This is a genomic window from Pseudomaricurvus sp. ABR4_320 (assembly GCF_056159445.1).
Window position 1 is genome coordinate 1 of the sequence record NZ_JBSWVF010000024.1, and the last position, 57,671, is coordinate 57,671.

The 57,671-nt window shown below is 50.8% G+C and carries 43 protein-coding genes and 2 pseudogenes (1 of these 45 running past the window's edge); 31 read left to right on the forward strand and 14 right to left on the reverse strand.

The window, feature by feature from the left end; all coding sequences use genetic code 11:
• Positions 1-326: 326 nt before the first annotated feature.
• Together ACXAFR_RS24995 and ACXAFR_RS25000 are read right to left on the reverse strand one after the other, a co-directional pair.
• Positions 327-629, reverse strand: a complete 303-nt coding sequence (locus tag ACXAFR_RS24995) for a group II intron maturase-specific domain-containing protein (RefSeq protein ID WP_475182412.1) — start codon at positions 627-629, stop codon at positions 327-329.
• A gap of 79 nt (positions 630-708) precedes the next feature.
• Positions 709-3,720, reverse strand: coding sequence for a Tn3 family transposase (locus ACXAFR_RS25000; protein ID WP_475182320.1), 3,012 nt, complete (start codon positions 3,718-3,720; stop codon positions 709-711).
• A 517-nt stretch (positions 3,721-4,237) separates the two neighbouring features.
• Here ACXAFR_RS25000 and ACXAFR_RS25005 point away from each other — a divergent pair.
• Together ACXAFR_RS25005 and ACXAFR_RS25010 are read left to right on the forward strand one after the other, a co-directional pair.
• Positions 4,238-6,382 (forward strand): TonB-dependent siderophore receptor, encoded by a 2,145-nt coding sequence (locus tag ACXAFR_RS25005; RefSeq protein ID WP_475182323.1) that lies wholly within the window; start codon positions 4,238-4,240, stop codon positions 6,380-6,382.
• Positions 6,383-6,737: 355 nt separating this feature from the next.
• A pseudogene (locus tag ACXAFR_RS25010) lies at positions 6,738-7,172 on the forward strand (Fic/DOC family protein); the annotation flags it as partial.
• Positions 7,173-7,298: 126 nt separating this feature from the next.
• Here the strand turns inward: ACXAFR_RS25010 and ACXAFR_RS25015 are convergent.
• The 3 genes from ACXAFR_RS25015 to ACXAFR_RS25025 all read right to left on the reverse strand — a co-directional run bounded on the left by ACXAFR_RS25015 (position 7,299) and on the right by ACXAFR_RS25025 (position 11,662).
• Positions 7,299-9,833 carry a TonB-dependent siderophore receptor gene (locus ACXAFR_RS25015; protein WP_475182325.1) on the reverse strand — a complete coding sequence of 845 codons (2,535 nt, stop codon included), beginning with the start codon at positions 9,831-9,833 and terminating at the stop codon, positions 7,299-7,301.
• Positions 9,834-10,049: 216 nt separating this feature from the next.
• Entirely contained in the window at positions 10,050-11,093 is a 1,044-nt protein-coding gene (locus ACXAFR_RS25020) for a FecR domain-containing protein (protein WP_475182327.1), read from the reverse strand.
• A gap of 17 nt (positions 11,094-11,110) precedes the next feature.
• Positions 11,111-11,662 (reverse strand): sigma-70 family RNA polymerase sigma factor, encoded by a 552-nt coding sequence (locus ACXAFR_RS25025; RefSeq protein WP_475182329.1) that lies wholly within the window; start codon positions 11,660-11,662, stop codon positions 11,111-11,113.
• Positions 11,663-12,290: 628 nt separating this feature from the next.
• On the opposite strand from ACXAFR_RS25025, the gene ACXAFR_RS25030 reads away from it, so the two are divergent.
• The 21 genes from ACXAFR_RS25030 to ACXAFR_RS25130 all read left to right on the forward strand — a co-directional run bounded on the left by ACXAFR_RS25030 (position 12,291) and on the right by ACXAFR_RS25130 (position 37,639).
• Complete coding sequence (locus ACXAFR_RS25030) at positions 12,291-13,880, forward strand: PepSY-associated TM helix domain-containing protein (RefSeq protein WP_475182331.1); 1,590 nt, start codon at positions 12,291-12,293, stop codon at positions 13,878-13,880.
• Entirely contained in the window at positions 13,877-14,182 is a 306-nt protein-coding gene (locus ACXAFR_RS25035) for a hypothetical protein (RefSeq protein ID WP_475182335.1), read from the forward strand. The genes ACXAFR_RS25030 and ACXAFR_RS25035 overlap by 4 nt, the downstream gene beginning before the upstream one ends.
• A complete protein-coding gene (locus ACXAFR_RS25040) occupies positions 14,179-15,003 on the forward strand; it encodes a DUF3325 domain-containing protein (protein WP_475182336.1) in 825 nt (274 codons plus the stop codon). The genes ACXAFR_RS25035 and ACXAFR_RS25040 overlap by 4 nt, the downstream gene beginning before the upstream one ends.
• Before the next feature lie 78 nt (positions 15,004-15,081).
• The gene (locus tag ACXAFR_RS25045) at positions 15,082-15,513 is read left to right on the forward strand and encodes a hypothetical protein (RefSeq protein WP_475182338.1); all 432 of its coding nucleotides are present in this window, start codon (positions 15,082-15,084) and stop codon (positions 15,511-15,513) included.
• Positions 15,514-15,586: 73 nt separating this feature from the next.
• Positions 15,587-16,693 carry a tonB-system energizer ExbB gene (gene exbB, locus ACXAFR_RS25050; RefSeq protein WP_475182340.1) on the forward strand — a complete coding sequence of 369 codons (1,107 nt, stop codon included), beginning with the start codon at positions 15,587-15,589 and terminating at the stop codon, positions 16,691-16,693.
• A 2-nt stretch (positions 16,694-16,695) separates the two neighbouring features.
• Complete coding sequence (exbD, locus tag ACXAFR_RS25055; RefSeq protein WP_475182342.1) at positions 16,696-17,115, forward strand: TonB system transport protein ExbD; 420 nt, start codon at positions 16,696-16,698, stop codon at positions 17,113-17,115.
• Positions 17,112-18,047 (forward strand): energy transducer TonB family protein, encoded by a 936-nt coding sequence (locus tag ACXAFR_RS25060; RefSeq protein WP_475182343.1) that lies wholly within the window; start codon positions 17,112-17,114, stop codon positions 18,045-18,047. The genes exbD and ACXAFR_RS25060 overlap by 4 nt, the downstream gene beginning before the upstream one ends.
• A 60-nt stretch (positions 18,048-18,107) precedes the next feature.
• Positions 18,108-18,527, forward strand: a complete 420-nt coding sequence (locus ACXAFR_RS25065; protein WP_475182346.1) for a Fur family transcriptional regulator — start codon at positions 18,108-18,110, stop codon at positions 18,525-18,527.
• A gap of 501 nt (positions 18,528-19,028) precedes the next feature.
• The gene (locus ACXAFR_RS25070; RefSeq protein ID WP_475182347.1) at positions 19,029-19,553 is read left to right on the forward strand and encodes a sigma-70 family RNA polymerase sigma factor; all 525 of its coding nucleotides are present in this window, start codon (positions 19,029-19,031) and stop codon (positions 19,551-19,553) included.
• Positions 19,550-20,530 (forward strand): FecR domain-containing protein, encoded by a 981-nt coding sequence (locus tag ACXAFR_RS25075; protein ID WP_475182348.1) that lies wholly within the window; start codon positions 19,550-19,552, stop codon positions 20,528-20,530. Before ACXAFR_RS25070 ends, ACXAFR_RS25075 begins: the two co-directional genes overlap by 4 nt.
• Positions 20,531-20,619: 89 nt before the next feature.
• Positions 20,620-23,070 (forward strand): TonB-dependent siderophore receptor, encoded by a 2,451-nt coding sequence (locus tag ACXAFR_RS25080; protein WP_475182350.1) that lies wholly within the window; start codon positions 20,620-20,622, stop codon positions 23,068-23,070.
• A 341-nt stretch (positions 23,071-23,411) separates the two neighbouring features.
• Positions 23,412-23,915, forward strand: coding sequence for a sigma-70 family RNA polymerase sigma factor (locus tag ACXAFR_RS25085; protein WP_475182352.1), 504 nt, complete (start codon positions 23,412-23,414; stop codon positions 23,913-23,915).
• 11 nt (positions 23,916-23,926) lie between these two features.
• Entirely contained in the window at positions 23,927-24,895 is a 969-nt protein-coding gene (locus ACXAFR_RS25090) for a FecR domain-containing protein (RefSeq protein ID WP_475182355.1), read from the forward strand.
• 87 nt (positions 24,896-24,982) lie between these two features.
• Positions 24,983-27,364, forward strand: coding sequence for a TonB-dependent siderophore receptor (locus ACXAFR_RS25095; protein ID WP_475182356.1), 2,382 nt, complete (start codon positions 24,983-24,985; stop codon positions 27,362-27,364).
• Between the two features lie 514 nt (positions 27,365-27,878).
• A complete protein-coding gene (locus tag ACXAFR_RS25100) occupies positions 27,879-28,394 on the forward strand; it encodes a sigma-70 family RNA polymerase sigma factor (RefSeq protein WP_475182360.1) in 516 nt (171 codons plus the stop codon).
• Between the two features lie 84 nt (positions 28,395-28,478).
• Positions 28,479-29,423: a FecR domain-containing protein gene (locus ACXAFR_RS25105; protein WP_475182363.1), complete on the forward strand. Its 945-nt coding sequence runs from the start codon at positions 28,479-28,481 to the stop codon at positions 29,421-29,423.
• A gap of 107 nt (positions 29,424-29,530) precedes the next feature.
• Positions 29,531-31,903 (forward strand): TonB-dependent siderophore receptor, encoded by a 2,373-nt coding sequence (locus ACXAFR_RS25110; RefSeq protein WP_475182365.1) that lies wholly within the window; start codon positions 29,531-29,533, stop codon positions 31,901-31,903.
• Between the two features lie 289 nt (positions 31,904-32,192).
• Complete coding sequence (locus ACXAFR_RS25115) at positions 32,193-32,720, forward strand: sigma-70 family RNA polymerase sigma factor (RefSeq protein WP_475182368.1); 528 nt, start codon at positions 32,193-32,195, stop codon at positions 32,718-32,720.
• Positions 32,699-33,649 (forward strand): FecR domain-containing protein, encoded by a 951-nt coding sequence (locus tag ACXAFR_RS25120; protein WP_475182371.1) that lies wholly within the window; start codon positions 32,699-32,701, stop codon positions 33,647-33,649. The genes ACXAFR_RS25115 and ACXAFR_RS25120 overlap by 22 nt, the downstream gene beginning before the upstream one ends.
• A 105-nt stretch (positions 33,650-33,754) precedes the next feature.
• Positions 33,755-36,226 (forward strand): TonB-dependent siderophore receptor, encoded by a 2,472-nt coding sequence (locus ACXAFR_RS25125; protein ID WP_475182373.1) that lies wholly within the window; start codon positions 33,755-33,757, stop codon positions 36,224-36,226.
• Between the two features lie 120 nt (positions 36,227-36,346).
• Positions 36,347-37,639 (forward strand): PepSY-associated TM helix domain-containing protein, encoded by a 1,293-nt coding sequence (locus tag ACXAFR_RS25130; RefSeq protein ID WP_475182376.1) that lies wholly within the window; start codon positions 36,347-36,349, stop codon positions 37,637-37,639.
• 155 nt (positions 37,640-37,794) lie between these two features.
• Here the strand turns inward: ACXAFR_RS25130 and ACXAFR_RS25135 are convergent.
• Both ACXAFR_RS25135 and ACXAFR_RS25140 read right to left on the reverse strand, forming a co-directional pair.
• Positions 37,795-40,788, reverse strand: a pseudogene (locus ACXAFR_RS25135) (Tn3 family transposase).
• Between the two features lie 140 nt (positions 40,789-40,928).
• Complete coding sequence (locus ACXAFR_RS25140; RefSeq protein WP_475182378.1) at positions 40,929-41,228, reverse strand: RNA polymerase sigma factor; 300 nt, start codon at positions 41,226-41,228, stop codon at positions 40,929-40,931.
• An 883-nt stretch (positions 41,229-42,111) separates the two neighbouring features.
• Here ACXAFR_RS25140 and ACXAFR_RS25145 point away from each other — a divergent pair.
• From ACXAFR_RS25145 to ACXAFR_RS25170, 6 genes are all read left to right on the forward strand, one after another.
• Positions 42,112-44,262 carry a TonB-dependent siderophore receptor gene (locus ACXAFR_RS25145; protein ID WP_475182380.1) on the forward strand — a complete coding sequence of 717 codons (2,151 nt, stop codon included), beginning with the start codon at positions 42,112-42,114 and terminating at the stop codon, positions 44,260-44,262.
• A 27-nt stretch (positions 44,263-44,289) separates the two neighbouring features.
• On the forward strand, positions 44,290-45,768 hold the full coding sequence (locus tag ACXAFR_RS25150) for a sulfotransferase family protein (protein WP_475182382.1): 1,479 nt from the start codon (positions 44,290-44,292) through the stop codon (positions 45,766-45,768).
• A 266-nt stretch (positions 45,769-46,034) separates the two neighbouring features.
• The gene (locus ACXAFR_RS25155) at positions 46,035-46,481 is read left to right on the forward strand and encodes an antitoxin Xre-like helix-turn-helix domain-containing protein (protein ID WP_475182384.1); all 447 of its coding nucleotides are present in this window, start codon (positions 46,035-46,037) and stop codon (positions 46,479-46,481) included.
• A gap of 5 nt (positions 46,482-46,486) precedes the next feature.
• Positions 46,487-47,137 (forward strand): RES family NAD+ phosphorylase, encoded by a 651-nt coding sequence (locus ACXAFR_RS25160; RefSeq protein ID WP_475182386.1) that lies wholly within the window; start codon positions 46,487-46,489, stop codon positions 47,135-47,137.
• A gap of 36 nt (positions 47,138-47,173) precedes the next feature.
• A complete protein-coding gene (locus ACXAFR_RS25165) occupies positions 47,174-47,308 on the forward strand; it encodes a Tn3 family transposase (protein WP_475182388.1) in 135 nt (44 codons plus the stop codon).
• Between the two features lie 177 nt (positions 47,309-47,485).
• A complete protein-coding gene (locus ACXAFR_RS25170; protein ID WP_475182389.1) occupies positions 47,486-47,668 on the forward strand; it encodes a Tn3 family transposase in 183 nt (60 codons plus the stop codon).
• A gap of 153 nt (positions 47,669-47,821) precedes the next feature.
• On the opposite strand, the gene ACXAFR_RS25175 is transcribed toward ACXAFR_RS25170, so the two are convergent.
• The 7 genes from ACXAFR_RS25175 to ACXAFR_RS25205 all read right to left on the reverse strand — a co-directional run bounded on the left by ACXAFR_RS25175 (position 47,822) and on the right by ACXAFR_RS25205 (position 55,235).
• Positions 47,822-48,574, reverse strand: a complete 753-nt coding sequence (locus ACXAFR_RS25175) for a hypothetical protein (RefSeq protein ID WP_475182391.1) — start codon at positions 48,572-48,574, stop codon at positions 47,822-47,824.
• Between the two features lie 50 nt (positions 48,575-48,624).
• Positions 48,625-49,632, reverse strand: a complete 1,008-nt coding sequence (locus ACXAFR_RS25180; protein ID WP_475182394.1) for a siderophore ABC transporter substrate-binding protein — start codon at positions 49,630-49,632, stop codon at positions 48,625-48,627.
• Positions 49,633-49,641: 9 nt separating this feature from the next.
• Positions 49,642-50,403: an iron ABC transporter ATP-binding protein gene (locus ACXAFR_RS25185; RefSeq protein WP_475182396.1), complete on the reverse strand. Its 762-nt coding sequence runs from the start codon at positions 50,401-50,403 to the stop codon at positions 49,642-49,644.
• Positions 50,400-51,350 carry an iron chelate uptake ABC transporter family permease subunit gene (locus ACXAFR_RS25190; RefSeq protein ID WP_475182399.1) on the reverse strand — a complete coding sequence of 317 codons (951 nt, stop codon included), beginning with the start codon at positions 51,348-51,350 and terminating at the stop codon, positions 50,400-50,402. Before ACXAFR_RS25190 ends, ACXAFR_RS25185 begins: the two co-directional genes overlap by 4 nt.
• The gene (locus ACXAFR_RS25195; protein WP_475182401.1) at positions 51,347-52,288 is read right to left on the reverse strand and encodes an ABC transporter permease; all 942 of its coding nucleotides are present in this window, start codon (positions 52,286-52,288) and stop codon (positions 51,347-51,349) included. The genes ACXAFR_RS25190 and ACXAFR_RS25195 overlap by 4 nt, the downstream gene beginning before the upstream one ends.
• 31 nt (positions 52,289-52,319) lie before the next feature.
• Entirely contained in the window at positions 52,320-53,018 is a 699-nt protein-coding gene (locus ACXAFR_RS25200; RefSeq protein ID WP_475182403.1) for a TetR/AcrR family transcriptional regulator, read from the reverse strand.
• Positions 53,019-53,108: 90 nt separating this feature from the next.
• Positions 53,109-55,235 carry a TonB-dependent receptor gene (locus ACXAFR_RS25205; RefSeq protein ID WP_475182406.1) on the reverse strand — a complete coding sequence of 709 codons (2,127 nt, stop codon included), beginning with the start codon at positions 55,233-55,235 and terminating at the stop codon, positions 53,109-53,111.
• Positions 55,236-55,440: 205 nt separating this feature from the next.
• Here ACXAFR_RS25205 and ACXAFR_RS25210 point away from each other — a divergent pair, with 205 nt between their 5' ends.
• Both ACXAFR_RS25210 and ACXAFR_RS25215 read left to right on the forward strand, forming a co-directional pair.
• The gene (locus ACXAFR_RS25210) at positions 55,441-57,051 is read left to right on the forward strand and encodes an ATP-binding cassette domain-containing protein (RefSeq protein WP_475182408.1); all 1,611 of its coding nucleotides are present in this window, start codon (positions 55,441-55,443) and stop codon (positions 57,049-57,051) included.
• Positions 57,048-57,671, forward strand: partial view of an ATP-binding cassette domain-containing protein gene (locus ACXAFR_RS25215; protein ID WP_475182409.1) — the start only. The gene runs 966 nt beyond the window's last position; only the first 624 of its 1,590 coding nucleotides appear in the window; the start codon lies at positions 57,048-57,050; the stop codon falls past the right edge of the window. Before ACXAFR_RS25210 ends, ACXAFR_RS25215 begins: the two co-directional genes overlap by 4 nt.

The window sequence follows — 57,671 nt, forward strand, 5'->3', positions numbered from 1 at the left end:
ATGGAGGGATTGAGAGGACTTTCTTAACCTTAAGAGTGAGTGCCAGCCTCTGTAACAAATCACGAACTTGTTCAGAGGCTGGCACTCACTCTTAAGGAGAGAAATAGAGTAATGCCCTGTCAATGACTTTTCCAAGATTTTTTCTCTCTAAAACCACACTGCCCATATACTGTTTATATATACAGTATAGCAGCCTACAACGTGATATACTCTTCGGGCTCTCGAGTGCAAACAATCGGGATAGGGAGGCGCCTCACGACGCCTCTCCTCCCACACCACCGGGCATACGGGTCACGTACCACGGCGGTTCAAATCTCCATCGTTTATCACGCTGCCACACTAGGCAGCCCCAAGTTCTTAAAATATTTATTTGGCAACGCTGTATAAAGCGCGGGGCTCGCACTCAGTCGCCAGGGTCCGTGGGCAGACTTTGCCGTGTTCCAGGCGAGAAAGCGGTCGATCCCTCGTAACCGAAGTTGGCGATAGCCAGATCGACCCCATTGTTTCCAAATATAACACCGTAATCGTCGTCGTATCCATTTGTCCACATCGCGCAGCGGGCTCAGTACTTCGGACAAGCCAAAGTACGCTTTAAAACCAAGCAGGTATTGTCTCATTTCTGCGACGATGGTGGGGTACTAGGGACATCCCCGCCGCAGTTTTCACTTCGCTCTGGAACCCAGGCGCAGCAAGGCTTCCAAAGGGACCCTACTTTGCGAATTCCCCCATATTACCGGTCAGCGGGCTGAGGATCTCTGCCATATTGATCACGTTTTGCTCAAACGTGAAACTGTAGTTGCCACTGAGATCGACGTTCAGCCAAGCCACAGGCGATACTTTTTTTACGAGTTCCAGGTTTTGCTGTTCCCCGGTTGATCGGTAGTACGCCAGCAGATTGCTCAATATGAGAGAGTTGAAGTAAATTATCGCGTTCGTCAGCAGCCGGGCGCACTCATTCCAGATGTCTATTTCCTGGTCAGACGAGCTGCGGAACCGATTACCGTTGACAGAGGCCACCGCTCTTCGCAGCTGATGGTAAGCCTCTCCGCGGTTCAGCGCTCGTTGTACATAGGTGCGTAGGGCTGCATCGTCAATGTAGTTCAGTAGATAGCTGGCCTTAACCAACCGGTCATACTCCGTCAGACCCAGCACGAGCGGGTGCGTATTGCTGTATATGGATAGCTTCCGGATCAGAGCAGCCTGTGACGTGGTTTTCCGCTGAAGCGAGATGACGATACGCTGAATGGTCTCCCATTCCTGCACAATGGCGTCCTCTCGAATCGGCCTTTTCAGGGACAGTACGGGCTTGTCATCATCACTGACGTTGAGCGTGAACATGTCCTCAATAACCCGCCCGATCTGGGCGTAGCGCGGCGCAAAGGTATAGTCAAAGAGGTCGAGCAGCGCAAAGTTCACGTGATTCACGCCGTGCGTGTCCGTGGACAAAATATCTGGCTTGATCTCTGAGGAATTGTTGAATAGCAAGTCGAAGATGTAGTGAGACTCATGTTCGTTGGCGCCAATAACCCGGGCGTTCACCGGCACATGGTTGGCGACGAGTGTAATAGCGGACACGCCCTTGTTGGTGCCAAAATATTTGGACGAGTAACGCGTTTTGAAGGTGTGTAGTCGAGACTCAAATTTTTGCCCGTCGGCGCTGGCATGCAGAACGCCCTCCTGGATATTGTAGTGCTGGAAGATTTCCAGATTGGCAATGGCATTACTAACGGCATCATTGGCCTGATTCAGTGTTTCCATGCGCAGGTAATTGGCCTGTGTCGAACGCAATTCTTCATAGGAACGATCCGAGATATTCGCCATGCGGTAAAGGCCGTAGTTGGTGCCATTGGCAACGATGGTGGCAGTCAGGTTGTTGGCGTTCACCGCCTGCCTGGCTTGAACTTGCCTAACATGATCGAAAGCATCCAGAAACCGGGTTTCCTGGTCGACGAATCTCATGAGGTCGGCAATATTGACCGGGTCCAGCTGTTCAAAGAACGGATTGTTGAGTAGGCTCTTGGCTCCCGAGGACGGAAGCCGCCACTGGGTTTTCCCGGAACGAGAGCGGAGTACGACGTTGCGGTTGTCACCTTTCTGGATGCGGTCCCCCACCTGATCCAGTTTCGTGGCCAGTTCCTTCTGCATCGATTGCACTAATTCTGCCGGGGCCGTGTTAATCCGGTTCAATAGCGAACTTTTGACCAGCATCCGTCTCTGCTTCCAGATGTCGTCATCGACCAGATCATCGGCCAAACAGCGGTGTTTATACGATTGCGGAATGAACAGGTGCCCGTCCAGTTTGCCTTGAATCAGCAGATAGAGCAGTACTTCAAAGCGACCAGGATTGATAGAGCCTCCGGTAGCGACATACGGCAGGTGTCTCGGTCTGATCAACCGCCGGTCAATTTCCCTGATAATGCCGCAGTCATCAAGGTCGAATTGGCTCCGTTCTATCTGTACACCCAAGGCGTGCGTCGTTGTCGACGACTGGAACTGTAGCGACAGAAATATCGGCCGCAATATCGTCGCGATCAGTTCCGCCTGCTGATCATAGTATTCCCAAATGTAGAACGCCTGAGACTGTTTTTGGTCGGTGAGGTACCGACACAGCGACTCGATCTGTTTAGGGCGCATGATACCCGTAGCCCGCTGGCGTACTTCACCAAACGACACCGAATCGGCAATAGATTCATCTATGAACAGGCGCAGTAGCACCGCGCCATTCCCCACATTCGCGACAGCCCCTTTCCACTCCTGGTAAGCAGTGTCTTCGGCATACTGTTTGGCTTTCTGCAGCAGCTTGCGGCAGTGATATACAAATGCGTCTGCCAGGTGCTCAGTAACCTGTCGATATTTGCGGTGAAGATAACAGACCAGGTACAGGGAGCGAGTCAATTTGTCGAAACGACGAAGCTTGGTCGCGGTGTAGTAGTCAATCATCGCGCTGAAGTGATCCAGATTGCTGAGTGATAGCCCCAACTGTTGAACAACCGCATCGATATCGTCGATCAAAGGTTCGACCAGCTGGTGTATGCTCAGTTCCTTTTCCAGCTCGATTAGGGAGAAAGTCCTGGCCGATTGCCGAACTCTGTTCAGTGTTGTCGCGGTGTCGTCCTCCAGGATTGCATCCACGCTTTCACTCAGAAACTGGCTCATCGAGTGTGATAACCTATCCGTCAGGCGCTGACGCTCACTTGCGATAGCCTTGCTCACCACTCGCTGCAGTACGGTATATTTCGGGATAGCAATCCGTCGTTTAGCCAGATAATCGATGGATTCATCGAAGAGGAACCGCGCCTCGATTGAGGCGGCTGCCGCCGCTTCAGCACGGCTCCTCAGCCCTGCTTCGCTGTCATCATCAAACAGCTGGTAGTCCAGTAGCTGAAATATGCGGCGATACATCCGCGTTTTTTGGGCGGGCGACAGGTTCTTGCGATTGAGTTTTACGCCGGGAAAAATCTCGGTAGCGATAAACTGCAAATCATCCCTTACATCACCATAGCGGAGGTTCAGGATAACAGGCTTGACCTTGAAATAGCCCAGCAACAGGATGAAGTAGATTCTGTTGTAATTGTCTCGAAATGAGCGCAGGGCATCGACTTCAGGGTCATTAAGGGAAAAGTAGTACCGTTTCCGTTCATAGGTCAACTTCGGCGCGCCATACAACTCCCGAATTTCTGAGTCCAGGAGGATGGTGAGACGTTTGCTTTTCAGGCTCATTCGGGAATCCAAAACACCCGATCTTAGCCTAATCGGCTGAAAATCAGCCAATTCAGGGAAGAGTCAGAAAGTAGGGCTCTCCTGAAAGCCTTGCCAGGCCTGGGTTACAGGGCGAAGTGAAAATTGCGGCGGGGATGTCCCTAGTACCCCATTATCGGAAGTTTAATGCCCTTCTGCAGGCCCCGTCATACGTGGCCTACAGAGATTTATGCAATCTATGGGGGCAAAAACCGTAGTACCCCTTAGTGCTCGCGCCGAGCAAGAACTCGTGTGCCCGAAATACGCTATTTGTTAGAAATTCCGCCTGACGCTTACCACTGAATAGATTGAGCAAAAAGCCGTTGGCTAGATAAGCGAACCGTAAACACACTTTTCAATTTGTGGGTGTCCTATATCTACTCTTCACAAAAATTTGTAAATGATAGTTATTATCTTTTACAATTGGGTAGGATTCTTCTTTATTTAAACGAGGAAAATCGTTAAGTACCCGTTCGAACACGTCTATCCTAAGAGAAACATGAAGAGAAATTCGCACACATACGCCAAAAGCCTCGTATTATCATTTAACCTAGGACTCTGCATAACCGCGTTTGCTACTGACCAAGATGCTCAAGATAGCTCAATAGCAGAGATAACCGTTACCGGGAGCTACATCGTTCGCTCCAGTAGTAATGCTACCGGCCTCGATTTGTCCCCGCGTGAAACACCACAATCGTTCACGGTTATAACCCGCCAGCAAATTGATGACCGGGCATTAACGAATGTGGCGCAAATATTGGAGCAAACAACCGGCATTAATATCGGGCAAGCCGAAACAGATAGGGTTTTCCCTACTGCACGCGGCTTTCAAATTACTAACGTACAACTCGATGGTGCTCTGATTGGCGGCGCCGCCGCCTCGGTAGAAAGCGATTTTCTAGGCGATACCGCTATTTATGAACGAGTAGAGATTATCCGCGGTGCTGCGGGCATGCTTGTGGGGGCAGGCAATCCTTCTGCGGCAATAAATTTAGTACGAAAACGCCCAACAGAGGATCTTGAGGCATCACTAGAGCTCAAAGGTGGTCGCTGGGGTTTGGCACGGACGGTAACGGATGTATCGGGCTCTCTTACGGCTAATGGTAAAGTTCGAAGTCGCTTCGTAGGGGCTTATCAAGAAAACGACTCTTATATAGATTTGTTGAAGCAGGAAGGCACGACACTCTATGGAATATTAGAGGCGGATATAACAGACAATAGCTTGCTGACCGTTGGTATTGATTACCAAAAAAATCATACCGATGGTGTGAGCTACGGTGAAACGGTACCCATGTTTTATGCTGACGGGGAGCGAACAGAGCTGCCCCGATCGACGACTACCGGGACTGACTGGACGTATAGAAATCGGGATCGAAACATTTTCTTTACAGAGTTAAAGCATAGCTTTTCAAATGGTTGGTCTGCTAGTGTTTCAGGTAGTTATCTAGACGGAAGCTATGATGATGAGCGCGTTTATGTAACCGGATTTCTTGATCGAAATACAGGTGAAGGGCTTTCAAATAGCCCCGGAAAAAGTGCGGGGGACCGAAAGCAAACCAGTGTGGATTTACGCCTTAGGGGTCCATTCTCTCTGTTTGGTCGCGAGCATGACTTGGTTTTAGGCTGGAATAATAGCGATGAAGAAAATGATCGTAAAAACTGGAATGCATTGAATGCGCCAGAGTCAGGAAACTTTTTTGAGTGGGATCTACCCTATCCAGGATTTTCAACAGAGATTAACAACCGCTGGGGGTATGAGAACAAGCAATCTGGGTTTTACCTGAGTAGCCGCTTCAGTATTACCGACCCACTGACCGTTATAGTGGGCGCACGTAATAGCTCTTACGATTATCAAGATTACTCCATGGGAGTAACCCAGACGCAGGTATCTGACAGTAATATCACCACGCCATATTTTGGTGTGGTTTATGATATCAACGAAAACTTTTCGACCTATGCCAGCTACACTGACATCTTCGATTTGCAAACTCAGAAAGATAGAAACGAAAATCTTCTTGATCCAGAAGAAGGTGCGAACTATGAGGTGGGCGTTAAAGCAGAGTTTTTCAATCAGCGCCTAAACACGAGTTTTGCATTGTTTGAGGTGCAGCAGGACAATGTCGCGGTTGCTGACGGCGAACCGATTTATGTCCCAGGATTTGATATACCGCAACAACGTTACCGAACAGAAAAAGGTGTAACAACCAAAGGTTATGAAGCCGAGCTGTCAGGTGAAATTCTTCCTAGCTTAAGAATATATGCCGGTTATACACATCGTAAAGCAAAAAATGCAGCGGGAGACGAGGTAACCCGACAGGCGCCAAGAGACAGCTTACGACTGTCTGGCTCGTATGACTTATTTCAAGTGCTCGATGGGTTAACCATAGGTGGCGGCATTCGCTGGCAAAGTAAAATATATCCAAGCAGGGATACTACCGTTGGGCCAAACGGCAATCCAGCAACACAATCAGCCTACACTTTGGCCGACATATTCGTACGTCACCTAATCACTGACAATCTATCGGCCACCCTTAATATTAATAACCTCTTTGATAAAAGCTATTACAGTAGTGTGGGCCAATACTCTTTTGGCTATTACGGACAGCCCCGAAATATTACAGCGAGCGTGAAATATAATTTTTAACCAAAGGGCAATAAATATGGCCCCCGGCCACGATTCATGTAAAAACAGCCACAAAACATATATAACCTGTTGATTTATAATGAGTTGAGTTTTAATCAACCTTGGTACGATTCGCCAAATCTGAGGTTTCCCGCCCAATTCGCTAAGATTGTTCCGTATTCTCCCGGCACTACTCTACCCCGCCGGTGTTTTTAACTGTCCGGAGCCGAATTGATGGTAGGGCTCAACGAAACCATGCATGCGAGCTTCAAGTACACCGCGACAAAAACTGACATCAGGCCATATATTCACCGGTTGAACAGGGGGCACAGGATGACCTGTGTTCCTACCGTGACCCAATCCTGCCTATTTCCAACAGATCCACCGCCAGATTTTCAGCGACCTCTATGATTGCGCCGGCGAAATTCGCTCCATAGATATCTCCAAGGGTGACATCCGCTTCTGGATCTTCCTCAGAATCCAGCCCGAGGCCGACAAACTATTTTGCGCCCTAGCGGAGCCAAACTGGCTCGAAGGAATGGATCGAACGAGCCTTGTCAACGGGATTGCCGAATTCTATGGCGATTTGAATGTCATCCACCCGTTCCGCGAAGGCAACGGCCGGGCACAACGTCTTCTGTTCGAGCACTTCATCATCAATGCTGGTTGCCAGGTCGACTGGTCGCAGGTGGATAAAAACGAGTGGCTCCAGGCGAATATCGACGCGGCTGTTGGTGACTATCGACGAAGATGGCGGTGGTTCGGGCAGGCAATTGAATCAGAGTGCAGGCCACCGGCGCTCAACGCTTGATGGTTCACCACCTGCCGCTTGGAAAAGACGCCACAGGTACAGGAAGATGTACTGGCCGATATCTTCGGCATCGGCCTTGTAATTCAGACGACAGGTGAAATGTTTGACCAGTTCATGCCGCTAATGTCAGAAATCGACGGTAGCAGACAGCGTGAAGTAGCGAGGCTCAGCCAATCGTAGACGTCCTCCAGACCCCGAGAAGGATTCCCAGTAATCTTTATCGAATAGATTCTCGATATTCGCCCGCAACATGATCGGATACATTTGCATCTGGTAGCTAGCCCCCAAGTCAACGCGGGTCCATCCCGGCATTTCGAGCGTATTGGTGGCGCTGCCATACTGAGAGCTGTTGTGGAGCACGCGGGTATTGACACTAAACCCTGGTAGCGATGACACATCCCAGTCGGCACTTATCGATGCAGACCAGGGAGAGACTCCAGAAGCTTGATTACCATCGTTTATGCCATCCTGTGTATTTGTCAGCTCCGGATTCAAGTACGTCACCCCTCCGAGCAATCGTAACTCGGGTGTCAACTTACCGAAGAACTGCCACTCCACTCCCCGATTTCTCTGCTCACCGTCCTGTGCGTATACAAAACTATCGAGAGTACTTCCAGGCTTTTGGATAACGCTAGGCTGACGGATCTCGAATACAGATAATGAACTACCAAACTGCCCAAAATCAATTTTGATACCCGCTTCAGCCTGCTGAGTTCGTTCAGGCTCGAAAGCTTCCCCAGCATTCTGCGCATTTGCCGGCGCAGTAAACCCAAGCCCAAGTCCTTCAATGTAGTTGCCATAAAATGTAACGTTTTGCCAGGGTCGAACAGCGATGCCAATGGCAGGGGTTATTCGCCCCTCATCATAACTAGCCGTTTGTAAGCCGGTTTCGGCACTGAAGTTATCAACCTCTACACGTTGGTGACGGACGCCCAAGGTCAAAAGTACTTGATCATCAATGAATCCAGCCGTATCTGATACAGCAATGGATGACAGCCGACGCTCCAAAGTTTTCGGCATATTGTGAGAGAGTGCGAAATCAGGCCTCTTAATATTCCCGATATTGTTCAGGCTAGATAGAGAATTCTCTCCAGCTTCGTAGAGGTAACCACCTTCATACCGAAGCATGGAAGCCTGCAGATTAAGTTGATGGGTGATCGCGCCGGTAGTAAAGCGGCTGCGCAGCCCTGACATCACTGTACGCGTATCGGAGTATTCCGGGTAATAAACAGGAAAAGATGCCAGAATTCCTTCGTCTACCAAGGTATGATTCGTGCGTAGATTATACGGCGTGTTATTTCGGCCGCCAGCTCCAGCATACAAAGTAATTTCTGGGGTGATATCAAACTCACCATGAAGGGCAGCATATTCATCTTCATACTCAGATCTTTCCCAGGACTGGGCGGTAGGCATGCCAGGATCAATAGCATTAGGCATTGAAACGCCTTCTGTAATTTTTAGACCGGACCCAAAGCCACTTGCCCCGTCAATTCGATCCTTTTGGTAGCCTACATCGGCGGATAAACGTATACGTTCACCGCGATAGTCTAATGCCACACTCGCTACTCCAAGTGTGTTCTCCTGGTCTTGAACTGAAGTATCTCCATCCATGTAGACACCATTGAAACGAATACCAAAACGGTTTTCCTCACCAAAACGTCGGCTCACATCAATGTGCGCCCCAAGCTGAGCATCAGAACGATAGAGGCCTTTGATTCGGGTCAATGGTATGTCGGCAGCTCTTTTGGGTAAAATATTAATACCTCCCCCAACGCTCCCCCATGGACTGGTTCCATTCAAAAGTGCATTCGGTCCTTTGAGTATCTCGACTCTCTCCACTGCCTCCATTGCAATGGTATTTCGAGGCATAACGCCATAAAGACCATTCAAAGAAACATCTTGATTCCTTACCACAAGGCCACGGATGAAGAGCACATCTCCCCCCGACACGTTTGTACCTCGACCTCGCGCCGCAACCTGAACAGAAGGATCATCGTCAACAATATTGACTAATGAACGTGCCTGCTGGTTTTCTATTAATTCCGAGGTGTAACTGGTGACACTAAAAGGGGCGTCCATGACGTCAGTATTCCCGAGCATACCTAGACGCCCGCCTCGAGCTACCTGCCCACCTGCATACACTTCCGGTAAGCCATCGCTACGCACTCCATCCGCACTAACCTTCACTGGCGGCAAGGTAGTTGCCCCACCCGCTTCCTTCAGAACGTACTGTCCTTTCGAATGAGGCTGCGCCTGCAACCCAGTGCCTTCCAACAGCTGACTCAATGCTGCCGTCACACTGAATTCACCCTGCACACCAGGGCTACTCATGCCCTGGGCCAGCTCAGTAGCACCGACAAGGAAGATCCCTGCCTCGGTGGAGAATTGGGTAAGCACTTTGGAGAGCGGCCCCGCGGAAATATCAAAGAGATGCACATTCTCCCCCTGCGACTGTGACGCAGGGCCGACAGTCTGTTGAGCCTTAGCTACCTGAGTCCACCCCGAGAGGGTTATCGCACTGGCAGCAAATGCTAGATGTACGGCTAACGTGAGCGGGCCCACCGCACTGAAGTGTTGTGACGCTGAACGGTAATGTTGGCCCTTTCGGGTAGACGATGGTCGTGGTGTTGACTCACTGAAGGTAGTTTTACTGCCGGGCATAAATCGTTATTCCCCAAGATGGATTGATGGTGTTGAGCAACGTCATCAGTCCGGCTGAGTAGAACGTGTGGCCGCCGATGCAATCGCTCTTCTACCTTCTCAATCAATCGAACCGGCAAAAAGCGGAACTGGTTTTCTGATTTATTTCAGGTTGCCATACAACGGGCCGAATCGCCCCGGCCGACAACAGTTTTCTTTTCCATTCAGTATGCTCGATCAATCCCTGGCTTCGATGCTTGCCCACCACGGCAAGGTACGACTGACCCGCACCGGCAGAGCGGCCGCGAGCATGTCAAGCGCATCATCAGTGTCAGCCAGGGGGAAGTTGCCGAACACTCGCAACTCCGCCACTTCCGGCGCCAGCCCCAGATAGCCAATGCGGTAGCGGCGCAGTTCCGCCACCACTTCACGCAGGGGAATGTCCTGCGCCACCAGCACGCCCCGGCTCCAGGCTTCCCGGGCGGCATCAGCCGGTTGAACGTCGCCCAGAACATCCGGGCTGAAGCGGGTCTGCTGCCCTGCTTCCAGGACGGCCCGGTGACCGCTAGTGTTGCGTGCTTCCACAGCACCCTCATACACGGCCAGAAAAGTCTGGTCGCCATCAAGGCGCACCGTAAAGCGCGTACCCAGCGCCTGCAGCCGCCCGTGGGATGTGTCCACAAAAAACGGGCGTGGCTTTTCACCTACACCACCTGCGCTACCCACGCCGCCCAGAGGATCGCTGGCGGTATCGATAAGGACTTCTCCGGTCACCAAGTGCAGGCGCCGTTCTCGACTATCGTAGTCCTGGTTGATTGCGGAGGCGGTGTTGAGCCAAACGCGAGTGCCGTCAGCCAGTACCACCTCGCGGGTTTCACCGGTGACTGTGTGATGATCGGCTCGCCACATCCGAGCCATGAGAGGTAGCGGTGTGTGGCGCCAGGTAGCCCAGCCCAGCAGCCCGGTACCCGCCAGACCAACAATGCCCGCGAGCACACGGCGCCGTTGTATTAGCCGGGTGTTGGCCTCCCAGAGGCCGTCAGCGGTGCGGCGGGGGTCAGGCGTCGAATGAATGGGCGCGAAGCGGCTACTGACGGATTCAACATAGCTCCAAGCCAGCCGATGCTCCGGATCGCCCTCCAGCCAGGCACGCCAGCGTGCTTGATCATTTTTCGTTACCTCTTCCGACTTCAGCAGCGCGTACCACTCGGCGGCCTGTTCCATGGCGCGGTGTGAAGGCTCGGCCGGAACAGCTGTAGATGGGGGAAGGATGCTGTTCATAATACGTAGGCCATTACTCAGGCCAGGTCGGGGTCGAGCAAATCGGCGGCGGTCTCGCGGGCCTGTAACTGCATGCATTTAAGCATGGCCTGGGCAATGTACTTGCGTACCATGCGAGTGGACACACCCAGCTCGTCGGCGACTTCCTTCTGGGTCATCTGGCAGGCCTCTGTGAGCAGGAAGGCCCTGGCGGCCTTGGTAGGCAGATCCAACAACATCGCACCGACCTCGTTCAAGGCTTCCAGCACGATCACCTGACGCTCCGCCGAGGGAGCGTATTCCTCTGGCCGTGCGGCCAGAGTATCCAGCCAGGCCTGCTCGATCTCGCGGCGGTGCCAGAGATTGATGCACATGCCCCGGGCCATGGCGCGCAGGTAACCGCGGGCCTCACCGAAACTGTCGAAGCCATGGGGAGCGGGCTTGAGGATAAGGCGGAGGAAGACATCGTGGGCCAGGTCCGCCGCATCGGGCGTGCTGCCCAGGCGCTGCGACAGCCACGACTTCAGCCAGCCATGATGGTCGTCGTAGAGTTCCTCTATCGCGGGTGGAGCAAAACGCGATTTGTTCATGGTGGCCTCGAAACCAATAACGATAATGATACTGTTTCGCAATTGTATTGTGTTAAGGCGTGTATAGGCAAATTATGACGAACCTCTACCGGAATGATTCATAGTGAATCTCACTTGATTCTGCTGATGGTATCCCCATTTCTGGCGACCGGCCTACCAATTGATACTCTGCAGTGAAACCTGACACTTGATACGCTTAAAATTTTATTCATAGAGTTCTCCTCGGAAGTAGTATTCAGAAGTTTGGTCACGCCTAAAAAGAAGGCAAGGTAACCCGCCTCTTCCATCAAACGACACAGGGGTAAACGCGGCACTAGAAATTCACTGTGCCGCGCCTTCCGAGAACTGATTCGAGTAGTGCGCATATCGATCAACAACAAGCTGATCCAAAAGTGGCAGTTTTAGATGCATCGCGGTCGCCCCGTTATGGCAGATTGAGAAAAATAAAAAAAATCTGCACTTTTATCACCACTCGTTCGTCTTTAAAGATGACAGGAGCATTGAGGCACGGTCCTCTGCAGGGAAGCACCTCTTCGTATCTCCAGCGTTGACGGCGTTGGAGCGCCGCGTCCCCCCGCCGCTCACCATTGAGACAAGGTTTTCCATGAAAGAAGGATTTCGCCAGTGCATGGCCTGGTTACACACCTGGACCGGCCTGATTGTAGGGTGGGTGCTTTTTTTCGTGTTCGTTACTGGCACGGCGGGCTACTTTAATGCAGAAATCACTCGGTGGATGCAGCCGGAGCTCCCCCTGCACCGGCCAGCCGCTCAGGACAATGGCGCCCTGGCAATGCAGGCCATGGCCCGGTTGCAGCAGGTAGCGCCCGAGGCAGAATTCTGGGAGATCACTCTGCCCCATCATTCCCAAGCGTTTAGACGCTGGGAAACCTTCGCTATCCATTGGGAAACCATGCCGAGAGAGGGCCACGAGCATGGCATCCGTGGCAGTGAAGTATTGGACGCCGGGCTGGATGAGACTAGCAGCATCGCCCCCCGTGATACCGGCGGCGGTCGCAGTCTCTACGTCATGCACTATGCACTGCACTATATGGATCGACAGCTGGCGTACAAACTGGTGGGTATCTGTACGATGATCATGCTGGTTGCGCTGATCACCGGTGTAATCACCCATAAAAAAATATTCAAAGATTTTTTTACGTTTCGCCCCCATAAGGGCCAGCGCTCATGGCTGGATGCCCATAATGTTATCGGCGTGATGGCACTGCCGTTTTTCCTTATGATCACCTACAGTGGCCTGGTTTTCTTCTCTCAGACATACATGCCAGCCGGCGTCGCGGCCATTTACGGCACCGCTGACGAAGACGTAGAGCGTTATTTTGATGACCTTTACGGCGCTCATGAGCAGCTGGCCGTCAGTCGCCCACAGGCATCAGTACCAGCCATGATTGCCCAGGCGGAGTCCGCCTGGGGGGCCGGACAGGTTCGCTCTATCACCATTCAGCAGGATGCCGGTGAGGCCCCCCGAGTGGACATCGGTCGTGTTCGCGGTGGCCAAGTCAGAGTGTTCGATGCTGATATATTGCGCTTCCACGCACACACGGGAGAAGTGCTGCCACTGGACCCACCGGACAGCCTTACCCTGCGCACCGACGAAACCCTGCGCGCCCTCCACGAAGGTCGCTTCGCCGGCCCCTGGCTGCGCTGGCTCTATGTTGTCGCCGGGCTGCTCGGCTGTGCAATGATCGGCACCGGACTCGTGCTCTGGACGGTCAAACGCCGTAAAAACCACAGTGCCGCAGACACACCTATCGGCCTGCGACTCGTGGAAGCGCTCAATGCGGCAACCATTGCAGGTCTGCCCGCTGGAGTCGCAGCCTATTTTTGGGCAAACAGACTGCTGCCGGTAGACATGGCAGACCGAGCCGCCTGGGAGATGCACTTTTTATTTCTGGTGTGGGGGGAAACCTTAATCTATGCGTATTTTCGTGAGATACGCAACGCCTGGGTTGAATTGCTGTGGCTGACCAGTCTGGCGTTTGCGCTGTTACCTGTTGTCAATGCGCTGACCACAGACAAGCATCTCGTGAATACAGTGATCGCTGGAGACTGGGTTCTGGCTGGCTTCGACCTGTCCATGCTGGCAATCGGTTTGCTGTTTGCAGTCATGGCCTTCAAAGTCCGACAACTGTGGCTTAAGCAAGCCACAGCCGGACGAGCAGCTCCCGGAAAGTCTCCGCTGCCGGAGCTTAGCCCGTGAGGTCAGTTGCAAACAGCCCCGGTTACCGCTGGATGGTAGCTCAGCGCATACTGGCTGCTGTGGTCGGCGGTTATATGTTGACATCTGTCGCAACAGTATTGCTTGCCCTAATCTGGCCGCTGAGCCAGGCTGAATCGGTGGCTGTGGCTACCATGCTAAGTTTTTTCATCTACCTGCTAATCATTATCTGGGTCTTCAGCACCCGCTCCTTGCGCACGATCTGGCTTGGGCTACTCAGCGCAGTCTGCGCCAGTACCCTTCTCTGCTGGTGGCTGGCACCCCCTGGAGGATTACTGTTGTGAGCCTCAATCTGGCCATTCTATTTACCAGCCTGCTGGGTTTTATCGGGCTAGCTCTGGCTATGCCCAAACATGCTTCCGTTCTGCTGCAAACGACGCCAACCACAACCCTTCGTCAACTGGCACGGGTTACCGGCTGGCTATTGCTATTGCTGGCGTTGCTGCTGGGCATCTACCAGGTTCAATTTGATATCGGAATCGTCACTTGGCTGGGCGGGCTCAGCATCGCCGGCCTTGCGGTAGTAATTTTTCTCTCACGCCGTGCTGTTGTCACTCAGCAAAATCCTCGCCGCAAGCGTCCAGCTAATGTCCATCAGTTATCAAAAGCCGACACCATGGGTGAGCGACTAATTACGCGCAATGCGTGGCGAATTCCCGCTGCGGTTATGGTGACCACACTGGTCGTATTTTTCTGGCAATTACTGAACACCCCGCAGAAACCACTGTTGCGGGACGATGCAGTCCGCGGACAGATCGGTGACTGGTCGTTCATAATCGCAGAAAAAGACCTGCATCCGCCAGAGATCATGGCGCTGAATACGCCATTGAAAACCTTTGTCGTTCGGTTCTGCAAATCCTGTGAAAGAGATATCCGCCTGGCGTATCTGAAAATTCGTCCACCGCAATCATTGCGAGCGGCCGGCAGCGGATTTGAAGGCCCCTCACCGGAAAAAGAAGCCACTATTTCGATTCCTCGTGCGGCAAATCTCAACGACGGTCTCTGGCTCACTGTTGAAGGCAACGACGGCAGTGTTTCACACCAGCGATTCGAAATCCAACAGCTTTCGCCCGCTCTGGCAGACTTTATAACGCAACAACTGTGAGAGAGAGAAACAACCCATCGCCATGAAAAAATACAGCAACAACGTGCTACACGGCCTTCCTTTAAAGAGGTAATAACGATGTCATTACCGACCTTCTTTTCTTCGTTGGCGGCCGCGACAGGACTGCGTCCGTGGTCAGGTCGCGTCCATCGCTTTGCACTGGCCAGCCTCTGCGCGCTAACTCTCGGTGATTCAACCCTTGCGCATACCCCTGTCTGCCAGTGCAAACGCATCCAGAATCAGATTCATTGCGAGGGCGCCTATCACGATGGCCAACCCGCCGTCGGGGTAACTATGGTTGTGATTGCCTACAACGGTGAAGCACTGGAATCCGGCGAACTCGATACCGACTCGCGCTTTCAGTTTGCAATGCCAAGGCTGCCATTTTACGTTTTAATGGATGCCGGGCCGGGGGAAATCTCCGAGGTCGACTGGCGAGATATCGCGGGAATACCCGGCAACCACTTTCCAGCAGAAATGTCCGCTTTACCGAATAACGAAGGCACCTAGCCTGCTCCACCCCCTTTTGTAACTAATCCGAGCCCATCTGGGCCGGACCATCTCAGCGCCACAAGGATTTGTCATGAAGTTTTCCACCCTGGGCATATATGCCACAGTTATTGCCAGCCTGCTGTCGACATTACCGACACATGCCCAGACTCCCGAAGAGTTAATCTCACCCGAGGCAGCAAAAACTGATACTGCTCCGAACAAAAATTCAATCGCCAATGACGACGCAGAGACGTTGACGACAACGCCTCAGTTTTCCCAGCCCACCAACGGCAGCGAAGATTCTACGACAGAGACCACCGTTACTCAGGCCCCGCCAGAGGCCAATCCAGAAGGATTGCAACAGAAAACCGATGAGGGACTGGCCCCGAACATAGAGACGACACCAGACGCCTTCGCAGAATCAGATTCCGTGGACCTTGAGCCCTCTGGCACCGGCCCGGAACAGCAAGCTGCGTCAGCGCCGGCGCCCGAACCCGCGCTACCCCACGATCTCAGCCCCTGGGGCATGTTCATGCAGGCGGACTGGGTCGTGAAGACAGTCATGATCGGATTGGTGCTCGCTTCGCTGGCGACCTGGACGGTATTGATCGCCAAGACCCGTGAGCTGCGCATCATGACCCGGCGCCAGCGACGGACCCTGAACATCGTCACCGCTGCGGACCGACTACGCGACGCGCACCGAGAACTTGAAACCGATGGCAATGCCAGCACAGAACTCTCTCTAGCAGCCGCCCAAGAAATGCATCGCTCGGCAAAGGTGTTGGCCGATGCGGAAGGGCTTAAGGAACGGGTTGCATCCGCTCTCGAGCGCGTGGAAGCCGACATCGGCCGCAAAACCACAAAAGGCACCAGCATTCTCGCAACCATCGGCTCCACAGCACCCTTTGTTGGACTTTTCGGTACAGTCTGGGGAATTATGAACAGCTTTATTGGCATATCTAAAGCTCAGACCACCAACCTAGCGGTAGTGGCTCCGGGGATTGCCGAAGCTCTGCTGGCGACAGCACTGGGATTGGTGGCCGCCATTCCGGCAGTGGTCATCTACAACCACTTCGCCCGCCAGATCGCAGCTTACAGGGCGCTTCTCGCAGACACATCCGCGGCCACTCTCAGGTTGGTCTCTCGGGATCTCAGTCGCTATGCAATAACTGGCGAAAAACCTGCAATGGAGTCATAACAATGGGTGCACGCATACAACATGAAGATGAACTGGTAGAAAATCATGAAATAAACGTGACGCCGTTTATCGATGTGATGCTGGTGTTGCTGATCATTTTTATGGTCGCCGCGCCATTGGCAACCGTCGACATAAAGGTCGATCTACCGGCCTCTACTGAAGAACCTCAGCCTAAACCTGATAAGCCGCTCTACCTGACCATCAAGGCGGATCATTCACTGGTCCTAGGTGAGGATTCGGTCGACGCGAAAACACTGACGACGTCTCTGCACAACGTCACTGAAGGCAACACTGAGAAAAGGATTTTTCTGCGCGCGGACAAAAGCGTCGACTACAACACATTAATGGAAACCATGAATCTTATCCGGGAAGGCGGTTACCTGAAAATTGCCCTGGTTGCGCTGGAAGATCCTGCGTCGTGACACGTCCAGCCACCACTCGCCCGCAACGGTTTCTGGTACAGCCAGACCGGTTATACCGACGCAAAACACTGCGCCCTGTGCGTAGTTCTGAACTGTTACCAGAATTGCATAACTTTCCGCCTGCACCGCCTGCCCGAAAATGGCTGACAGAATCCCAATCGCGTTGGATAACGTCCACCATGCTGGTTCTGGGTTGCTGCGGAGCGCCGCTTCTCTGGGGTCTTTTTCCCGATACGTCTACCGCTCCACCGGCACCACCACCCGCGGCAATGGTAATCGAACTGGCGCCACAGCCGACGGCACCACCCACGCCACTCGATGTGCCCCCCGGACCGGAGCAGGCAGAAACCACTCCGCCACCGGAACCTGTTCCCGAGCCAGAGCCGGAGCCGGAGCCAGAGATTCCCAAAGCGCCACCGGCAGAGATGCCTGAGGTAGCCGTTTCGCAGGAGCCGGAACCCGAATCCGAGGAAGTGCCGCAGCTGGAGGAGGAAACGCCCCCACCGCCGGAAGAGCCCCAGGAAACACTGCCAGAAGATAAACAGACCAGCCAGGCGAGCGCGCCTCCCGATGCCAGTCAGGAAGACGAGCTGGCAGCGGCCCCTAATGTTGGTGTGACCTCTCCAGAGGTCGTCGCTCATCGCAAGCTGACTTGGCAGAATGCGCTGATGTTAAAGCTCAATGAAAGCAAGCAGTACCCGTCAAAGGCGCGGCGGCAGCGCCAGGAAGGAATCGTCTATCTGAGATTCACCATGGATCGAACGGGCAGAGTGCTGGCAAAGAGCATCGAACAGTCTGCGGGCTATCCGCTGCTTGATGAAGAATCACTGGAGTTAATGGAGCGCGCTCAACCACTGCCCAAACCACCACCTGAAGTTTCAGGCGATCCGCTGGAATTTGTGGTGCCGGTGGAGTTCTTTCTGCGCCGATGACATCAGATGGACTGCCCTATCCAATTAGCAGAATAACAACGAAGAGGACCACGATTCATCATGGATACAGAGTCAACGATCCTACGTCGCGCTGGCATTCGCGTGACTTACGCGCGCAGGGCAGTCCTAGCTGCTCTGCGAGCCTGCGCGGAAGCTGGCGAGATGCTAACTGCCGTCAAACTTCTGCAACGGGTGCAGCGTCGCGGTAACACTGTAAGCCTCGCTGCCATCTATCGAACGCTGTCTCACTTTGAGCAGTTCAGACTGGTCGCTCGTCACCATTTTTCCGATGGACCGGCCGTTCACCAATTGACCACCCGGCCACATCGTAACCATTTCGTTTGCGAACAATCTGGCGACATTGTTGAATTTGACAGTACAGAACTGGAACAGTTGGGAAATGCCGTCGCCGCCGCAAGTGGATTCGAGATTATTCACAGTGAGCGAGTACTTTATGTCCGCAAGACGGCTAGACCATAGCAACTGTTAGCAGCTCAGTGAAACTGATAGCAGAATGGCGCGGTTGCCTTAGACTCTTCTCTGATAAATTGACCTTTTGCATCGCTTCTAGTCATTTTTTGTAGCCGTGGTGGGCTATTGCCCCCCCTACCCGACAACTCGTGGTTACGTGGTTCTGCTTCCAGGTTTTCTTGACTCTAAAGAGCATGGACACGTCTTTGCTTAAGCATAAATGCAGGCGCGGGGTCTGCAGTTTTTTTCCGACTCAGGACCGCATTCAAGTACAACGCACTTCTGTCGCGCCACTACGGCGTATTTACAAAAGGATATTATGGCTTTCAAGATATCCACCTGACTGCACTTTATTACCTTATTGAGGCGGCCTCCCGTTCGCTCCGATGGATTTGTATGGTAAGCCAGTTTGCGTTTAAAGCCTCGTCTGCTATAGGATGCAAATAATTCTCGTTAACAATGGCGTCACCGACAGTCAAAGGATCCTGGTGCGGCCTAAGGAGTTTGTAATTGAGCGGCACGGACGTACCCCCGGCATCGGATTTCCAACTACTCTACCGCGACCACCACGGTTGGCTCTGCGGTTGGTTGCGCCAGCGTCTGGGCTGTCCGATGGATGCCGAAGACCTCACTCAGGATACCTTTCTGCGGGTGATTCGCTCACCACAATCGCCCGGCCACCTGCGCGAGCCGCGCCATTTTCTGATCACAGTAGCCAAAGGTCTGAGCATTGACCTGTTTCGCCGCCGCAGCCTTGAGCGCCAGTATCTCGACGCTCTTTCCGCCCTGCCCGAACCCAGCTGGCCATCCGAGGAAGCGCGCGCTTTGGCACTGGAAACCCTGATGGAGCTGGATGCCATGCTGGCAGGTTTGGGCACCAAGGTGCGCGACGCCTTTTTGTTGTCGCAGCTCGATGGCCAAACCTACCCGCAAATTGCTCACACATTGGGTGTTTCACTGCGTACAGTGAACAACTATATGGCGATAGCCATGGAACACTGTTGCCTGTACCAACTGGAACACGCCGGACGATGAATAACATCACCGCTGGTACAGACCAAACCATCGTCACGGATGATCTGCGGCAGGCGATTCGCGCTGCCGCTCGTTGGTATGCCCTGTTGCAATCCCCGGATTGTTCCAGCCAACATCAAGCCGACTGGCGGGCGTGGGTAGCGCAGGACGCCAATCACCACCTCGCATGGCAACAGGTCGAACAGGTACAGGGCGCACTGGCCAGCGTTCCCGGCCAGATTGCCGCACCGGCTCTGCGCGGTGCCGCGCTATCGCGCCGAGAGCTGTTGCAGCGGTTGGGTATTATTGCCGTCGCTGCCCCGCTGGGCCTGACTGCCTGGCAACTCAGCAGCAACCGACCCCGCGGCCAATACCAGACCGACACCGGGCAGCAACGCACCCTCGCCCTGAACGATGGCGGCCAGTTAATACTCAACACCAGCAGCGCGGTGGATATTACCTATAGCGACACCAGCCGTATCATCAGCTTGTACCAGGGTGAAATTCACATGCAGACCGCAGCCGACCGGGTCACCCCGCCACGCCCTTTTTATGTCGATACACCCCACGGCCGTGTGCAGGCGCTCGGCACCCGCTTTACAGTGCGCATCGACGACCAAGACACCCGCGTCAGTGTTCAGCAAGATACCGTGCGTATCCGGCCTGCTCACAGCCCAAACAGACTGGATATTAGCGCCGGGCAACAACTGCGCTTTAACAGTCGCGACATCGGCACACCTCGCACCGCCAAGGCCAGTGACAGCAGTTGGATTAATGGCAGCCTGATGGTGGTTGACCAGCCACTGCGGCAGGTACTGAATGAACTCGCCCGCTACCGCAAGGGCATGTTGAGCTGTAGCGACAGTATTACCGGGTTAAAAATCTCCGGCAGTTTTCCACTGCAAGATACCGACCGCGCGCTGGCGGTTATCAGCCGCGCCTTCCCGGTGCGTGAACTACGACTGACAGGCTATTTTGTGCGCATGATTCCGGCTTAAAAAAATTTTTCAGCAACTTGCACGATTCCCTCTGCTTGTTCGGCTTCTGGTTAATCACCACAAAGATTGACGCAAAACCAGGAGCCACAATGGGCAAGAACTCACCGCCTAGCCACACCCCTTTTCGCACTGCACCACTGGCCCGCGCCATCAGCCTGACCCTTGCCCTTAGCGGCGGTTTGGCCCTAACTGGCCCCGCGTATGCCCAGGCAATCAATGATCCTGCACCCACCAGTACCAGCCTGAAACAATTTGCCATTGCCGCAGGCCCGTTAAGTGAAGTGCTTAATCAGTTTGCCAGTTCTGCGGGAGTGGCCTTGTCGTTTGATGCGGCACAATTTAGGGGCAAACAATCGCACGGATTAAAGGGTATGTACAGTGTGGCTCAGGGGTTTGCTGAGTTATTAGCAGGCACTGGTTACTCAGCGAAGCGGCAGGGAAATGGGGATTTTGTGTTGGAGAAGAGTCATGCGCAAACGTTACCGGCTATTAAAATATCCAGTTCAGCGATTCAGGATGGCAGTGTTGAAGTCGGTTATGTTTCGAAGGAGGTTTCACAGGTTGGTCCTTGGCAGGGGAGAGAGCTTCAGGATATTCCCTATTCCGTGAATGTAATTTCTGAGGACTTGATTGAAAATGTACAGTCCTTCAATACCGATGAGATCATCAAGATCAATCCAGTCACCCAGTTTTACTACCCTCAAGCCCAAAATGAGCAAACTTCTGTCTATATGAGGGGATTTCAAAACAGTGCGATTGCCCGCAACGGCATCACTCGCCAACAGTGGAACTATGCTTTTGGAACCGCAACTGAAGAGATCGCGCAAGTCGAAACACTGACCGGTTTATCGGGCTTTTTATACGGGGGGGCCAATGTCGGCGGGATAATGAATTTTATGACCAAACGCCCCACCGATGAACGTTACAACTCAGTGACCGCGGCCAACACTGGCGGCGAGAATTACTATGCCCACGGTGATTTCGGCGGCCAATTTGATACGGATGGCACCTTTGGCTATCGCATCAATCTGGCCGCCCAGGATGGCGATACTGCAGTTAACCACATGGACACAGAACGTCAGTTTGTCAGCGGTCTGTTTGACTGGCAGGTGACAGACGATCTGGTTCTGGAACTAGACCTCTCCAAAAGCAACTATCATCTCGATGGGCGCAATGCCTTTTGGTACATAGGTACAGGTGCCACCCGGCCCGATGCTGATGATCTGGATACCGATACTACCTGGGGACAGCGATGGACACTGAATAAAACCGAAGCACAACGAATCGGCATCAACCTGAAGTGGAACATTTCAGAGCATATGCGCCTTCGCAGTGGTTTTCTTGATGAAGAAACCAAGCGCACAAGACATAGTGCCTTTAACACAATCCAGTCTAATGGAACCTATGATCAACGTATTGATAATCGGGAGAATGCCCCGGATACCTTGAACGGTGAAGGCTATTTCGGTTTTTGGGATATCGATTTCGCTACGGGAGGTATCGAGCATACGCTCACTCTCGGTTATCAATATAGCGACAGTTATTGGGACATATATTCAGCTGGACGCGTCCAAAATACATACACTGGTTATTCGCTATCTTCGCCGGCCTATATTCCCGAACCAGACTGGGGGATAATTGACTCTGGTAGCCAGTACAAGGGTTACCACCAACAAACAAACAACCTGACAGTCGGTGACGATATTCGTTTTAACGACAAGTGGTCGGCGCTGGTTGGCCTGAATAATACCAGTATTATTTATGAAAACTGGAATGCCAGCGGTGCGAAGACCAGTGATTACGATAAGGATGACACAACGCCGACGGTCTCGTTACTGTATAAACCGATGGCAAACATCACCACCTACACCAGTTATATGGAAGGTCTGGAGCAAGGCGGTGTAGCGGGAACCTTCGGTGCCTATAATGTCATCAATGAAAATGAAGTGATGGCGCCTTTAATCAGTGAGCAATTTGAACTGGGCGTAAAAGCTAATATCAATGAAATGCTGTTGACTGCAGCCCTGTTCGAAATCGACAAGCCACTGGAATATTACAAGTTACTCAACAGCACTGAGGCTGAATATGTTCAGGATGGTCGGCAGGTGCATCGAGGATTGGAACTCACAGCGACCGGAAAACTAACACATCGTTTAACCCTGGTTGGCGGTGCCACTTGGCTGGACGCAAAAATAAAAGACAATGAACAGTCACCCGACCTTGAAGGTAACCGACCAATAGATGTCGCCGAGCATTTTTTCAAAATGTATGCGGAGTACAAAACCCCTTGGGTGCAAGGCTTAATCCTGACTGGTGGCGCCTTTTATACCGGGGATCGCTATGGGGATGCCGAGAATACCGATGATCTGGGAAGCTATACCTTGTTAGATATTGGTGCCCGCTATACCTTCAGTGCTGCAAACAATCCGATCACTGTAAGGTTCAAAATCAACAACCTGACCGATAAACACTATTGGGCCAACAGATTCTATCTTGGCGAACCACGTAGCTTTGTTATCAGTGGGCAAGTAGAGTTTTAGACTTGGGATCAATGGGGTCAAAATCTCTAATCCCTTTCCCCGAAAAAACGGGTCAGATACAACCTAAACTTGGCCCTTCCACAACGTTTCATACCGCTATCCGCCCCTGTTGACGGTGAAGTTTTTGCCTTCAACAGGCATTTATAACAACGCTCCTAAGCGCATCCAATACCCCCCACTTTGATACTTCCTGCTAACTGAATTCCGCAGCGATTGACCCCAGCTGACATTAGTATCTGAACACCCTCCATTCTACTGGCCCGGTTGCTTTTCATGAGCCAACCAGCATATAGTGCGAGTGGTTCTCATTTACCCCCAACAGCTACCAGCGAGATCCGCTCTTGTCAGACGCAACTCAACCCGCCGATATTCACCGCCTCTACAGTGACCACCACGGGTGGTTGCTCAACCTATTACGGCGTCGGCTTGCCTGCCCGGGTATCGCCGAGGATTTGTCTCACGATGTGTTTGTGCGCCTGCTGGGCAAGCTGGAGTTACCCGCGTTTCAGGAACCCCGCGCCTACCTTGCACGTGTTGCACACGGACTGGTGATTGACCGCCACCGACGCCAGCAGGTCGAACGAGCCTGGCAGGAGTCAGCCGCCTCACTGGCCGATGATTGCGCACCTTCGGCAGAAGATGAAGTGGCCGTTATTGACGCCCTGGCGCGCATTGATGCCCTGCTCGATAATCTCCCAGCCAGAACGCGGCTGGTATTTCTGATGTCCCGGCTGGAAGGGCTTGGCTATAACGATATTGCCGCGCAATTGGGCGTTTCCCGCAGTACCGTGCAGAAAGACCTGACGCTGGCACTGCGCCACTGTTACCGCATTCTTATGGGCTAGGCCCTTACCCTATGAGCACAACGGCTGCGATTCCCAAGCAAATTCTCGACCAGGCTTTTCACTGGAGCGTGGTGCTGGGCGATGAAGAGGCTACCGCCGAAGACAAACAAGGCTTCGAACAATGGTTGCAGGCCGATGCGCTTAACCGTGTTGCCTGGCAGCGCGTACAGGCCGTAGAAGACGAGTTCAGTGCCGCCCGCTCCAGCACTATCCGCTCAAACAGCGCTCAAGCCCGTAGCCAGCTCCTGCAAAAACTGGCCAAGCAGCGTTTGCGTACGCGCCGCGCCAAGCTCGGTGGTCTTTTGTCTCTGCTGTTGATTGGTGTACTCACGCTACCCTTTTGGCGCGGCCAGTGGCAAGGCGACTACCGCACTGGTGCCAGTGAACAGCAGCACATTACGCTGCAAGGTGGTGCCGAACTGTATCTGAACAGTCGTACCGCGCTGGATATCCGTTATACCGCCAATGGGACGAGCCTTCATGTCTACCGAGGCCAGATTCTGGTTGATTCTGCCGCCGCAGACACCCGCCACAAACCCACAGTGATCACCGACGATGGCCGCTTTACCCCCGTCGGTACACGCTTTGCCGTTCGCAAACTGCCCGACAGCAGCGAGCTTGCCGTGACAGCGGGTAAGGTCAATGTTCACAGTGGTAGCAGCAGTACCACTGCACATGCACACGACAGCCTGCGTATCGCCAATGGCCAGATCATTGCGCAAAGCGGCAACGGCCTGACGCCCGGCGGCTGGGTTGATCACGTCATTGAAGCCAATAATGCCCGCCTGGGCGATGTTCTCGACGCCCTCGCGCGTCACCGTCGCGGTTGGCTGCACTACGATGCCGACGTTGCAGAACTCAGAGTCAACGGCGTCTTTTATATCGACGACACCGATAAAGCGTTGTCGTCGCTGGCCAACACCCTGCCTATTCAAATAGAGACCACTAGCGGCTGGTGGGTGAGGGTAAGGTCGCAATAAGAAAAATTTTTTTACTCTCCCGGCTCTGTCGTTCGGCTTAAGAAGGTAACAACACGAACAACGTGTTAACTGATGTAAGGAACCTTCATGCCTCACTATTTTCACTTAAAGCCGCTTTTCACTGCGCTGACAGTCGCCCTGCTGAGCACCAGCGCCCTGCCCGCTTTGGCGCAGAATACCAATGCTGCACCTGCCGCCGAGCAGCAGCAACATCGCATTGAACTACCCGCCGGGTCACTCGCAACATCGCTCAATACCCTGGCCCGACAAACCGGCATTACGTTGTCAGCCGACCCGACACTGGTCGACCTCCATCTGGCCCCGGCTCTGTCCGGTGATTACACAGTTCAACAGGCACTGAATTTATTGCTGGCCGACACTGGGCTGTCTGTCACGCGCTCAATTGATGGGGGTTATTCCATTGTCGAACCCCAGTCCCGGGCGCAGACTTTACCGCCGGTGAAAGTGTCGGCAGATACATTGGGGGCAACAACAGAAGGCACGGGCTCCTATACAACCGGGGTTATGCCTACTGCAACGAGACTAAACCTTTCTATACTTGAAACACCTCAGTCAGTGAGTGTTATTACGACACAACAAATAGTGGACAGAAATGCAAAATCCCTGAAAGAGACGCTCGATTACGCTCCAGGTATATCAGTGACTCAGGGGTTAACAAGTAATCGCTGGCGATATCTATCCAGAGGCCAAACAATTGATAGCATTCAGTACGATGGCCTGTCATCGAGTCTTCACTATTACTCTAGAGATACCGCCAACCAAGAAAATACAGCGATGTACGATCGCGTTGAAATACTCAAGGGTGCTGCAGGCCTTACAGACGGGTCAGGAAATCCATCAGGTGTCATTAACTTAGTCAGAAAGCGGCCAACAGACGCATTGGAAGGAAATTATTCTGCTGGCGCATCATCTTTTGAAAATGCATCTGGGGATATCGATATTTCTGTCCCCATGAATGAAAGCTGGGGTAGCCGTTTCGTAGTGTCTGCAAATGGAGGCGATGGCTATCGTGATTATAATAGTGATCAGGACTTCCTTGGATATGCGATAGTAGAGGGTGAGATCACGAAAAACACCACCGTCAGTTTGGCATATAGCTACCAGAATTCTGAAGAGGATGGTTTCGATTGGGCAGGATTGCCTACCAAGCCAGATGGTAGCTTTTACAATTTCGACTCAGGTGACTATCTGGGCAGTGACTGGGCAAGAAATGATAGAACAACTCACCAAGTATATGCTGACATTGAAACGCGGCTGCAAAATGATTGGGTCTTAAAGGTGTCAGCAAGGACTTTATCCGCTGATGCTGACTTTATCGCCTCGCTCACAATTTATTCAAGCGATGACCTTGTTAAGTATGACGGCAATTTTGATTACGATTACGACGCCCGTTCAAGTGAAATTAATCTATCTGGCCCCTTGCAACTTTTTGGCAGAACGCATGATATCGCGATGGGAGTTTCATATAACGACTATGAGTTCACTACGTCAGGAGGGTATGTCAGCACGTACACGATAGACCCTCTAACGTGGGATCCAGAATCAGTATCTCTTGCGAACTCGACATCTGCAACGGCAAGCACACAAGAGCAGAACGAAAAAGGCATCTACTTTTCAGGCAATTTTGAGCTGACAGACAGGCTTAATCTTGTCACTGGCGCACGGGTCGCTTGGTACGACTATAACGCATCAGGAACGGATTACTCAAATGATGCTGAACCCATTCCTTATGTTGGACTTGTATATAAAATAAATAGTGATACAAGTGTTTATGCCAGTTATACAACAACCTTTATGACTCAAACACAATTTGATATTGATGGCGATCTATTGGATCCGCTGGAAGGTATTAATTACGAAACTGGCATTAAAAAAGAGTTCTTTGATGGCAATTTAAACGGGGGCATCGCCTTGTTTCAGTCCGATCAGGAAAATATTGGGTCAGCTATTGATGGCCTGACCTATTGTCACCCCAGCTCCTCCCGCTGCTACAAAGCTGAAGACCTTGTAAGAACGCGCGGTATCGAATTCGAGGTGTCAGGCGCACTGACGGAAAAATGGAATATTGGCACAGGTTACACCTACGCTAACTCGGAATATGGAAGCGGTGATAGCAAAGGTGAGCGATACAACGGCGATGAATATCCAGAGCATATATTCAAAATAACATCTTCTTACGATATCAATGACCGCTTTACAATCGGTGGCGCAGCAAGGTGGCTGAGTGATTTATCAGTTAAATCTGATAGCCATGAAATACGGCAACCTTCTTATGGCGTCGTTGATATGATGGCCCGCTATAATTTTACGAAATTTACTGATCTTCAAATTAATATTGATAATCTGTTTAGTAAAGAATATTACTCGGCCATTGAAGTTCCTTCTTATGGGAACTACATTGGCGCGCCGCGTAAGGTTTCGTTAACGCTAACACATCAATTCCGGTAGAAGAAAAGCGAAAAACAGACAGGGACAATGTTAGGTTGATTCCCAATCCCGATAATTCACAGCCTGATCGCCTTGGCGGTCAGGCTGTCGCACCGACGTTATAAATGCAACACAGCATCCATGCTCGCATACTGACAATTAAAATATCCGCTTTCCGCTGCGGTAAAAAATAGTGCCGTTTAGAACTTCACGCCAGTATAAAAACTTAAGCCTCATTTCTTTGTTCTTTGTTCTTTGTCCCTCATTTCAAAAGCGCAAGGTCAGGGCTTAAGTTAACGCCTTTACTTATTTAGCGGCATCCAGGGTCTTGAGTTTATTTTTGTAAGCGAGGAGTTTTTGGTCGGCTGTGCATAACCGAGCGCCTTAATCCGCACCTAATTCCGCTTTGCCCTCGGTGATGATTTCCTTATGGCTACGGGCAGCCCCAGCCTATTTGCTATTCATCCCTTAACCAGCATAAAATGCGAATCTTTCTCATTTATTTGATACAGCTATTCTTTCAGGGGAGTCCGCCGTGTCTGGCAGTGATATTGCCGAAACGCCTGATCTGCACAACCTTTACAGCAATCACCACGGTTGGCTGCATGGCTGGCTACGCAAAAAGCTCAACTGTACCGAGCGTGCTGCGGACCTGATGCAGGATACTTTTTTACGCCTGCTGGTACAGGAAGACATACAGCCGCTCAAGCAGCCCCGCGCCTATCTGCTCACAGTTGCCAGACGTGTTCTGATTGATCATTGGCGCCGCGAGCGTGTCGAGCAGGCCTATCTGGAAGCACTCGCACAAGTTCCCGAGCAGTTCGCGCCTGGCCCGGAAGAACAACACCTGATGTTGGAAACCCTGCTGGAGATAGACCGCCGCTTGGCCGGTTTGCCGGTGATAGTCAAGCGCACATTCCTGATGGCCCAACTCGGTGGGCTCAAACAACAGGCGATTGCCGATGAACTGGACATTTCTCTCAGCACCGTCAAGCGCCACCTCATTCGCGCCTATTCCCAATGCTACTTTGCTCTGGCTGCGGAGGACTGACTAGTAGTGGAGTCCATTTCTGGCCCGTTTTCCAATGATGCTTTAGCTGCTCCCGACATTCCGCCGACGGTGGCGCGCCGCGCGGTGCAGTGGATTCTGGAACTGCAGACCAGCGACGACCCTGCCACAACCGCCAATGCAATACGTAGCTGGTGTGCCCAGCACCCCGATCACCAACGTGCCTGGGCGCACGTCGAGCAACTCAATCAGCGCTTCGATCTGCTGGCCGATCCGGAGCGTGCCGGGCTGGCCCAAAAAGCTCTGACTGCCAGCGGCCTATCACGCCGCCATGCGCTAAAAACACTCTCTCTGTTACTGGTCGCCGGCGCTGCCGGTTACGGAGCCAAAGAGGGCGGCCTCTTCAACCGCTGGCAGGCGGATCACTACACCGCCGTCGGCGAACAGCGCACGATCACTCTGGCCAGTGGTACTGAAATCATACTGAACAGCGCCAGCGCTATTGAGCTAGAAACCATTCAACTCGACGCCATTCAGACAGGCAACAGCCAACAGGCACAGCGCATCCACCTGCTTAAGGGCGAAATTTATATTTCCAGCGGCCCTCGGCAAACCGCTCCTCTGGTCGTACAAACCACTCAGGGCAGCGTCCGCCCACTGGGCACTCGCTTTGCCCTGCGGCAGTTAGGCGAGGCGTGTCGGCTTGCGGTGTATGCAGGGCAAGTGGAACTCAGCCCCCGGCAAAGTGACCAACGCTGCCTGCTCAACCCCGGCGAGACTACCCTATTCAGCGCAACCGGCTGGTCACCCTTCAACACAGTACAGCCTGATGAAGCCGCCTGGACCGAAGGCGTTATTGTCGTGCGCGCCATGCCCCTGGAACAGTTTATCGCCGAACTCAGCCGCTATCGCCCCGGCATTCTGCGAGTCGATCCGGCCGTGGCACAGCTCACCGTATCCGGCACTTACCCGGTAATAAAAACCGATCAGGTACTGCACACGCTAGCTGCGGCCCTGCCCATCAAACTGCACAGCGTCACCCGCTACTGGGTGACAGTGGTGCCCGCCTGACGCCGTTATATTTTTCATAAATCGAAAAATTGTTGAGCTATTTTACGTACTCGCCCGACAACAAGAGTAAGCAGCATCATTACTTACTTGTTGAAAGGAATCCGTAAATGCCACACGCCTTATCCCCACCACCCATTCACCTCCGGAGACTGAAACACAAGTTGCTCACCCTCAGCCTGGCGACCCTCCCCATCGCCCTGCCCAATGCACTCTATGCGCCGCTGGCGACGGCACAAACACAGCAACAACCGTTTGAGATTCCCGCCGGTTCACTGGAGCAGGCCCTGAACACACTGGGCAGACAATCCGGTATTGTGCTGATGTTTTCCAGCGAGCTGGTCAACGGCTTAAGCAGCAGCGGACTCAACGCATTGCTTACCCCGGGCGAAGCACTGCAACAATTACTGGACGGAACAGGCCTGATAGCGACACCCCAAAGTGGCGGCGGTTACAGTATTGTCGCAGTGCAAAGTGCCACAGCTCTGCCGCCGGTGAAAGTGTCTGGCGATGCGATTAACACCACGACTGAGGGCACCGGCGCGTACAGTACGGGAGCTGTGAGCGTAACTAAGGGAAACCAAAGTCTGAAAAACACACCACAGGCTATTTCTGTCGTCTCCCACCTGCAGATCGAGGAGCAGAACCTTTTCGATATCAATCAAGCCTTGTCAGAGACTCCTGGTATCACTGTGGAACAGTATTACGGTGAGGGGACTAGAATATTCTCCCGTGGTTTTCGTGTCACTAGTTTCCGTACCGACGGCGGATCACCGACCAGTCAAGCTGGCAGAAGTTACACCTATCTTTCCGATCTCACGGCGTACGATCATGTTGAGGTTCTACGCGGCTCTGATGCCCTTTTTACAGGCTCGGGCAGCCCGGGTGGAAGCGTAAACCTAGTACGTAAACGACCTACTGCTGAGGCACAGACCAAAGTCGGCGTGAGACTGGGAAGCTGGGATAATTACCGAGTCGAAGCTGATTACAGTAACTCGTTGAACAGTTGGCTGCGTGGCCGTATCGCGGTTTCTTATAATGACCGTGAGTATTTTTATGATCGCGCCGAATCTGAAAAAAAGGTTATCTATGCTGTTCTTGAAGGCGACCTGGGAGAAAAGACTGTTCTAACCTTCGGTGGCAGCTACGAGGATTCCGGTTCAAAACCTTGGCAAGGTGGCGGCATTCCACGCTATCTCGATGGTAGCCGAATAGACCCATCCCGCAGCACCAGTTACGTATTCGACTGGAACGATAGGACCAGCACCACCACCGAAATGTTCGCAAAACTTGAGCACCAACTGAACAGCAACTGGACCGTGAATCTTAATAGCAGCTATAGAACGCAGAAAACGAATGCGCTGGTCGGAATTGCCGGATTCGGCACTGATTGGGTTGATCCAGATTCAGGCATAGCCACAGGAATACTCAATTTTTGGAATGTCGCAGTTGAACATGAGCAGTACGCCATTGATGGCTATATTACCGGCAGCCTTTATGGTTTTAACAGAGCTCATAATATTACTGCGGGCTTGGACGTACAGAGTCTTGATCTGTGCTGGTCTGGAGCGAATAGCTTTGGTATCGGCGATGTCGATATCATCAACGTTGATCCCAAAGACTACCCGAGACCCGATGTTACACGGATTACATCCTGCAACATGTCCACAAATCATTTTCAGGATGAACGGAAAACAGGCGCCTATTTCTCTGGCCGATTCGAACTTACCGATAAAATGCATGTATTGCTGGGGGGGCGTCTCAGCAATATTGAAGGCAATATAGACGCAGACAAACACGAACTGACACCCTACTACGGGTTTACCTATCGTTTCACCGACAGCACCTCAGCCTATGGCAGCGTTGCAGAGATATTCGAATCGCAAGCATCCTATCAGGGCACCGACGGATCCTCGCTAAAGCCGGTGACCGGAACCACCTATGAAATCGGTGTGAAAAGTGAGCTGTACGGTGGGCTGGTGAATGCATCTTTTTCCCTCTATCGACTGGAGCACGAAGGCCAGGCGCTGCAAATACCTGGCACAATTTCTCCCTGCTGTTATCAAGCGGACGGCCTTGTTGAAAGTGAAGGAGTAGATATGGAAATCAGCGGCGAGATATTGCCCGACTGGAATCTCACAGCGGGGTATACCTACAACCGGCTCGTTTACAAAAATGGGGTAACCGATTTTTCCTCTGAGCCGCCTAAGCATATGTTGAAACTGTGGAGTTCCTATCGGTTAGCGGGCGACTGGCAACAGTGGAAAGTGGGTGGAGGGATCAAATCTCAAAGTGAATTCAAATCGGATGGCTACGACCTGTACGGCTATACGCTTCTGGACGGCTTTGTCGAATACAACCTTAACAAGCAAATAGCCTTATCACTGAACTTGAATAACCTGCTGGACGAAACTTACTACCATACTAACGGTTGGTACGGTGAACCTCGAAACGTCACTCTCGGTATTCGCGGAACTTTCTGACGCGAAAGACTGAGAAAATCGAGAAAGCAAGGGCGGGTCACGATGCCCCTCAATTAAACTGGTCATCCCCGCCCGGCCACTCCAACGTTACACTACAGCACGACTCAATTTCCTCGCAAAAAAATCCTTACCTGGCAGCGCGTCCCTACGCCACTTCTCGTGAATCCCATAAAAACCAGCCGCACTAATCCCCCCGCTTAAACCGATTTGCTTTTGACTCGCTAATCGACATAGAATGCGATTAATTCTCATTAGTTTTTTGTCGCTTATTGTACAGGGGGAGCGGTTCTTGTCAGACGCAGCCCAGCCATCAGATATCAACAGCCTTGAGCGAATCAACAGTCTCTACAGCGACCATCACGGCTGGCTTCGCGGCTGGTTGCTCAAACACCTCCGCTGTTCAGAGACTGCTGTCGATCTGGCGCAGGATACCTTCGTCAAGGTAATGTTGAAGCGCCGAGCTGACCGGGATTTTGTGATTGATTATCCCCGCCGGTACCTGCGTATGGTCGCCAACAGTCTGATGGTGGATCACTTTCGCCGCCGCGCTGTTGAACAGGCCTACCTGGAGGCGCTAGCATTGCTGCCGGAACCGGCCACCATCAGCACCGAGGAGCGGGAGATTATTCTGCAAACCCTGCAACAACTGGATAAGCTGCTGGACAGCCTGCCCCCAGCCATGCGCCAGGCCTTTTTACTCTCTCGGGTGGATGGTCTCACCTATCCGCAAATTGCCGAACAACTCGGCGTCTCCCTGCGTACCGTCAAGCGCTACATGCAACAGGCGTTTATCCAGTGTCTCGATCTGATGCTTTAAGTCCCAACCGTCAGACCCTGCTGCGAGAAGCGGCGGACTGGCTGGTACGCCTGGACGGTGGCGAGCTGAGCCCCACCGAGCAACAGGCCCTGCACAGCTGGCATCAGAGCAGCCCCGAACACCAACGCGTCTGGCAGGCGGCCTGTGAATTGAACCGTCAATTTCATCGGGTACCCGGCAACCTGGCTAAACCGGTACTGGGCCGTGATCGCCTCAGCCGCCGCACCGTATTGAAATCATTGGCCGGTGCCGGTCTGCTATTACCACTGGGCTGGACGGTGGCACGACACCGACCCTGGCAACCCTGGATGGCGGATTACCGCAGCGCCATCGGCGAACAACGCTCACTGACCCTGGCCGATGGCAGCGAACTAACCCTGAACACCGATTCCGCGCTGGATGTGCGTTTTGACAGCCAGCAGCGCCTGATTCATCTGTTTGACGGCGAAATCTTTATCCGCACCGGCAAAGATCCACACCGCCCCTTCTCTGTTGCGACTGACCAAGGCATTGTTCGCGCGTTGGGCACTGAGTTCAGTGTGCGTTGTCTGCCCGGTGCTACCCAGGTCAGCGTTGTCAAATCTGCGGTGATGATCTCCCCTCAATCCGGTACAAGCCCACTACGGCTGGAGGCGGGCCAGCAGTGCCGATTTACTCCCAACCACATCGAAGCTATTCATGATCTTTCAACAGACAGCCTCGCCTGGCAGCGCAGTGAATTGATTGTCGATAACTGGCCACTGGGTATTTTCATTAAAGAACTGGCTCGTTATCGTCCCGGTATTTTGCGCTGCGACGGCACAGTTGCCGGGTTGAAAGTCTCCGGCGTATTCCAGACCCACAACACCAACCAGGCACTGGAAGTGCTGGAGCAAATGCTCAACGTGAAAATCACCCGATTTACGGATTACTGGGTATCGGTAGGCTGACAAAATAAGAAGCTGCCATAAAAAACTGAAAAAGCCTGTCCACTTTTTCACTCTCCCCTCGACTAGTAAACAAATCCGCATTGAAATCAACGTCGAGGAACCCACATGCCAAGCGCAGTAACCCACGCCCATGCTATTAGCAATACATTCCGCCCCTCCCTGCTTGCCTTTGCTATTGCCTCCGTCTGCCTCAACACAGGGTTGATGGTGCAACCAACACTGGCAGCGGACAATCCCGCTACCGCCCAAACAGAAACTGCGAAACAGCAGTTCGATATTGCGCCAGGCTCAATGAAAAACGTACTGAAACAATTTGCCAGCACGGCGGGGATTACGCTTTCCTTTGATCCTGCGCAGGTAGAAGGATTAAAAAGCAATGGCATTCGGGGAAGCTATTCCACTGATGAAGCCCTGCAAATGTTGCTGCAGGGGACCAGTCTGCATGCGAGCCGCACAGCCAGCGGCGGGTATTTGGTGTCGAACCCTAAAAGTACAGTTACGACATTACCACCAGTAAAAATATCTGACTCTGCTATACAGGATGGCAGTGCAGAAGCCGGGTATGTGTCAAAAGAAGTTTCGCAAGTTGGCCCTTGGCAGGGACGGAAGCTGCAAGATACACCGTATTCGATTAACGTAGTGCCAAGAGAACTTATTGAAAACCTTCAGGCTACCAGCACCGATCAAGTCTTTAAAATCAATCCCGTAGTACAAATGAGCTGGCCTCAAGCTCAGAACGACCGACCGATTATTTTCCTAAGAGGCTTTGAACGGGATACCTTTTCTCGCGATGGAGTCAGCCGCCAGCCATTTAACATTGCTGAAGGGACGGCAATGGAAGATGTTGAACGAATTGAAGTATTAACCGGTTTATCAGGGTTTTTATACGGCGCCGGCCATGTGGGTGGAGTCGTCAACTTTGTCACCAAACGTCCTACCGAACAGCGTCTGAATTCCATTACTTTCGGCAATACCAGTGGAGAAAATTATTATATCCATGGTGATTTTGGTGGCCAGTTTGATGAGGCTGGCCGTTTTGGATATCGAATCAACGCCGTAACTCAGGACGGTAATACTTATGTAGATCATCAAAATTTAGAACGCACTTTTTTTAGCGCCGCTTTTGATTGGCAGATTGCAGAAAATCTCAACATCGACATTAATGCATCAAAACGCGACTATCTGCTTGAAGGGCGACAGGCAACATGGCGCATTGGAGGAACTGAGCGTCCCGATGCTGACGACATTAATCCAGAAAAAAACTGGGGGCAAAAATGGTCGTCTCAAGAAACGGAAGCTGAGCGCTTTGGTATGAATCTAAACTGGCACATCAGCGATGCCATCAGCCTGAGAGCCGGGTATCTAGATGAAAGCTCTGTGGCTAGAAACAATACACCGATAAATATTCTCACCTCTGAAAACACATATACCCAAATTGTTGTTGCGGCACATGACGCCCCCCGGGAAATTGAGGGCAAGGGCATGTATGTTTTTACCGATTATAGATTTGCTACCGGAACTGTAGAACATCAAATAACGATAGGCTTCCAACAGAACGAAAGTATTTGGCATATACCCCCTGATGAAGAGGATAATATCGCAGAATATACAAACTTATCTCTGGATAACCCGACTTATTTTGCTATGCCTGACTTTCCCTCTATTGGCCAGGGACAGACCTATTCGAGGTGGGATCAGGAAACCCAGACGATTTCTTTAGGTGATGATATTACCTTCAATGATCAGTGGTCTGCTCTTATCGGTATAAGCCAAGGGAAAATTGACTATAAAGATTACAACGTTAGCGGTGTAGAGATCGGTAGCTATAGCGAAGATGAAATTACTCCCACACTATCGCTAATCTACAAACCCCATTCGAATATCACCACCTATATCAGCTACATGGAAAGTCTCGAGCAGGGAGGCATGGCAGAAACCACCTATGAGGAAGACACACTCTATAATGTGATTAACGGTGGCGAAGTGATGGATCCTCTTGTCAGCGAACAGATTGAAGTAGGCGTTAAGGCTTCTATTGGTCAAGTTCTGTTAACTAGCGCCCTATTCGAAATAGACCGCCCATTTGAATATTATCAAGTTATTAATTCTTCAGAGGCCGAGTTTGTGCAGGATGGACGTCAAGTTCATAGAGGAATTGAGCTGACAGCCACCGGAAAGCTCTCTGATAACTTGAGTATTATTGGTGGTATAACGCTTCTCGATGCACAGATTAAGAAAAACAAACAGACTCCTTCACTCGAAGGGAAAACCCCACACGATGTTTCAGAAGAAATGTACAAAATCTATATGGAGTATACCGTACCCTCTGTACACGGATTAACCCTTAATGGAGGGCTAACCCATATCGGTGATTTTTATGGTGACGACCTCAATACAGATAATATTGACGGCTATACTCTGGCCGATGCAGGATTTCGCTATGTTTTTGGCATTGGAGAAAAACCAGTCACATTCCGCTTTAATGTAAATAATCTTACTGATGAAAAGTATTGGGCGAACCGTTGGTTTATCGGTGATGGACGCACTGTTAGCGCGTCTATAAATGCTCAATTTTAATACTAAGCGGAGTCGTAAGTAACGTAATTACGAACCCGCTTTCCCAGTTCAATTTCACGCTTGTTTTTGCCGCTTTTAATTCACGGCAATTACTTATGTTCAACAATTAAGTTTCGCTCTATGACTATACGAAGTACCTTGGTTTTAATTCATCGTTACGTTGGTTTGGTCATGGCGGGGTTTCTCATCATCGCAGGACTTACCGGCAGTTTATTGGTGTGGTACGACGAGCTAGATGCGTGGATCAATCAGGACATGATGAGAGTGGAACCTCCCATACCAGGGGCAAACCCTATTCCGCCAATTGATTTGCGCCATCGAATCGCAGAAAAGTTCCCGCAATCCATGTTCAACTATACACGTTTATATTTTTCTGATGTAAACGAAGCTGCTGTGTTTTATCCACGCACTGTGTCTGGCTCGGATATGAAGTTGGATTTCGATCAGGTGTTCGTCAACCCCTATACTGGGGATATTCTCGGCTCCCGTACTCGAGGTGATATCACCGAGGGAGTGACGAACCTGATGCCTTTTATTTACCGTCTTCACTATGCGTTAGCATTGGGCACTATTGGTACTTATACCTTTGGCATTATTGCGTTGTTATGGACTCTGGATTGCTTTGTCGGAGCCTACCTGACTTTCCCCCGGCGCAAACGCAATAAGAAAAGATACTCTAACTCCAATAGCTGGCTACAACGCTGGTGGCCAGCGTGGAAAGTGCGCTGGAGTGGTGGTAGTTACAAAGTTAATTTTGATTTACATGTGGCCGGTGGCTTATGGCCATGGGTGCTCCTGTTTATTCTGGCTTGGAGCAGCGTGGCTTTTAATTTATACGGCGAAGTCTATCGGCCGGTTACCTCGGCTGTATTTGAAATGCAGGAAAGACCTTACGACCTTCCAAATGTGGCTGAGCCTAGTGAACAACCCTCACTGGGCTGGCAGCAGGGTTATGCATTAGCCCAACAACGAATGGCAGATTTGGCTGAAACAAAAGGTTTTGAGGTGATTCGCGACGACCGTCTCTACTACAGCCCGGAAAAGAATTTTTTTCGTTATGTCGTCAAAACTGACCGGGATGTTGGTGAACAATACGGTACAACCGCAGTTTTTATTGACGCCACCAGCGGGGAGTTAGTAGCCAGCTTCATTCCCTCCGGTGAAGCTGTGGGCGATACCATAACCCAGTGGCTCTATTATCTGCATATGGCCCAAGTGTGGGGATTCCCGTTTCGAGTGTTAATGACTGTTGTTGGGCTGGCTGTTGCCATACTAAGCGTGACCGGGGTAGTTATCTGGTGGCGCAAACGCCAGGCACGGCGAGCCAATGTACACCGCAAACAATCGGTTGCGAGCAAACAAAATTCTGACATTCGAGTGCCTGCATCGAATAGCTTTCGTGAACGTACCTGATTTTAAGAGATCAATGCACCAAACCCCTCATGTTGGCGAGACAACTCTTCCTAGCCAATCCTATTTTACTTTGGGGTCCTAGAGCCATAGCCGCCAGAAATCGCATAGACCTCTGCAGGCCACGGTTGGCGAGGCCTCCCAGGCACCCCTACTTTTTAGAACTTCATCAACGGCTGGAGTATCTCCTCGATATTGATCATATTTTCACCACGCAGGAAGTTGTAGGTGCCATTTAGGTTAACGTTAATCCAGGCTACAGGAGAAACCTGCTTGATTAATGCCACCATCTCATGATCGAACTGCTCCGTAAAATGCTCCAGCAACCTGGAGAGTATAAGGGTATTAAAATAGATGATGGTATTCGTGAGTAGGCGAGCGCACTCGTTCCATAACGCTATTTCCTCATCTGCGCCACCCCGGAAGCGATTGCCATTCACGGAGGCAACAGCTCGGCGCAACTGGTGGTAAGCTTCACCCCGATTCAAGGCTCTTTGTACATAACTGCGTAAGCTCTTGTCATCGATATACTGTAAAACATAAAGGCATTTTATAAGGCGATCGTATTCGGTGATACCTCGTAAGTAGGGGTGAGTTTTTTTGTGCATGGATAATTTTCGGACGATAGTTGATTGCGTCGTAGATTTTTGCTGAAGTGAAATTACTATATGTTGGATAGTATCCCAGTCATCGTTTATCAATGTATAGTTGATAGGCTTTTTTAGGGAAAGCGATATGGCACCTGAGTTTTCCTTTACGGTAAACAAGCTGTCTATCACCCGGCTAAACTGAGCATATCGTGGTGCGAAGGTATATCCGAATAAATCCAGCAAGGCAAAATTGACGTGATTTGTTCCGTGGGTATCTGTTGACAGGATATCGGGCTGAATATTCGATGTATTGTTGTACAACAAATCGAAGATGTAATGGGACTCGTGCTCGTTGGCGCCAATCACCTGTGCTTTAATGGGGACGTGGTTGGCAACGAGCGTAATTGCGGAGACACCTTTGTCCGTGCCAAAATATTTTGACGAATATCGTGTTTTAAACGTTGTCAGTCGAGATTCAAATTTTTGCCCATCGGCACTGGCATGAATTATATTTTCCTGCAGAGAATAGTGTTTAAAGATTGGCAAATTTACTTTTGCATTGCTAATGCGATCATTCGCACTACTAAGTGTCTCAAGACGCAGGTGATTGGCTTGAATCAGATTAAGTCGATCGTACTGACAGTCAGATATCTGCGACATTTTATAGAGACCGTAGTTAGTTCCATTGGCTATACAGGCCGCTATCAGGTGCTGAGCCGTCGTCAAATCTATGGTCTGTTTCCTGCTGATGTGTTGAAGATCCGATAGAAACAGAGTCTCCTGGTGGACAAGACGTAAAACATCTGCGATATGTGTGGAGGGTAGTTTCTCAAAAAACGGGTTATTGACTAGATTCTGCTTTCCTTTGTACGGCAAACGCCAAACACGTTTGCCTTCACGGTGAAGCATAATGACATCACTGTTATCGGAAGACTCAATTTTTTCACCTACCTGGGCGAGTCGTCTATTTAATTGATCTCTTAAATCGTCCAGCAAAGTATTGACTGGAGCTTGAACTCGGCTTATTCCAGAATCCTGAATTAACTCATCTCTGTTTTCCCACTGACTGTCTGAAAGTAGATCCTGTCCAATATCCCTGTATTTCTCGGTATTATCGACATAAATTCTGTGATTTTCTATTTTCTGCCAAAGAAGTAAATAGATCATTACCTCGTAGCGCTTTTGGTGAACCGTTTCGCCCGTTTCAATGTATGGGAGTGATTTCGAAGGAATAATTCTCCGATCCACGGGAATTGGAAAATTATTTAATTGGAGGTGTTGCTTGATATTGGCGATATGCGCGAGTAGTCCGGGAGACATATCTGCGCTGAAAAAGGATAGGTGTATAAACAGAGGTCTTATTGCGAAAGAAATTTCATTATACTTTTCATCGAAGAACTGCCAGATGTAGTCATCATCTGATTTTTTTTGATTTTGCAAATGCCGGCACACTGATTCGAATTCGGTTAAACGAATCATTGCAAATACTTTCTTCCTAATGATGCCAAAAGGTATGTCGTCGGAAATCTCCGGATCAATGAATAGAGCTAAAACCTTACCAGCATTGGTAACGTTTGATTCTGAATTCCTCCAGTCATGATAGGCAGATTCTTTCGCGTACTCTCTGGATTTTTCGGAAAACTTCCGGCAGTGATAGATAAACGCATCGCAAAGGTTTTCATTGATCTCGATAATACGTTCTTGTAGATAGCAAATCATATAAAGCATTGACGTCGTGTTATGAAATCGTCGCAATTTCGTTACAGTATAATAGTCTACAAGACTCGCATAATGGGCAACATTATGCTTTGAAATACCAAGAGATTGAATGAGTCGTTGGATGTCATCAAGATAGGGGCTGATGAGCTCACAGGCTTCGATCTCTTTTTGCATCTCAGACAATGAAAAATCCCTGGCACGACGTTTCAATATTGCCAGCGTCGTCTCGGAATTCACTTTAAGTAAATTCAACAGAAATTCAGTAAAAGACTTCGGAGAGTTGTCATCGATAATAGCAGCTAAACGGCGCCTTTCTTCCACAGTGGCCTGTGACACGACCCGCTGTAAATTACTATATTTCGGTACAACCACCTGATTGGCCGTCAGGAAGGCGATGAGCTCGTCAAAGATGTAGCGAGATTCGTTGGAAATTCTAGCAACGGCGGATGCCTTTATAGCTAAGACATCATTAAGTTGACTAACAGGTTGCGTAAATCCCGTCAGTGACAAAATGTCTTGGTAGAGTCAGCTTTTCTGAGATGACGTTAGGTTGCGCGGTCCTAGCGGGGCACGGAGAGAATGAGCTTGTAGAATGAATTGAAAGTCCTCTCGAATCTTCGCAAAATTGAGATTTAAAATTATGGGTTTCACTTTGAAATAACCCAGTAGCAGAATGAAATACGCTTTCAAATACTGCCCCCGGTATAGATCCAGTGCTTCCCTCTCGATATCGTTTAGCAGGAAAATGGCGCGTTTCTGCTCCAGGGTTAAGGTTGGTGGACCGTAAAGGTCTTGAACTTCGGCATCAAGTAGTATTCTGAGGCGTTTATTTCTAGATCGCATGTATGTCACCTAAAATGACATATAGTAGCGATTTAGACTAAAAAGTGATCTCTTGGGGAGTTTTTTTATAGTAGGGGTAGCTCAGAGGCCGCGCCAGCCGTGGTCTGCGGAGGACTATGCGATTTCTGGCGGCTATGGCTCTAGGACCCCAACTGGGTTGCAGTGCTCTCATTCGTCTCAGACTCTACAGGTTGCTCCAGGCGCTCTCGGGCCTGGCGTCGCCGAATATGGTCCACCGCCAGGTTACCCGCCATACGGTAGAGATAGGCGCGGGGATTATCAGGTAGCGCAGCGCTGGTGGTATTGGCCCGAATCCAGGTTTCCTGCACCACCTCCTCCGCCAAAGAAGGCGAGCCAGTACGCTGGCGGATATATTGCCTTAGCTCCTCGTAATAGGCTTCTACTGCCTGAGATAGCGATGTAAAAACGGGCTTTGTCATTGCGCACAACGTTGAATAGCGAACTCCAACCAAGCTTTTCGACGCACACCAATCGCTTCATTCAAGCCGAGGAAGATAGAGTTCGCAAATGAGAACTAATTGCATATTACGGCGCAAAAGGGAATTTGAGCAAGCTGATGGATGCAATTGAAACGATTCTTTCCACCAAAATTCGGATGGTAGGTAATATCGTAAGTCGTTCGGTCGATAACGAGAGTCTTCTCAACAGGCAGATCCGTAGAGATTGAATAGCCCTCCCGAGACGAGTCCTTGAGAATGTTATGATTTAAAAGCATCCACTTTTACATGAATTTGGACCGAACTTCGTGTTCAAGGAGATCGACATACACACTGGCAGGAGTTACTGCCATTGAGAACGGCGACAAAGTAGACCAGATGTTCGTCAGTTCTTGTTATCTAAGGCGGGGATTGGCCACCCCACCCCTGGCATGCAGTACAAACTCTTTAGCCTCATCAAGCAACTCATTTGTTGGTTGCCTCGACACTGGCAGTCCCCATGTATCGACAACTTGGTTTTGTCGTGGTCGCTCCCAGCTAGGCTAACGTGGAATTTCCTCTGAACTAATAGAGAGGCGTGCACCCTCTCTCCCCTTACGACACAGCTAGTGAACCCTCGGTATGGCAATTGGCTAATCATTAAAACTTCTATTCCCGCTATAAATGCGTATAATTCTCATTATCGAATAAGTAAGCAGCTCTCACCTGAATTCACGATCAAAATATAGATTACTTATTCAATTTAAGATCACACTTCATCTACAGGGACAACGGGTGTCGCCCTACCAAGCTACATACGTGGAACTCAATTTTTAGACATTTTATAAAAGTAACGACAAACGTCTTTTTCGTACGGAGAAACTAGATGCCAAGGAACCTTTTGCGCCTGCCAAATCGTAACGCGCTGGCTGTCGCCATAGCCGCGTACAGTCTTAATGGTCAGCTCAATGCTCAGGAAGCGGTCGACGCCGCCGGGGATTCTGTCGATGAAGAAGTCGTCGTTATTGGTCAGAAGTTTCAAAATTCTCTGCTGAACAGACTGCCCATCGACGCCGACGAGCTACCTTTTTCGCTCGACATTATCGATGAATCCAAACTTCATGAACGCGGTTATTTTAATCCACTCGATGCCCTGGAATCCGTACCCAACGTCACGCGCAGCAATACGCAGTATCTACCTACCGGAGGTTCCTATAGGATTCGAGGGCTATGGGCGACTGTATTGACCAACAACCGGCCAGAAAATGACAGCCGAGGAGCTGGCAGACGTGATAGCTCACAGATTGAACGATTCGAAGTGCTCAAAGGCCCTGTCTCCATCTTATTGGGGCCGGTTATTCCCGGCGGCGTTGTTAATCAGGTAACAAAGTCCCCTCATGCAGAAGACTCGGTGGAACTGATCGCTCGGGCGGGCAGCTTCGGCACCTATCGGTTTGAAGCGGATTTGAATGAAGGAGCGCTTTTCGACTCAGAGATATTCAGTGGTCGACTAACTCTGGCTTATGAGGATCAAGGCAATTCGCAAGACGAAGCAAATACGGAAACACAATCCATTCGTCCGGTGATTGAAGCCAATTTCAGTGATCGCACGAGAGCACAGTTATCCGTTGCCTATACCGAACGCGAAGGCACTCCGAGCTCCAGCTTCGCCGTCAATGAAGATGGCTCTATACCATCAAGCATTCACGATGACACCTATTTTGGCGTTACGTCTGACCAGGGTGGTGAGGACACCTATGTAGACGCAGAGTTTCAGCACGAATTTCTCGATGACCTCAAACTGGTGATTCGCGGTAGCCATCAGGAGACCGATTTCGACTATCAGGCGAGCCAGAATATTTACAACTATTACAACGGCAGAGGCTTTGGCCCAGATGATACCGTCGGCTACGTTTACTATTCCTCCGGCTATCGCGACACGGAAGTGAGCTACGGCGATGTGCAATTAATGGGGGGATTTGAAGCCTTTGGCCAACGTCAGGATTGGGTGGTTGGCACCTCTTGGCAAGAAACTAGTTTTGCCAGCTACTGGGCCTTTGGTGGCGTCCTTGGTCTTGTTGATATTAACGATATCCCTTCCGCCGTTTACGCCGTGCCAAATTACGATCTCGAACTCAATCCCTACCGGGATCGCGAAGATGAACTCCAGTCGATTTATGGAGAGGCCAGCCTGCGCCCACTGGAAGGTCTTACCGTAGTCGCTGGAATCCGTTATGACGATTACGAAGAGACCAACAACGCCACCGGTGAAACGGTGCCAACCGATGATACCACCTTCCGTCTGGGAGCAACCTACCAGTTAACCTCGGGATTAAACGCGTATTTGAGCTACGCCGAGAGCTTTATTCCGCAAGCGGGTACAACGCGCAGCGGGAACAACATCAAACCTGAAACCGCGGTCAACTATGAGCTCGGGCTAAAAGGGCACCTGTTTAACGAACGACTGCACGTAACTACCGCCATTTTCGATCTGACACGACAGAACGTTGCGACAACAGATCCCAACAATCTGCCGAGCGACCCGGCCTACGTTATCGCAAACGGCGAACAGGAACATAAAGGCTTTGAAATCAGCGCGGCAATAGGTATTACGCCGGATCTACATCTTGATCTTGCTTACGGTTATCTTGATGCTGAAATCACCAAAGTTATAGACGCCGATATTGGCCAGGATGTTGGAGACCCGGTTTCCATGGTGCCCGATGAAACTTACAGTGCTTACCTGTCTTACGAGCTACCCAAAGGCGCTCTCACCGGGTTGAAGTTGGGCCTTGGTGTAAGAGCCATTTCAGAACGCCCAGCGACCCGCTTCGAAATAGAGTACGATGGTTACACACTGGCAGATGCCATGGCCGCCTACCCTATTAATAATGCCCTCGACGTGCAGCTCAATATTCACAATTTGTTCGACGAGGAATATCTCGATACCGCGGGTTACTCGACCGGAACCCCAGGTGGCGGTCACCGATTTGGCAATCCAAGATCGGCTTTCGTCTCTTTGCGAGCGAGGTTTTAACCTCGCGACGACCGGAAACATAATATTATGGGGAATGACGGTAAAGCGTTTTACGACCAAGGTTTAGCGTGCGAGCGTGCCGGAGACATAACCGGCGCTTTCGACGCATTTCGACGTTCTGCCAAAGCCAATCCTCGTATCGCAGCGCCATTTGTGGGATTGTCTCGCTGCCTTATAAGAAACCACCAGCGCTCCCAGGCCATTCAATGTTTACAAAAGGCCGTTGCCTGTGAGCCGTCCAACCCCGCCCTCTACGTCTTGCTCGGAAACGCGTTGTTGCGCGACAGTCAGCTTGTAGATGCCCGTTCCAGTTTTGAACGGGCACTGACTCTTAAGCCATCATTTGTCGATGCTCTGGCGGGGCTCGCCAAAACGCTGGAAGACAGCGGCGACAAAGCGGGTGCGGCCAATACTTATCAAGCGCTGTTACAACAAGCGCCAGGTGATCCTGAAGGCCATGCCGGTCTGCTTAATGTGGCCGACGCCGACCTGCTTGATACCGCCATTGATCGAGCCAAACAGCAGATGGCTCGGGCTCCGGTAGCGGATCGGGCCTTGATTGGCTACGCCCTTGGCAAAGTTCTCGCGCGCCAGGGAGAACATCGCGCTGCCTTTAGCTATTGGCGTTCGGCCAATAGCGCCCGACGACAATTGGCCGGCGAATTCAACCGAGCAGAATTCGAGCGTCGTGTAGCGTCACTGATCTCGCTCTTCACCCCTGAATTTTACGACGCTCGACGGCACTGGAGACCGGCTGAGCAATCTCAGCAAGCGGTGTTCGTTGTCGGTTTACCACGCTCCGGGACCACCCTCACCGAGCAGATTCTGGCCAGCCACCCGGACATTCTCGGTGCAGGAGAATTGGATCTATTAACGGATCTGGCAACCGCAACTCCCGACCACCTGAATCGACCGGATCTTTCCTGGCCGGAAACCGCTCCGCATCTTTCCGAAACCCTGACTGCCACATTAGGCGAGGAGCACCTAACGCGTCTGCGGGCACTTGCCCGCGGGAACAGGGCCAATGCTATTGTGGATAAACAACCGCTAAATTTCTGGCATCTAGGCCTCATCGCCCTGACCCTTCCCCAGGCCAAAATCATCCATTGCCGCAGGGATCTACGCGATAATGGACTGTCTATATTTGCGGAAAACTTTATCCCGGAGCAACGCTGGGCCACCGACCTAGAGGACATTGCCGTTTACTGGCGGGGCTATAATCGATTGATGCGGCACTGGCAGGAAGCGACGTCATTGAGCATGCTGGACGTTGACTACGAAGCGACCATTGCAGATATCACCGATCAATCTGAACGACTGGCGCAACACCTCGATCTGGCATGGCATGAAAACATGATTCATTTTCATCAACACGACCGTCAGATACAAACTCCCTCTCGCTGGCAGGTACGCCAACCGCTCTATCGTAGCTCCTCAGGCCGCTGGCGACACTATGAAAATGAATTGCAGGCGCTCTGCCGAGCATTACCGGAGTCAGTAGGATAACTGTACGCAGACTCCCTACGGGATTTATTTGAAAATCCGCCGTCAGGGCGAAATTATATCCGGGATAATCTTGACCTTATCGCCAGAGAACCGTTTATTGCCCCCCGTCTTGAACTGGATGGGGCGCTACCATGGGGCGAACTAGGGTTTGGTGAATCATTCACGAAAACCCTATAGGCAATATTGCCCAAACATCAAAATAGCGGGCAATATTGCCCCTCGCGAGCTGAATCGGCTATTATATCCATAATGAAAGGAGGATGGTCATGATAGAAACTGCAAACGACCGTAAACCAGACACCGAAAAAGATGTCTTCAGCGCAGAATATGCCGGAGCAGGACTACGTTGGCTAGACACCCTACGACGCTCTGGAGAATGGGAACTATCGTTGAATGACGTGTCATCATTACTCGGTGGAATCTCGCCACGAACAGTCAAGTCGTGGTTCAAAAATGCTAATGCTAACGAAACACTCGAGTTGTCCCGCGATGTAATGGAGCGATTGTCCTTGCTGGCAGGAATCTATCAGTCTCTTGCCATCATCGGCCCAAAAGACGAAACAGGACAACGTTCTGTGGGGAACCGGTGGTTTTTAGAGCCAAATGAGAACGCTATTTTCCAGGGACAATCTATGAAGGAATACGCGATAAAAAATGGACGGATGGAAGCTCTTTACACAATTCGCCGTTACCTCGACAGAGCACGGGGGTGATGTCGTTGAAGTACATTGAACCTGGAGACAAGCACTATCGGGTTGTACATTCGATATACCCTCCAAAGAACGTTTTTGATACCGTCAGTGATGCCGATTCGTATCTCATCGCAGAGCTGGCAGGTGCAACAAGTGATCGCTTGCAGCGCTGGCGGGAATCCGTCGATATAAACGATGCAAGATTTGGAGAGGGCTGGGGCCCAGTAATGGCCTCATTTTGTTATGTTCGCGCCGGCAGATTCAACACCGATGATTATGGTTGCTACTATTCCGGAGACAGTGTGCACACGGCACTGAAAGAGTGGTCGTTCCATGCCGCTAAGGTTTGGAACGACTTTAACTACAGTGATACCTCTCACGCTGTCGTGAGGTGCTACACAGGAAAAATTAATCAACCACTGGTTGATGTTACGGCGAATACTCGCGTTCATGCACGAGAGACCTATGAGCACTCACAGAAACTAGGCATGAAGCTGTTTGGTCAAAAAGAATTTGGCGTCTACTACCGATCCGTTCGTCATTCAGAGGGCCATTGTTTCGGCTTGTACCGTCCACCCGCCACAACGAAAGTTCATCAGACTGGCCACTATACCGTTCTTTGGGATGGCGATAGATTTTCTCAATACGCAAAAATTAACCGCTTTGTTTCTCTATAATTCACGGGAAATTGATAAAGCATAATACATAAAAGTATGTTTCGTGTGGCACTTTCTATCAAGATGGGAAAAGTATCCGTACCGACAATCGTCAGGCGACTCAGTACAGAGAGCATACGAAACCAACTGTATTACGCATTCAGAACACTGGTCAGAGTGGTTCGAACATAGTTTTTTATTAGATTACATCACATCACAGATAATCAATTGCGGGAAACCATTCAGGCAGCAACTTGGAAAAGTGATGAATTGAACAACTTTCTGCAATAGATATTTTTTTTCTACAACAATGGGCGTATTCAGCAAGATATACTCGGCCAATAAGCGAAAATTGCCTAATGCAATCACGTGGTCGCTAATATGGTTATTCTCCGCAATGTTAACACAATGACCCGTGCACTGAGAAAAATCCGAAAAGACGGCTTTGAATTAACTCCAGAACTATTGTCTGTGCGATCTTCCGATCGTCACGAACACCTAGACTTGCGCGGTAATATGGAAGTCAACACCAACCGAAAACTGAAGGCTTGATATTGGCTGTAATTCAATCTCGAATAATTAGGAAAATATATTATGATTATTAATAGCTTATGATTTCAAAGTGTCCACTATTACATGGATTTAGGTTGGACCTATAAAATTACCTTTATCACAATCTTTCCGTCTCAGTATCCATTACGGACACTAGGCTTTAGCTGAGTCAGATCCTGGTTTTTTCTTACTTTTGCTTCTCTCCTCAGAGCGCTTTTGCGCCTCCATCCAATCGGTCAGCGACGACATCACGGTTTCCATGGTTCGCTGAGAAGATAGCTGTGCTTTCAATGCATCTCGCTGTTCGAGCAATGTTGTTCGTTCTTTTATGATGCCTTCCAGTTCACTCAGAGCATTGCTAGCAGATGACAGCTCCCTGGCAAGACGACTGTTGGCTGCCGTTTGATCTTCGATTCTGCCCGCCTGCTCTTGAAGCGTAACATTGGTCTGGCTGAGTGACTGCTCAAGCCGAGCCCGTTGTGATTGCTTTTGGCTGAGCTCGTCGGATAAATCTTGAATGCGATCGTCACGCCGACTTAACGTCTTTTCAAAGCGAATCCGCTCTTGCTTCCAACTGCCCCGCTCCTGCCCCAGCTGCGCCTGGAGCGCACCGATGGCTTCGCTGTTCTGGATTTTTAGGGCGTCAATCACTTCGGTGTGAGTGGTCTGTTGAGCCTTTAGCGTTTGGGTATGCTCCCTAGTCGCTTTATCCAACGCCGCTGTCCGTTGCTGAAACTGTTGTTCCAGAAGCTTCTTTTCCTGCAACAATTGGTGAACCTGATCTGACAAGACTTTTTCCGTTGCGGCGGCTTGCGTCATGGCATCGGTATGTATCGCTCGCTCTTGCTCCAACCGGCGCTCGACCGCCAACCGCCCTTCTTCACTAGCTAGTGCCTTTTGCTCCACTTCGGCCCCATACGCTCACATCAATGATGTTCAAGCAAGGCTGGTACGTCCTAAGGTCTGCCAACAAGCTCTGGCTCAACCTTATAAGCCGCTAAAACCTCATTGGCAATCACCTTTAACGATGTGATACTGGCAGAACTGACGTACCAGGTCTCAGCATCGACAAAAACCACTCTGTGATTTTTCCACGCCTCAGTCTGCTGGATAAGAGGATTTTTCAAACGCTCGTAATTCAATTGGGGCTGGTGCTCCATAACCGCAGTACGGTCGATGATAAAAATAATATCCGGGTTAGTTTTACGTATAAACTCGTTAGAAATGGGCTGTCCATGCAGGCCAGGCTCCTCTTTCAGGCTTGCCGGCTTTACACCTAACGTATCGTAGACAAATCCGTAGCGAGATCTGACGCCAAAAGAACTAAAGCTACCTTGATTATGGAGTAATATCAGAGCACGCTCGCTACGCTCGTCGATTTCCGATCGAACTTGCGCGACCTTCTCCGTCAATTCAAAAATTTTTTCTTCGGCGATCGGCTGCCGCTCAAAAATTTCTCCCAACTCGCGAATGTGGGTAACAAGCGCGTCCAGATAATTTCCGTGAGAGTTGAGCAAATCCCAATCAAAATGTAGTGTTGGCGCTATGTCTGATAAATGCGGATAACTCTGTGCCTGGATCGGCGAGATTAAGATTAAATCGGGCTTTAAGCGATAAACACTCTCCAGATTTGGACGTACAATCGCTCCCAAGTCTACGACTCTATCATCCTCCGCATATCGAGAAAGAAAATGCGGAACGTAATCTTTAGGCATGCCAGCAATAGGCACGCCCAACTGATCAAGAATATCCACGTCGTTCATATCGAAAGCCGCAACGCGCTTGGGCACTTTTTCCAGAGTAAGAGTACCCAACTGATGTACAACAGTTATCCGGGCGTCATCCACCTTGCCAAGCTGATTCTCAACCTGTTGGGAATCATCTGAATGACCACAACCGTTCAACAACAGTGACATCAGAAAACAGAGACTTACCAAACTCCCACGATACTTCTTACACCACATAGCGTTACCTTATGGATTAAAATAATTACACAAATAGCCATTACGAGTCTTTACGACATCAAAGTTAATTCCGTACAGGCACTGGAGATTTTTCTGGGTAATAATGGAATCCACCGGACCTGAAGAGTGCACGCTCCCGTGCTTTAATGCCAGAATCCAATCCGAGTAGTTGGCCGCAAAATTGATATCATGGATCACACAGATAATGGTTCGGCCGTCGACGTCGCAAAGTTCTCGCAGCGCCTGCATGATCTGCCGACTGTGCTTCATATCGAGATTGTTCAGAGGCTCATCAAGCAGCAACATATCGGTTTCCTGTGCGATAACCAAAGCTAACAATGCCAATTGTCTCTGGCCACCGCTGATTTCATGTAGGTTACTTCCACGCAGAGATGTTAGCGAAAGATATTCCAAAGCTCTGTCTATGGCGACTCGATCCATTTTTGTAAGTCTGCCGCGACTGTAAGGAAAGCGACCAAAGGCCACCAGTTCTTCGACGCGCAGTCGCTGGTGTATTTCCTGACTTTGACGCAGTGTTGCTACCAGCTGTGCGAATTGTCGCGGTGAATAGTCATCCGTATTTTTTTGATTCAGCCAGACGTTTCCATCCGACGGGTCCAACAGTTTCGCTAAAATCATTAACAGTGTTGATTTACCTGCCCCGTTAGGGCCAATCAGTGCCGTCATTTTTTTTTGCGGAAAGGTCACCGAAATATTATTTACGACCGCGTTTCCAGCGTAGTATTTACACAGATTTTCTATTCGGATCACAAGACCGACCTCTGGCGAAGCATAACGATGAAGAAAAATATCCCGCAGACTAAGTTAATAACAATATTGATGGTAACTTTGTAGTTGAATACATGTTCAACCGAAAATTGGGCCAGGATAAACAGTATCAAGGCAATACCGCTCGCCAGAACCAGGATGCTGGAATGGCGAAACGTCGGAGTAATTTGATAGGCAAGATTAGCAACAAATACGCCCATAAAGGCGGTTGGTCCAATCAGGCTCGTTGCAGTAGCGACCAGCAAAGTTACGGCGAACAACAAAATGCGAGTGTGCTCTTTATAGCTAACCCCTAATGCAACCGCTTGATCTCGACCCAAGCCCATGACATCAAGAGTGTTCATTATTGGCCGCAGTAAGACAATTGTCGCAAACACTATGAAACCCGAAATCGACAGATTGATTTTATTCTCTGCACCAAACGAAGCGTATTGAAACGATTCCAGTATCGCGAATTCTCCGGGACTGATCTTTAACTGGACGAATTGCGTCGCGGTGGTAATCACTAAAGACAGAACCATGCCAGAGAGAAGAACAAAAAAAATGTCCCTCCCAGCGTTCTTTAACAAAGTGGTCTGTAAAAGCCAGGAGTATACCAGCAGAATCATTAAGCCCGAGACGTGACTACCATAATGCCCAAACAAACCCGTACTCCCAACACCGGTTATCAATATGATCAATGCCTGAGAGAAAATGTAAACGGATTCGTATCCCATAACGGCTGGAGACAGAATACGATTTAGTGCCAGTGTCTGAAAGATAATAGAAGAGTACGCGATAGCAATACCCCCGATGATCATTGTCAGCAAACGCTGTAGGCGTCCGGGGATAATATAATTGAGGTCAAAATCAGAATGAAACAAAACAAACGCAATCGCTAAAACACCTGCGCACACCCAAACTAACAGAATTCTGGACGCGAGATTCACAGTCGTTTACGCCAGATCAACAGCAGAAAAAGACAGCCGCCGAGCCCACCTGCGGTAATGCCGATGGGTACCTCGAACGGGTAAATCAGCAATCGCGAAAGAAGATCGCAGAAAAGCAACAATCCGGCACCAGCTAGGGCCACCAAAGGTAACGTACGTGCCAGGTTATCGCCGTAGTAAAGCGCGACCAGATTCGGTACGGCCAAGCCTAGGAATGGAATGGCGCCTACGGCAATTACAGTGATAGAGGTCGTCAGAGAAACCACAATCAGCGCCAGTGAAGCCATGGCGGCATAGGAGATTCCCAGGCTGTTCGCCATGTCTCTGCCCATCCCCATAATGGTAAGCTGATGAGCACAGGCATATACGCCGATAATCAGTGGCAACAGAAGCCAAACAATTTCATAGTGCCCGACAACAATTTTGGAAAAATCACCCAGCAGCCAGCCCTGCATACTTTGCATCATGTTATTCTGGACCGCGTAAAATTCGGCTCCTCCACTAAGTACCGCCCCATACATCAACCCTGCTACAGGAATCAGCAACGGGTTTTTCAAACGCAGTCGATAGACAAAAGTAACGAAAATTCCGATGGCAAGTAGACAAACTCCAAACGCAATCGCAGTCTTCTCAAAAGTGCTGGTACCTGACACTGCTACGGAAATCAGAATTCCCAATTTAGCGGCATCTAATCCTCCCGTGGTAGCAGGCTCTACAAATCTATTGCGCAGTAGCTGCTGCAGGATAACTCCACATAAAGAGAGGCCCGCTCCGGTCAATAGTACTGAAACTAGTCTGGGTATACGGCTCGCTGTTAATGTCAGCCAGGCACCGTCGCTGACTTGCCCGAAACCACCACTCATCAGGGTATCGACACCAATACAGAGCGACAAAACACAGAGCGCTGAGAAACCGCCGATAACTAGCTTGGATATCATTTTTTTGCCATTGTCATGCACGCCAGAGCTTCTAACGACCAACCTTTGCCTTATGGCCGATTTTGGCCTCTATACCATCCAGAGCAATGTCTCTCTTTCGTTCCCACCACGCTCGGGTGCCGCCTTTCATAATGCTGATCATCGCGTTTATCTGCTCAGCTCTATCTGGATTCCGGGCGGCCTCAGATTGCCACAGCGCAATGATTCTATCTCTACGCGAATGACCGTTTTCTTCGGTTTTATCAAGAGACCACCACCCGATGAAACACTCGCCTACCATGTCTACGAGCATATCCACGGCAACCACTGCGTCTGCGAGATTAAAACCCTTTTCTTGCAACTGGCTTACTGATTCTGCAAATGAGTGAATACCAACTGTTGGGGTTATTTCCGCTCGGTGGATTGCTTCCGCAAGCCCCGGATTACGCCCATAAAGCATCCACAGAGCGTCGGTTAATACGATTAATTCTTCCCGCCAGTTAGTCGCTGGTGGGGCCCGCCAATCAAGCCGCTCTATGGCCAGTTCTGCCGCCAGGCGCACAATGTCGGTACGCCCCTTTACATGGTGATAAAGCGATGAATGATCGACTTTGAGGTGAGCGGCAATCGCCGGAATTGTAGCCTCGTCGATACCAAGCTCCAGCGCCGCCTCGGCTATTCGATCGCGCGAAATCTTACTCGGACGCCCCCGGCGACGCCGAGGTTTTGAGTCATTGGAAATATCAGTCATTGTACGGATCTCTCTGTCGAAAGACGCTGATTCTAGCCATTATCAGCGCCTCCCCCAATGTTCAAAATGAATCGCTCAAGTAGAAGTCCTTTAAAATTTCGCCTTAATTCCCAACCCGAACTCTCTCGGCTCTACTAAGTAGGCATTAATGCCACCGGTACTGCTGTCGGACACCTTCCGCACGGGTGCTCGCTTATCAAACAGATTTCTCCCGTAACCGAACAGTTCGATTTGACGGCTAACGCGATAATTTCCGTGTAGATTGACTAATGAAAAAGAGGTGACACGCAGCTCTGGGTCATTTGTATCGTTGGAAAAATAAGAATCGGTATAATTCACATCCCCACCGATACTGAACGACCGGGATATTTGGTATTCAACGCGAAAATTTGCCATATAGCCGGGCGCTTTACTGAATTCCTTGCCTACGAATTCCTCACCCCGGTAGTCTGAAAAATCACTGATTTCAGTATCCAAAACGCCCAGCCCAGCGCTCACTTGCAATTGCGCATTAGCCTGAAAATCAATACTGATCTCCAAGCCCTGACTGATTGCCTCATCTGCATTTATGATTACGGATCCAAAAGGACGGCCGTCAAGGTAATCTGTTACCGAGCGCTGCGAGTCCTTGAAAACCGTGTAGAAGAGGTTGGCATTCAGGCTCAATCGCTGGTCTAGAAGGGTCTGGCGAGTAAACACTTCGTAATTCCAGGCATACTCCTCGTCAAAGGTATAGTACTCGCCACCACGAAAATTAATACCTGTACCACCGGGAATATAGCCTCGGTTAACCAGCACTCCGATGTTCGATGTACCTGAAAATTCATAGGCTAAAGCTAATTTAGGCAAGAAAGCCGTAAAAGTTTTGTCGTAATCGTGGATCACGTTGGGCACATAACTCGCGGCACCATGATGACTGATTTCATCGACTTGGTAGCGAGCTCCAGCCGTTAATCGCCAATGGGGGCTGAATCGCCAAATCACCTCACCGTAGGGTGACAGACTTTGGTGGCGTAAATCGGCATCGGCATTACCGAAGGTGTTGTCCAGCGCATTGTTGGTTTTATCATCCCAGAGGAAGACACCAATCACTCCACTTAAGGGGGCACCTGAAGTCGCCAGATTAAAGCGAAGATCGTTAGATACATTTTCGTTGGATCGTAGCGCTTCTCCTTCATAGGGGGCCGCAAAATGAAATTTGTAATCCCCTTCTGAGTACTGGAGCTGGTTGGAAACCACCACACTCTCAGAGATTTCATAGCTGAGATCCAGAATGGAAACGTGACTGTCTGTTTCTTGATTATCCTGGTACAAAGACACATTATCCAGATCGTCGTAGGGTTGTGAGGTAACCTCGCTATTCGGGCGATTCACCTTGGTATACCCATAGGTGAACATTCCAGAGAAACCATCCAAAACCGAGGGTTGCCAGAGCACCTTGGCACGTACATCTTGAGTCTTCCAGTCCAGATCGAAACTATCCGCAGTGAAATCCGGATTCGTGTAGTCAATGAATGTATCACGCTGACTGTAATCTATCGCCAGTCGAGCGGCGACTTCGTCTGTCAGTGGGCCGGAGACGGTCGCGGAATATCGCTGTTTATTGCGGCTGCCAGCAAGTGCCTGCGCCTCCGCCTCGGGCGTAAACGTGGGCTCTCTGGTGTTGATGACAACAGCACCCGCGATACTGTTAGCACCCTGGCTACTGGTTTGAGGCCCTCGGTACACTTCGACTGAGTCAACATCCCACAAGCCTGCGGCTCCCAAGTTTAGTTCAGCCGATGTCAGGTAACGTCCATCAACGCTGATCGTCGCTCCCGGTATGGGTTTCGATAGATATGCATTACCTGCACTTACCGGCCCCTTTGTGTCAGTACCGCGAATGATGGGAGCATCCGTACTGCCTGCATAGAGCAGATTGACAGTGCCTCGCAACAATTCAGCAATTGTAGTTTGATCACGATTCCGCTCAATCATGTCCTGCCCCAGTACGGACACAGAGCTCTCCGTATTTTGTAATGATCGTTCTATTTTCTGTCCGTAAACGACAACCTCTTCCAGCTTAACTGGGCTTGCCCTGTTGGTAGCCTCAGAAGGACTTGGGTTTGATGCAAGCGCTGCGGAGGAAAGGAGAGTAATAGCGATTGCCAGAGTACTGTGTAAAAACCGAGAGCAATTCTTTTGTGAACATTGATTAGGAACTGGGGACGGCGACATTGCGAAACCTCGAAGGGACAATTAAACCTTGATGAGAACTATTGTTATTCAGGATATCAATCGCTAAACTATTTATCAACACCATGTTGTAAAATAGAGAAAAGGCAGCGCTTTCAGAATACGAAAGTACGCTTTCCCACCACCCATCACTGTAGTTTTAAGAGCGGCCGGCAGCACCCACCGAAGACAGTAAAAGAGTACACATATGAGACTTACCAACCGGAATCCCAGCTTCCGCTCCGCACTCTACCCAACGTTGAAACCCGTCCTGCCTTCGCTGATACTCGGTACGATTGCGGCAACGATGTCTGGGGGATCTGCTCTACTGGCTCTGTGGTGTTTAATTAGCTTTCTTACTTCGAGCGAGACGTCTCGGCTCGCTTCAGCGCTGGCATGCTTCGGCTTCGCTGGCATCTCTACGGGATGCTCAGCATGGATCTGCCATAGCGCAGAATTGAGTTTTTCGGTCGCACTGAAGAAACAGCTCGCCAGGCACCTGGTGAGACTACCAAGCAGCGTACTGGCAGCACTACCAAGAGAAGAAATCCGCAGGAGACTGGAAGGAGACATCACTGCTTTGCACCATATGATTGCGCATTTGCCTGGAGAGGCCGCCGTCTTTATCACCATTCCGACGACCACGTTGTGGCTTTTGATAAGCCTCTGCGGTTGGAACATTATTATCGCATTGGCTCCAGGGCTTATGGCAGCAATCTGCTATCTGGTCATCATCCCCAGTCGAATGGCACAACAGCAGCAGGATGGCCTCAATGTCATGCAGAACATTACAACATCCATTAATGAGATTACGCGCGGTGCCCCCATTCTGGCCGTCTGCGATTCCCGTGTTGGACCTCTGGCAGACTATCGCAAAGCAACGACCGAATTTGTCAACCTCGTTAAATATCGCGTTGGCCGGGTCGCCACGGTCGCAGCCGTCGCGACTTCCATGCTGCAGGCCGTCGCTACCTATGCCTTGGTCTACGCTGTAGGGCACGACTGGCCTGCGCAACATTTGGCGGCGGCATTGTTCTTCAGTCTGGTCCTCGTTACCCCTGCTCTGCGCCTGGGCCATGGGCTTGAATATGTGAACCATGGGAGAGCTGCCGCACGGCGGTTAAATGAATTTCTGTCTACCCCAACACTTCGCTTTGGCAAGAATACTCTCGTGACCAGCAATACCTCCGCGTTGGAACTGAACGGCGCTCTGCTACACCCATCTAACCAAAAAACAGACACAAAGCTCACACAAACGTTTAAGGCCGGCTGTATTACCACGATCACTGGCCCCAGCGGCAGCGGCAAATCCACCCTCCTCCGTTGTCTGGCGGGTAGAGATGAGCCAAAGGAAGGACAAGTGCTGCTGGATGGCGTTGCCTTGCAGCATCTCACCGAAGAGTGCATCAACGAACAGATATTCTATCTTCCTCAGGGCTCAGAGCTTCTCGATGAAACAATCACGGCTAACCTGAGACTTTCTTTACCGGGCGCCTCGGAAGCATGCTGCCTGGAAGTGCTACGGAAAGCTCGCCTGCACCTGCCTCTCGACACCCCTGGCGAAAAGCTCTCTGGCGGTGAAAAACAGCGGGTCAATTTTGCACGTGCATTGTTATCTCCGGCAAGAATCGTGCTGTTGGATGAGCCGACTGCGGCATTGGATAACAGGAATTCCGTACACCTGATAGAAATACTTGAGCACGAAGCCAGACTGAATGCCAGGATTATTGTGATTGTCACTCACGATGCAGAAATTATCGCGCGCGGCGATTATCGAATCGACCTTGGTAGAAAACAACCAGTGGAGACTCGAGCATGATCGGCCAAACTCTACGTAAACTGCCCGCCGTCGCCAAATCAATTCTGCTACCGACGGCGCTGCTCTGGATCGCAGCCTCTTTGATGGAAGCATCGACCTACCTGCTACTTGCATTCTCAATTGTCCATCAATTCTCACCATGGCCCGTCCTCCTGACGGCAATACTGACCGTTACTATTACAGTGTACGCTGCTCGTTCAGGCTACTGGGCCGGCGCACAACTCGCCGAAAATCTCTACCAACACTTGCGTGAGACGCTGCTAAACATCAGGCCGCGGTCGCTAACAGAAAAACCACGCTCAACCGCAACGCAGCTTGCTACAGGGGGCATCCCTGGACTTATGAGTATTCCAGCACATCAATTGCAAGTGTTTTTGCACGCCCCACTCTTACCCATTTTTCTCTCAATCGGCGCGATAGGCATCGTTGGGATGCCATTAGGGCTGACCCTGACCTTATCGCTGGTGATATCTTTCGCCTGGCAGTGGCGGGCTCAAAAAGCGTTGGCCGACTCAGAAAAACAACGTCTTGCCAGCGAGTCCGCAACAACGTTATCCACACATGAGCTCGCAAATAACACTGAATGGCTGCGTGGCGCGGCAGGATTCACTGAGGCAACG

What these genes read in the sequence shown, in the direction of transcription:
- ACXAFR_RS25030 (WP_475182331.1), top strand. Translation starts at nt 12,291, where the DNA reads ATGGCCTGGTTACACACCTGGACCGGCCTGATTGTAGGGTGGGTGCTT.
- ACXAFR_RS25095 (WP_475182356.1), top strand. Translation starts at nt 24,983, where the DNA reads ATGCCTCACTATTTTCACTTAAAGCCGCTTTTCACTGCGCTGACAGTC.
- ACXAFR_RS25200 (WP_475182403.1), bottom strand. Translation starts at nt 53,018, where the DNA reads ATGACTGATATTTCCAATGACTCAAAACCTCGGCGTCGCCGGGGGCGT.
- ACXAFR_RS25195 (WP_475182401.1), bottom strand. Translation starts at nt 52,288, where the DNA reads ATGATATCCAAGCTAGTTATCGGCGGTTTCTCAGCGCTCTGTGTTTTG.
- ACXAFR_RS25155 (WP_475182384.1), top strand. Translation starts at nt 46,035, where the DNA reads ATGATAGAAACTGCAAACGACCGTAAACCAGACACCGAAAAAGATGTC.
- ACXAFR_RS25110 (WP_475182365.1), top strand. Translation starts at nt 29,531, where the DNA reads ATGCCACACGCCTTATCCCCACCACCCATTCACCTCCGGAGACTGAAA.
- ACXAFR_RS25005 (WP_475182323.1), top strand. Translation starts at nt 4,238, where the DNA reads ATGAAGAGAAATTCGCACACATACGCCAAAAGCCTCGTATTATCATTT.
- exbD (WP_475182342.1), top strand. Translation starts at nt 16,696, where the DNA reads ATGGGTGCACGCATACAACATGAAGATGAACTGGTAGAAAATCATGAA.
- ACXAFR_RS25020 (WP_475182327.1), bottom strand. Translation starts at nt 11,093, where the DNA reads ATGAACAGCATCCTTCCCCCATCTACAGCTGTTCCGGCCGAGCCTTCA.
- ACXAFR_RS25205 (WP_475182406.1), bottom strand. Translation starts at nt 55,235, where the DNA reads ATGTCGCCGTCCCCAGTTCCTAATCAATGTTCACAAAAGAATTGCTCT.
- ACXAFR_RS25080 (WP_475182350.1), top strand. Translation starts at nt 20,620, where the DNA reads ATGGGCAAGAACTCACCGCCTAGCCACACCCCTTTTCGCACTGCACCA.
- exbB (WP_475182340.1), top strand. Translation starts at nt 15,587, where the DNA reads ATGAAGTTTTCCACCCTGGGCATATATGCCACAGTTATTGCCAGCCTG.
- ACXAFR_RS25015 (WP_475182325.1), bottom strand. Translation starts at nt 9,833, where the DNA reads ATGCCCGGCAGTAAAACTACCTTCAGTGAGTCAACACCACGACCATCG.
- ACXAFR_RS25150 (WP_475182382.1), top strand. Translation starts at nt 44,290, where the DNA reads ATGGGGAATGACGGTAAAGCGTTTTACGACCAAGGTTTAGCGTGCGAG.
- ACXAFR_RS25180 (WP_475182394.1), bottom strand. Translation starts at nt 49,632, where the DNA reads ATGTGGTGTAAGAAGTATCGTGGGAGTTTGGTAAGTCTCTGTTTTCTG.
- ACXAFR_RS25130 (WP_475182376.1), top strand. Translation starts at nt 36,347, where the DNA reads ATGACTATACGAAGTACCTTGGTTTTAATTCATCGTTACGTTGGTTTG.
- ACXAFR_RS25075 (WP_475182348.1), top strand. Translation starts at nt 19,550, where the DNA reads ATGAATAACATCACCGCTGGTACAGACCAAACCATCGTCACGGATGAT.
- ACXAFR_RS25065 (WP_475182346.1), top strand. Translation starts at nt 18,108, where the DNA reads ATGGATACAGAGTCAACGATCCTACGTCGCGCTGGCATTCGCGTGACT.
- ACXAFR_RS25125 (WP_475182373.1), top strand. Translation starts at nt 33,755, where the DNA reads ATGCCAAGCGCAGTAACCCACGCCCATGCTATTAGCAATACATTCCGC.
- ACXAFR_RS25000 (WP_475182320.1), bottom strand. Translation starts at nt 3,720, where the DNA reads ATGAGCCTGAAAAGCAAACGTCTCACCATCCTCCTGGACTCAGAAATT.
- ACXAFR_RS25025 (WP_475182329.1), bottom strand. Translation starts at nt 11,662, where the DNA reads ATGAACAAATCGCGTTTTGCTCCACCCGCGATAGAGGAACTCTACGAC.
- ACXAFR_RS25045 (WP_475182338.1), top strand. Translation starts at nt 15,082, where the DNA reads ATGTCATTACCGACCTTCTTTTCTTCGTTGGCGGCCGCGACAGGACTG.
- ACXAFR_RS25210 (WP_475182408.1), top strand. Translation starts at nt 55,441, where the DNA reads ATGAGACTTACCAACCGGAATCCCAGCTTCCGCTCCGCACTCTACCCA.
- ACXAFR_RS25090 (WP_475182355.1), top strand. Translation starts at nt 23,927, where the DNA reads ATGAGCACAACGGCTGCGATTCCCAAGCAAATTCTCGACCAGGCTTTT.
- ACXAFR_RS25165 (WP_475182388.1), top strand. Translation starts at nt 47,174, where the DNA reads ATGTTTCGTGTGGCACTTTCTATCAAGATGGGAAAAGTATCCGTACCG.
- ACXAFR_RS25145 (WP_475182380.1), top strand. Translation starts at nt 42,112, where the DNA reads ATGCCAAGGAACCTTTTGCGCCTGCCAAATCGTAACGCGCTGGCTGTC.
- ACXAFR_RS25140 (WP_475182378.1), bottom strand. Translation starts at nt 41,228, where the DNA reads ATGACAAAGCCCGTTTTTACATCGCTATCTCAGGCAGTAGAAGCCTAT.